Origin of the sequence: Alkalihalobacillus sp. BA299 (assembly GCF_017745675.1) — a bacterium.
In the GTDB taxonomy this organism is placed as follows: domain Bacteria; phylum Bacillota; class Bacilli; order Bacillales; family Bacillaceae_F; genus Alkalihalobacterium.
In genome coordinates this window covers 172,063-229,733 of record NZ_JAFLJM010000007.1, presented here as the reverse complement: position 1 = coordinate 229,733, position 57,671 = coordinate 172,063, and the positions used below count along the sequence as shown (strand labels likewise).

At 35.6% G+C, this 57,671-nt stretch carries 54 protein-coding genes (2 of these 54 only partly in view); 8 read left to right on the top strand and 46 right to left on the bottom strand.

The genetic code is table 11. The features are described 5' to 3' along the window. From J0N78_RS11845 to J0N78_RS11800, 10 genes are all read right to left on the bottom strand, one after another. A protein-coding gene (locus tag J0N78_RS11845) for a TRAP transporter substrate-binding protein (protein ID WP_209123303.1) crosses the window boundary here: on the bottom strand, positions 1-462 show its start. 621 nt of this gene lie to the left of the window's left edge; only the first 462 of its 1,083 coding nucleotides appear in the window; it begins with the start codon at positions 460-462; its stop codon lies off the left edge, out of view. 203 nt (positions 463-665) lie between these two features. Next, complete coding sequence (locus tag J0N78_RS11840) at positions 666-1,091, bottom strand: hotdog family protein (RefSeq protein ID WP_209123302.1); 426 nt, start codon at positions 1,089-1,091, stop codon at positions 666-668. A 30-nt stretch (positions 1,092-1,121) separates the two neighbouring features. After that, the gene (locus tag J0N78_RS11835) at positions 1,122-1,577 is read right to left on the bottom strand and encodes an FAS1-like dehydratase domain-containing protein (protein ID WP_209123301.1); all 456 of its coding nucleotides are present in this window, start codon (positions 1,575-1,577) and stop codon (positions 1,122-1,124) included. Next, positions 1,574-3,130 (bottom strand): AMP-binding protein, encoded by a 1,557-nt coding sequence (locus J0N78_RS11830; RefSeq protein WP_209123300.1) that lies wholly within the window; start codon positions 3,128-3,130, stop codon positions 1,574-1,576. The genes J0N78_RS11835 and J0N78_RS11830 overlap by 4 nt, the downstream gene beginning before the upstream one ends. Before the next feature lie 264 nt (positions 3,131-3,394). Next, complete coding sequence (locus J0N78_RS11825) at positions 3,395-4,465, bottom strand: LLM class flavin-dependent oxidoreductase (protein WP_209123299.1); 1,071 nt, start codon at positions 4,463-4,465, stop codon at positions 3,395-3,397. 139 nt (positions 4,466-4,604) lie between these two features. Next, complete coding sequence (locus tag J0N78_RS11820) at positions 4,605-5,744, bottom strand: amidohydrolase family protein (protein WP_209123298.1); 1,140 nt, start codon at positions 5,742-5,744, stop codon at positions 4,605-4,607. Positions 5,745-5,791: 47 nt separating this feature from the next. Beyond that, complete coding sequence (locus J0N78_RS11815) at positions 5,792-6,148, bottom strand: Rieske (2Fe-2S) protein (RefSeq protein WP_209123297.1); 357 nt, start codon at positions 6,146-6,148, stop codon at positions 5,792-5,794. A 695-nt stretch (positions 6,149-6,843) separates the two neighbouring features. Then, positions 6,844-8,430: an AMP-binding protein gene (locus tag J0N78_RS11810; protein WP_209123296.1), complete on the bottom strand. Its 1,587-nt coding sequence runs from the start codon at positions 8,428-8,430 to the stop codon at positions 6,844-6,846. 220 nt (positions 8,431-8,650) lie between these two features. Continuing rightward, positions 8,651-9,832, bottom strand: coding sequence for an iron-containing alcohol dehydrogenase (locus J0N78_RS11805; protein ID WP_209123295.1), 1,182 nt, complete (start codon positions 9,830-9,832; stop codon positions 8,651-8,653). A 70-nt stretch (positions 9,833-9,902) separates the two neighbouring features. Continuing rightward, the gene (locus J0N78_RS11800) at positions 9,903-11,441 is read right to left on the bottom strand and encodes a class I adenylate-forming enzyme family protein (protein ID WP_209123294.1); all 1,539 of its coding nucleotides are present in this window, start codon (positions 11,439-11,441) and stop codon (positions 9,903-9,905) included. Positions 11,442-11,640: 199 nt separating this feature from the next. On the opposite strand from J0N78_RS11800, the gene J0N78_RS11795 reads away from it, so the two are divergent. Beyond that, positions 11,641-12,234: a TetR/AcrR family transcriptional regulator gene (locus tag J0N78_RS11795; protein ID WP_209123293.1), complete on the top strand. Its 594-nt coding sequence runs from the start codon at positions 11,641-11,643 to the stop codon at positions 12,232-12,234. A gap of 136 nt (positions 12,235-12,370) precedes the next feature. Here the strand turns inward: J0N78_RS11795 and J0N78_RS11790 are convergent, their stop codons facing one another. From J0N78_RS11790 to J0N78_RS11775, 4 genes are all read right to left on the bottom strand, one after another. Next, positions 12,371-14,008: a flavin-containing monooxygenase gene (locus J0N78_RS11790; protein WP_209123292.1), complete on the bottom strand. Its 1,638-nt coding sequence runs from the start codon at positions 14,006-14,008 to the stop codon at positions 12,371-12,373. 114 nt (positions 14,009-14,122) lie between these two features. Continuing rightward, positions 14,123-15,076, bottom strand: a complete 954-nt coding sequence (locus J0N78_RS11785; RefSeq protein ID WP_247747257.1) for an alpha/beta hydrolase — start codon at positions 15,074-15,076, stop codon at positions 14,123-14,125. 40 nt (positions 15,077-15,116) lie between these two features. Continuing rightward, positions 15,117-15,893: an SDR family NAD(P)-dependent oxidoreductase gene (locus J0N78_RS11780; RefSeq protein ID WP_209123291.1), complete on the bottom strand. Its 777-nt coding sequence runs from the start codon at positions 15,891-15,893 to the stop codon at positions 15,117-15,119. A 35-nt stretch (positions 15,894-15,928) separates the two neighbouring features. Then, positions 15,929-16,417 (bottom strand): nuclear transport factor 2 family protein, encoded by a 489-nt coding sequence (locus J0N78_RS11775; protein ID WP_209123290.1) that lies wholly within the window; start codon positions 16,415-16,417, stop codon positions 15,929-15,931. A 410-nt stretch (positions 16,418-16,827) separates the two neighbouring features. Here J0N78_RS11775 and J0N78_RS11770 point away from each other — a divergent pair, with 410 nt between their 5' ends. Beyond that, entirely contained in the window at positions 16,828-17,523 is a 696-nt protein-coding gene (locus J0N78_RS11770) for a helix-turn-helix domain-containing protein (protein WP_209123289.1), read from the top strand. Between the two features lie 166 nt (positions 17,524-17,689). On the opposite strand, the gene J0N78_RS11765 is transcribed toward J0N78_RS11770, so the two are convergent. The 7 genes from J0N78_RS11765 to J0N78_RS11735 form a co-directional block, all read right to left on the bottom strand. Continuing rightward, on the bottom strand, positions 17,690-18,103 hold the full coding sequence (locus J0N78_RS11765; RefSeq protein ID WP_247747272.1) for a nuclear transport factor 2 family protein: 414 nt from the start codon (positions 18,101-18,103) through the stop codon (positions 17,690-17,692). Between the two features lie 48 nt (positions 18,104-18,151). Then, on the bottom strand, positions 18,152-18,925 hold the full coding sequence (locus J0N78_RS11760) for an SDR family NAD(P)-dependent oxidoreductase (RefSeq protein WP_209123287.1): 774 nt from the start codon (positions 18,923-18,925) through the stop codon (positions 18,152-18,154). A gap of 18 nt (positions 18,926-18,943) precedes the next feature. After that, a complete protein-coding gene (locus J0N78_RS11755) occupies positions 18,944-19,693 on the bottom strand; it encodes an SDR family NAD(P)-dependent oxidoreductase (RefSeq protein WP_209123286.1) in 750 nt (249 codons plus the stop codon). 145 nt (positions 19,694-19,838) lie between these two features. Beyond that, positions 19,839-20,537: an ABC transporter ATP-binding protein gene (locus J0N78_RS11750; RefSeq protein WP_209123329.1), complete on the bottom strand. Its 699-nt coding sequence runs from the start codon at positions 20,535-20,537 to the stop codon at positions 19,839-19,841. Positions 20,538-20,542: 5 nt separating this feature from the next. Further along, a complete protein-coding gene (locus J0N78_RS11745; protein WP_209123285.1) occupies positions 20,543-22,309 on the bottom strand; it encodes a branched-chain amino acid ABC transporter ATP-binding protein/permease in 1,767 nt (588 codons plus the stop codon). After that, positions 22,306-23,199 carry a branched-chain amino acid ABC transporter permease gene (locus J0N78_RS11740; RefSeq protein ID WP_209123284.1) on the bottom strand — a complete coding sequence of 298 codons (894 nt, stop codon included), beginning with the start codon at positions 23,197-23,199 and terminating at the stop codon, positions 22,306-22,308. The genes J0N78_RS11745 and J0N78_RS11740 overlap by 4 nt, the downstream gene beginning before the upstream one ends. A 135-nt stretch (positions 23,200-23,334) precedes the next feature. Then, a complete protein-coding gene (locus tag J0N78_RS11735) occupies positions 23,335-24,513 on the bottom strand; it encodes an ABC transporter substrate-binding protein (RefSeq protein ID WP_209123283.1) in 1,179 nt (392 codons plus the stop codon). Positions 24,514-25,339: 826 nt separating this feature from the next. Between J0N78_RS11735 and J0N78_RS11730 the strand changes: the two genes are divergently transcribed. Continuing rightward, entirely contained in the window at positions 25,340-26,038 is a 699-nt protein-coding gene (locus J0N78_RS11730; protein WP_209123282.1) for a response regulator transcription factor, read from the top strand. Between the two features lie 282 nt (positions 26,039-26,320). On the opposite strand, the gene J0N78_RS11725 is transcribed toward J0N78_RS11730, so the two are convergent. The 3 genes from J0N78_RS11725 to ribB all read right to left on the bottom strand — a co-directional run bounded on the left by J0N78_RS11725 (position 26,321) and on the right by ribB (position 29,841). Then, a complete protein-coding gene (locus J0N78_RS11725; RefSeq protein ID WP_374193906.1) occupies positions 26,321-27,772 on the bottom strand; it encodes an aldehyde dehydrogenase family protein in 1,452 nt (483 codons plus the stop codon). Positions 27,773-27,926: 154 nt separating this feature from the next. Further along, positions 27,927-28,151: an aspartyl-phosphate phosphatase Spo0E family protein gene (locus tag J0N78_RS11720; RefSeq protein WP_209123280.1), complete on the bottom strand. Its 225-nt coding sequence runs from the start codon at positions 28,149-28,151 to the stop codon at positions 27,927-27,929. A gap of 496 nt (positions 28,152-28,647) precedes the next feature. Next, positions 28,648-29,841 (bottom strand): 3,4-dihydroxy-2-butanone-4-phosphate synthase, encoded by a 1,194-nt coding sequence (gene ribB, locus J0N78_RS11715; RefSeq protein ID WP_209123279.1) that lies wholly within the window; start codon positions 29,839-29,841, stop codon positions 28,648-28,650. 546 nt (positions 29,842-30,387) lie between these two features. Here ribB and J0N78_RS11710 point away from each other — a divergent pair. Continuing rightward, entirely contained in the window at positions 30,388-30,750 is a 363-nt protein-coding gene (locus tag J0N78_RS11710; RefSeq protein WP_209123278.1) for a hypothetical protein, read from the top strand. A 285-nt stretch (positions 30,751-31,035) separates the two neighbouring features. On the opposite strand, the gene J0N78_RS11705 is transcribed toward J0N78_RS11710, so the two are convergent. The 12 genes from J0N78_RS11705 to J0N78_RS11655 all read right to left on the bottom strand — a co-directional run bounded on the left by J0N78_RS11705 (position 31,036) and on the right by J0N78_RS11655 (position 44,030). Beyond that, complete coding sequence (locus J0N78_RS11705; RefSeq protein WP_209123277.1) at positions 31,036-32,190, bottom strand: CaiB/BaiF CoA transferase family protein; 1,155 nt, start codon at positions 32,188-32,190, stop codon at positions 31,036-31,038. An 81-nt stretch (positions 32,191-32,271) separates the two neighbouring features. After that, positions 32,272-33,024 (bottom strand): SDR family NAD(P)-dependent oxidoreductase, encoded by a 753-nt coding sequence (locus J0N78_RS11700; protein WP_209123276.1) that lies wholly within the window; start codon positions 33,022-33,024, stop codon positions 32,272-32,274. A gap of 61 nt (positions 33,025-33,085) precedes the next feature. After that, entirely contained in the window at positions 33,086-34,285 is a 1,200-nt protein-coding gene (locus J0N78_RS11695) for an acyl-CoA dehydrogenase family protein (RefSeq protein WP_209123275.1), read from the bottom strand. Positions 34,286-34,908: 623 nt separating this feature from the next. Beyond that, a complete protein-coding gene (cimA, locus tag J0N78_RS11690) occupies positions 34,909-36,537 on the bottom strand; it encodes a citramalate synthase (protein ID WP_209123274.1) in 1,629 nt (542 codons plus the stop codon). 300 nt (positions 36,538-36,837) lie between these two features. Beyond that, a complete protein-coding gene (locus tag J0N78_RS11685; RefSeq protein ID WP_209123273.1) occupies positions 36,838-37,023 on the bottom strand; it encodes a hypothetical protein in 186 nt (61 codons plus the stop codon). 263 nt (positions 37,024-37,286) lie between these two features. Continuing rightward, a complete protein-coding gene (locus J0N78_RS11680; protein WP_209123272.1) occupies positions 37,287-38,477 on the bottom strand; it encodes an acetyl-CoA C-acetyltransferase in 1,191 nt (396 codons plus the stop codon). A 177-nt stretch (positions 38,478-38,654) separates the two neighbouring features. Next, on the bottom strand, positions 38,655-40,256 hold the full coding sequence (locus J0N78_RS11675; protein WP_209123271.1) for a carbon starvation CstA family protein: 1,602 nt from the start codon (positions 40,254-40,256) through the stop codon (positions 38,655-38,657). Positions 40,257-40,271: 15 nt separating this feature from the next. Beyond that, positions 40,272-40,781 (bottom strand): DUF8052 family protein, encoded by a 510-nt coding sequence (locus tag J0N78_RS11670; protein WP_209123270.1) that lies wholly within the window; start codon positions 40,779-40,781, stop codon positions 40,272-40,274. Between the two features lie 235 nt (positions 40,782-41,016). Then, positions 41,017-41,526: a PTS sugar transporter subunit IIA gene (locus J0N78_RS11665; RefSeq protein ID WP_209123269.1), complete on the bottom strand. Its 510-nt coding sequence runs from the start codon at positions 41,524-41,526 to the stop codon at positions 41,017-41,019. Between the two features lie 344 nt (positions 41,527-41,870). Then, the gene (locus tag J0N78_RS11660; protein ID WP_209123268.1) at positions 41,871-43,268 is read right to left on the bottom strand and encodes an MFS transporter; all 1,398 of its coding nucleotides are present in this window, start codon (positions 43,266-43,268) and stop codon (positions 41,871-41,873) included. A 96-nt stretch (positions 43,269-43,364) separates the two neighbouring features. Further along, entirely contained in the window at positions 43,365-43,538 is a 174-nt protein-coding gene (locus J0N78_RS26510) for a GDYXXLXY domain-containing protein (RefSeq protein WP_374193904.1), read from the bottom strand. 270 nt (positions 43,539-43,808) lie between these two features. Next, positions 43,809-44,030, bottom strand: a complete 222-nt coding sequence (locus J0N78_RS11655; protein ID WP_209123267.1) for a YdbC family protein — start codon at positions 44,028-44,030, stop codon at positions 43,809-43,811. Positions 44,031-44,552: 522 nt separating this feature from the next. Here J0N78_RS11655 and J0N78_RS11650 point away from each other — a divergent pair. After that, positions 44,553-45,755 carry an FxLYD domain-containing protein gene (locus J0N78_RS11650; RefSeq protein WP_209123266.1) on the top strand — a complete coding sequence of 401 codons (1,203 nt, stop codon included), beginning with the start codon at positions 44,553-44,555 and terminating at the stop codon, positions 45,753-45,755. A gap of 15 nt (positions 45,756-45,770) precedes the next feature. Beyond that, positions 45,771-46,904, top strand: coding sequence for a S1C family serine protease (locus J0N78_RS11645; protein WP_209123265.1), 1,134 nt, complete (start codon positions 45,771-45,773; stop codon positions 46,902-46,904). 50 nt (positions 46,905-46,954) lie between these two features. Here J0N78_RS11645 and J0N78_RS11640 read toward each other — a convergent pair whose 3' ends face one another. From J0N78_RS11640 to J0N78_RS11600, 9 genes are all read right to left on the bottom strand, one after another. Then, entirely contained in the window at positions 46,955-47,824 is an 870-nt protein-coding gene (locus J0N78_RS11640; protein WP_209123264.1) for a TIGR03943 family putative permease subunit, read from the bottom strand. Between the two features lie 44 nt (positions 47,825-47,868). Beyond that, on the bottom strand, positions 47,869-48,867 hold the full coding sequence (locus J0N78_RS11635) for a permease (RefSeq protein ID WP_209123263.1): 999 nt from the start codon (positions 48,865-48,867) through the stop codon (positions 47,869-47,871). A 174-nt stretch (positions 48,868-49,041) separates the two neighbouring features. Next, positions 49,042-49,290 (bottom strand): spore coat protein, encoded by a 249-nt coding sequence (locus tag J0N78_RS11630; RefSeq protein WP_209123328.1) that lies wholly within the window; start codon positions 49,288-49,290, stop codon positions 49,042-49,044. An 18-nt stretch (positions 49,291-49,308) separates the two neighbouring features. Continuing rightward, a complete protein-coding gene (locus tag J0N78_RS11625) occupies positions 49,309-49,497 on the bottom strand; it encodes a hypothetical protein (protein WP_209123327.1) in 189 nt (62 codons plus the stop codon). Positions 49,498-49,616: 119 nt separating this feature from the next. Then, on the bottom strand, positions 49,617-50,615 hold the full coding sequence (locus tag J0N78_RS11620) for a CobW family GTP-binding protein (protein WP_209123262.1): 999 nt from the start codon (positions 50,613-50,615) through the stop codon (positions 49,617-49,619). Positions 50,616-50,988: 373 nt separating this feature from the next. Further along, positions 50,989-51,936 (bottom strand): CobW family GTP-binding protein, encoded by a 948-nt coding sequence (locus tag J0N78_RS11615; RefSeq protein WP_209123261.1) that lies wholly within the window; start codon positions 51,934-51,936, stop codon positions 50,989-50,991. A 113-nt stretch (positions 51,937-52,049) separates the two neighbouring features. Then, positions 52,050-53,042, bottom strand: a complete 993-nt coding sequence (locus tag J0N78_RS11610) for a CobW family GTP-binding protein (protein WP_209123260.1) — start codon at positions 53,040-53,042, stop codon at positions 52,050-52,052. Positions 53,043-53,111: 69 nt separating this feature from the next. Further along, entirely contained in the window at positions 53,112-54,275 is a 1,164-nt protein-coding gene (locus tag J0N78_RS11605; protein WP_209123259.1) for a nucleoside recognition domain-containing protein, read from the bottom strand. A 75-nt stretch (positions 54,276-54,350) separates the two neighbouring features. After that, positions 54,351-55,472: an NAD(P)/FAD-dependent oxidoreductase gene (locus J0N78_RS11600; protein ID WP_209123258.1), complete on the bottom strand. Its 1,122-nt coding sequence runs from the start codon at positions 55,470-55,472 to the stop codon at positions 54,351-54,353. Between the two features lie 173 nt (positions 55,473-55,645). Between J0N78_RS11600 and folE2 the strand changes: the two genes are divergently transcribed. Beyond that, complete coding sequence (gene folE2 / locus J0N78_RS11595; protein WP_209123257.1) at positions 55,646-56,551, top strand: GTP cyclohydrolase FolE2; 906 nt, start codon at positions 55,646-55,648, stop codon at positions 56,549-56,551. A 252-nt stretch (positions 56,552-56,803) separates the two neighbouring features. On the opposite strand, the gene sufU is transcribed toward folE2, so the two are convergent. After that, positions 56,804-57,247 carry a Fe-S cluster assembly sulfur transfer protein SufU gene (sufU, locus tag J0N78_RS11590; protein ID WP_209123256.1) on the bottom strand — a complete coding sequence of 148 codons (444 nt, stop codon included), beginning with the start codon at positions 57,245-57,247 and terminating at the stop codon, positions 56,804-56,806. A gap of 244 nt (positions 57,248-57,491) precedes the next feature. Between sufU and J0N78_RS11585 the strand changes: the two genes are divergently transcribed. After that, positions 57,492-57,671 carry the 5' portion of a hypothetical protein gene (locus tag J0N78_RS11585; protein ID WP_209123255.1) on the top strand. 162 nt of this gene lie beyond the right edge of the window, so 180 of the gene's 342 nt are visible here — the first part of the coding sequence; the start codon lies at positions 57,492-57,494; its stop codon lies beyond the right edge, outside the window.

Sequence of the window (57,671 nt, the reverse complement as noted above, 5' to 3'; positions counted from 1 at the left end):
ACCATTTTCACTATTATTAAATTTTGCTCGATTTTCTATGAATACAGTCGGATCTTTCGGATCATATTCAAAGATAAAAGGGAGTTCGTAAAGATTCCAAATAGGGTCAAAACCTGCCAGGACTGGGGACAGGGAGTGACTCATATCGATTTGCCCTTGTAAAATAGCAGGAACTTCTTGATCCGTTGGCATTAGCTGGCCACTTGGGTATATATCTAACGATAGCCGCCCATCGCTACGCTTCTGCACTTCTTCATTAAACCACTCCATAAACGTATGCATATATGATGCTGTTGGATAAGCATGAGCCAACTTTAGTACATATTTTTCTTGTTCAGATAAATCTGAAGTATTTGGAGCATTACTACTATTTGACTCTTCTTGGGTATTACTGGTTGAATTTCCACATGCTGCTAAAAATATAACAAGCAAAAGACATAAAACTAAATTAATTTTTTTCAAAATAACGGCCTCCCTATATGGTTAATGATTAATTATTACTTTATTTACACTGCTAGATTGTTGATTAATAACATTTTTAATATAATATAACAAACATTTGTTTTATAAATAACAAGAAAAGATTACTTTCAAATTAATTATTATGTCCAGTCTTTCAATGCCATTCCCAATGCGGATAGGAACCATGCAGGTTATTTAAATGGTTAAAAACGTACGACAGCCGTACCAGGAGCAATGGTTTCGTCAGCTTCATTTTTTATATAGATTTCAAGGGTAACTTCCCCTTTACCGTCATTTATTGCAATGATTTTTCCACCAGACCGAAGTGTTTCGCCAATATAAGAAGCTTTTCGATTTGAGTATTCAATAGAAACTAATAGACCATCATCTCCTAACCAATCTACTACACACTGATTAAGCCACTCGCCCAGCAATGGTCCCGCTATCACTAAACCAGGGTAATTTTCTACCTCCGTAGCATAGGGATAGTCAAAATGAATACGATGGGCATTCCACAATACCGCGTTGTATAAAAATAATTGTACGTTGTCGGGTGTAAACTCTCGCTCTGGTAATGTATCACCAAGTTTTATCTTTGAAACTCTCGAAGTGTTACTCGAAGTATTCATCTAGATCCTCCTTTTCATTTATTTAACAGGTTAACGTAGAAGCCTAGTTGTTTTTTCAGTGATTACCTTTTCACCCAACTCATTTTCTATAGACATCGTAACTTCATAAAAAATAATTGGCCCTTTAGATCCTACTTTTTCGTAAATATCAGTTAATGTGCGAGTGGCAATTAACCAGTCACCAGGAAAAATTGTTTTATGATAATCAATTTTTAATCCCCCAGCCATTGCTTTTTTTAGAGGAAATTCGGGGAGTAATTTATCTACTGAAACCCCATCTGGTAGTAGTTGGTCTAATTCCACTACATCCCAAAATAAGGACACATGAAACATCGGTGGAGCCTCATCACCATCGAGGAATTTTCTTTGCCGCTGCCCTGTTGCAATGGAATATTTACGTATATCACGACGGGTAACTAGTTCTTTTTTTGGGGGTGCTGAACGACCAATATTGGCTAACAATTCATCGGTCAATAGTTTGTTCATATTTTATTCTCCTTTGGCTTTGAGTATTGTTCCCTTAAGTCACGTTTAAGAATTTTACCTGTAGGTGCCTTTGGTAAATTATCTATGAATTCCACTGATCTAGGCTTCTGGTACGACGCAAGATGCTTTTTAGCCGTTTCTATTATTTCTTGCTCTGTTGCTGTTCGCCCAGGCTTTAGGACAACTACAGCTTTTACCACTTCCCCCCATTCATCATCTGGGACACCAAAGACAGCTGCTTCTAGAACGGCATCATGCTGATAAATGGCATCTTCAACCTGAATACTGTATATATTTTCACCGCCTGAGATGATCATGTCTTTAGCACGATCGACTATATAAACATAACCTTCTTCATCCCAAGTAGCGATATCCCCTGTCCACATCCAACCATTTCGTATCGTCTTGGCCGTTAGATCTGGTCTTTGCCAATAGCCAATCATATTGGCATCAGATTTAACAATAATTTCTCCTGGACTCTTACCATCACGTGGTAGAGGATTACCCTGGGGATCAACGACTAGCACCGAGGTTATGTGTCCTTCACGCCCACAAGAGGCCAAACGTTCTGGGTGAATTCCGTTAACAGCATTTAAATGATCTTCCTGTGAAAGAAACGTCATTCCCATTCCTTCTGTCTGCCCATATCCTTGAATTAAAGTACAAGGATATGCGTTAAGTGCTTTTTTTACAACTGCCATTGACATCGGGCCACCACCATACTGAATGTTCCGTAAGCTGCTCAAGTCATAGCTCGAGAAATTTTCAACGGCAATCATTCGATTGATCATCGTCGTAATACCAAGAAAAGCAGATACACGTTCTTGCTGAATGACTTCAAGAGCTTGCTTGGCTTCAAAGTTTACTAGAACTACTGGGCACCCATGAGCCATGTAATTGATGGCTAGACCTATTGGAATATGAAACATCTGACCTGTTAACATATAGACATCTGTTGGTACGATGCGTTCTGCAACCGTTTGATTTACCATTCCCATATAAAAGCTTTTGTGACTATGAAGCGCCCCTTTCGATTCCCCAGTTGTACCACCCGTATATAAAATGACCATTGGGTCGTTATCGCCAACACTATCCGATAATGGAGGCTCGTCTTTCGGTGCTTTTCCAATCAAATTTTCATAAGACCCATCACTATTTTCTCCAAATGTCAGCCAATAACGAATGTCTACCTGTTGCTGCAGTTCCTGACACTCTCCAAGAAACTCTTCTGAACTTATGAATACTGAAGGTTTACCATCATCTAGGATTCGTCTCAATTCTGGGTTACTACAACGCCAATTAAGCGGTTGGATGATTAATCCTACGCGTGCACAGGCATAATAAATTTCCACGTATTCAATACTATTTTTAGACAAGACAGCAACTCGATCACCTTTTGTTAGTCCAAAATCATTAATAAGACCATTAGCCAACCTGCGAACACGCTCATCGAGTTCGCCAAAATTGATACGGCGTTCATTGGGTATATCGATAAGCGCGGTTCGATTCGGATCAAGTTTCGCATATTTTGATGGAATTAGTCCGATATTCACTCCATTTCCCTCCTCATTCTAAATTAATTTATATTGCCTCATTTATTACTCAACTAGCTTTGTATCCATCTATGTAAATCATTCTTTTAAAATCTATTCTCCCTTTTCTTCACTTAAAAAGAAATAGGGAGAGAGCTTAAATTGGTTGTAAAAATTGTAGAGGATTAGCTCACTCCCAAATGTCATAAACGTTTTTTCCTTATCTAGTAATCTATATAATTACACTAAGATAGACTTATTAAACTCTAATTAAGATTTTAAAAATTATTGACCAATCTTTTGTACTGGTGCACTTGTAGGTCTGAAATATGGTAATACCTCTTCAGCAAATAGCTTCATTGTTTTCATAACTTTGCGATGTTCCATTCCACCCATACGGAACCAGCACGATAAGCTATCAACACCTGCTTGTTCAACTAATTCAAGTTTATCGACTGCTGCTTTTGAATTCTCTAATAAAACGATACCCGCATCGTTTAACATGCCGACATCAACTGGTCCTGACATTTGTTCAGCGACTTCTGCAAAGCGCTCATATCCTTTAGCAGCCTTTTCCCCTCTCGCTCCTGGAACTAGTGCGAGTACACGATCGAAATACATCTCCATTTCTTTTTCGACATTTTTAATTGCTTGTTCAGGACTGTCCGCAATATTCATTTGTAAGTTCATATGGATTTTTGGATTAACCCCTTTAAGAAGAAGACGATCTCTCGTTGATTTGATATATTGCAGTAATTCATCCATCACCATTAATGTTGGCGTGCACATGAATTCTTGCGCCCCTCGTTCTACCATGTAATCAAACGTTTCTGGGCTAATGCACGCATAATAAAATGGAACTCTCTCTTGAACTGGTTTTGGAGTTAATTTAACATCGTCAAGTTGGAAATGCTTTCCTTGATAGCTAAATGTGTCGTTAGCCCACAACCCTTGGATGATATCAACTGCTTCCCAGAAGACTTCGCGTGAATTCTCCATAGGTATACCCAGCTTTTTAAATTCAATCGGTTGGTAGCCGCGACCAGCTCCAAATTTTAAGCGACCGTTACTTAAAATATCAACCATCGCAAAATCCTCTGCAATACGAACAGGGTTATCAAAGTTTAATATGCTAATTCCCATTCCGATGTCCATCGTCTTTGTAATTTGCGAAATCGCAGCCGCAGCTACTTGAGGAGACGGCATACTTCCATAATCAGTAAAGTGATGCTCCGCTAACCAAACACTGCCAAAACCAAGTTCTTCTGCATACTGAATTTGTTCTAGCATCTCTTTATAAGCTCGATCATATTGTCCATCTACACACTCTAATACGTAAAAAAGTCCACATTTCATTTAAAACACTCTCCTTATAAATTTAAATTTATGAAACTATTAGTTATTGCCAATGTATTTGTAAACGCTTGCATAATAATAAAACAAATATTTGTTTTATTAACTTTTCATAGATGCAAGAAAGTAAATATTTAATCCATTAACCTTCATTTTTGATTGGGTCTTCAAACCCATATAATTTTACTGCGTTTTTATAAAGTATTTTATTTCTAACTTCACTCGGAAAATGAGCTAGCGCTGCATGAGGTGCATCAAATTCCCAATGTGGATAATCACTAGCAAAAAGGATTTTATCTGTACCAATCATTTCAATGATCTGTAAAATATGTTTTTGATCTTCAGGACGTTCTGGCTCAATTAATGGTTGAGTACCAAACCACATATGGTCCCTAACCTGCTGACTTGGTGGTCGTTTTACCCATGGAACTTCGCGTTTTAAATTTCTCCAGTGAGTATCCATGGTATACATTAAACTTGGAAGCCATGCAAATCCACCCTCCGTAAATACCATACGTAAATCCTGATATTTTTCAAGGACACCGCCAAAAACAATACTATTTACTTGAGCTTGGAATATTAGTCCATTATTCGTTTGTCCTTCTGGGTAGTAGTTTCCAAAAACTGGTCCTGGTCTAAATAATCCTCCATGGACGGAAACATGAAATGAACAGAGTAAGTCATTTCGTAATGCAGCTTCCCAAATAGGGTGATAACGTTTATCTCCCCACCCACCATAAGGAGTGTGAATGGATAATCCTACTTGGACCATTTGCGGATGACTGCCTACTCGATCAATCTCCCGAGCAGCAGCTTCTGGATCCTGGGAAGCAATAACTACAGACCCGCGAAGACTGGGATCCTTCGATAACCAATGTTCGATTTGCCAGTCATTATAGGCTGAAGCTACAGCCGTTGCCATTTCATGTTGTGGGGAAGCGGATAACATAAATGTAGAGTCTGGAAATAAAACAGCATTCGAATAATTATATTTATCTGCCACTTGTTCTCTAAAGAAACTAACCGAAGAACAACCGAGCCCTCCCTCGGGTGGAATACTATCCATCCGATGACCTGCATTTGCGACGATCGCAAAAAATGGTATTCCTGGAAAAACACCCTTCCATTTACAATCGGTCAAGAAGTCTCTCCAATAATCACTTAAATATGGATTTAAATCCTCATAGCTTTTAGGATTGGGGTGAACGTCGACATCAATTACCGGTGTTAGCTTACGCTTATTCGTTGATTTGTCACTACTTTTATCAGTGATAGTAGTCATAAAAAATCTCCTTTCAAGCTTCTAATGAATCACTTCGCTAATCTTTTTTACGCGTAGATAACGAGGTCATCCCCTTCTATTTTTACATCATACGTTTTTACCTTTGTATTTTCAGGATCATGCATGGAACACCCATTCTCAATATCAAAGCTCCAATGGTGCCATGGACAATAAAGAAATTTTCCAGGCTTTTCATAACATACTTCTTTAACATCACTCGTTGCTCGTGCAGCACCCCTTAGTACACCTTTATCTAACTCTGCCCCTTGGTGTGGGCACCAATTTCGTAAAGCATAAAATTCACCTTCTTTTCGAATGACTACAATCGACATCCTTCTAATTTGGAAAACTTTTGTTTCACCCTGTGGAATATCATCCATTTTACATAAAACATTCCTTTCCAAATTTGCTCCTCCTCTTTTCTGAGTATGCTGAATAGGAAACTTCAACTAAGGAATAATGACTTCTACTATACAAATGATTAAGAATAGATTGTATAATATTTACCAACCTGAATTTTAAGTTATACGGTCTTAAGCACCTAATATAGAGGTTAATAGTTTATTAAGCCTTTCCGACATCACCCCTCTCAAGGAACATAATCTTTTAAACTAGATAATACGAGCCATATTTTTTTCGGAAAGAAGTTTTGATTTGTATGGTGGTTCTTTAAATTGTTATATTCAAAGCTTTTTATAAATTTGAAGTGGTTGAACAATAATGGAGTGGTAAGCGCTGTATATTTTGGATGAAGCAGACATTCGCTTATCTGATTTATAAACGAATGATTTTTAATGAGTAGTATTATTTTGAACACTGACTAATCGACCAAGGATAAAACTAACGTTCGTTTGAAGTAATTATAACAACCTAAAAAATTAATTTCAACATTATTCTTGAAATATTCTGAATAATTTTAAATCACGTGATATAACCACCCTTAATTTGAAACTCTTAATTATTATAGGGGAGCAATGCCTTCTATTAGCGTTGATATGACATGGAAAATCAGTAGTATTTTGAGCTCCCCTATCAATTTAAATTATTTACTATGCAAATACGCAAAAAATAACAAGCTTGAAAGATAGTATTTGAACCCTTATCGTTGTACCTTATACCCTACTAGCTCCCGGTCCCATGTGTCGGGAGTCACACCTTCTTCCCGAAGTTTATATTTCTCAACTCTTTGCGATGTATTTCGAGGTAACTCCTCGACATACCGAACAAAACGCGGAACAGCAAAATGAGCTAACCGCTTTTGACAGAAGTCCAGTAATTCTTCTGGCTTTAATTCTTCACCCTTACGTAAAATAACAACCGCAAGCACTTCTTCTTCTGACAGTTCGGAAGGAACACCGATTATCGCTGCATCCAAAACTTTTGGATGCTCATTTATTACACTTTCCACTTCATAGGATGAAATATTTTCGCCACGGCGCCTTACAACATCTTTCATTCGATCTAAAAAGTAAAAGTATCCGTCTTCGTCTATACGACCGCGGTCCCCAGTATGAAACCATAAATTTTGCCAAGCTTTTACTGTTGCTTCTGGCATTTTGTAATAACTTGAAAACATAATCCAAGGTTCTTTTGGCCGTACAACAATCTCACCAGCCACACCTACTGGACAAGGTCGGTCATTCTCGTCGTGAATCTCAACCTCATAAATGGGGACGGGGTATCCACAAGAGCCTTTTCGAAATGACTTGGCTGGATTATATAATGCCGTTCCTAACTCTGTCGATCCATAAACTTCAGATATTTCCACGCCAAAGCGACTTTGAAAATCATCATAGATTTCTACTGGAGTTGGTGCTCCATATGCTTTTCGGACTGGATTATCTGCATCGTCAGGTCGCTCAGGCTGTTTCATGAGTATCGTTAAAAGGGACCCCATAAAGTTAAAAGCTGTTATTTGCTCCTCTCGACAAATATCCCAAAATTTTGATGCCGAGAATTTATCATGCATGACGACATCGCAACCAGCCATTAACGCAACTAAAATCGTTGTATAACGCGCATTGACATGAAATAATGGGAACACAGTATATAAACGATCTTCTGGTCCATACTCCATCAATTCACAAGCGGTTTGGGCAAGACTAAAATTCGCACGGTGACTCAGAAGTACACCTTTTGATGGACCTGTTGTCCCTGAGGTAAACAGAATAAGTGAAGGATCGCTATGCTTGATTTCAACATCCACTGGCAAATCAACGGACAGATCGACTAGTTCTGCATAAAAATACCAATTTACTTCATTGGAGCATTGTTCAAAATCCTCTCCAACGACAATAACATGCTTGAGATGAGGTAATTTTTCTAACAGTTCTGTGATCCGTTCCACCCATTGAGATGAAATAACAATGGCTTGACACTCTGCTTTGTTAAGGATGTATGCGAGAAGGTCTCCACGTAAACCAACATTAATCGGAACTTCAATTACACCGAGGCGAGCTAAGCCTAACCATGTTGCCAAAAACTCAGGACTATTGGGAAGCATGACAGCACAAGTGTCACCCTTTGAAAGTCCTAATGAGGCCATTGCATGAGCTAGTTTATTCCCACTTTTATGAAACTGCTCATAAGTAAGATCCTCAGTCTCAAACCGAACAAATCTGGCATGAGGCTTTTCCATTGCACGATGTTCAACGATTTTTCCAAATGTTTCGATACCTTTGTACATCATGGTCCCCCTTCCTTCTAACTTGCTTTATTTAAAACAAATTAGAAAAACGTATTTTATTAGCCTATTTCATCTGAAATAGGTCCTCATGACTAAAAACTTCTTATTAAATAGTGTAATATATTTAGCTATTAGACTTAGTTCCCCAAAACAAATGACTGTTTGAATTATTCTTTTAAGAAAGAGAATGAATACTTCTACCTTCAGGTTGCTGAAAACTTCACCAAGCTGCTTCTACCAAATGAGTAATTTCTGTTTTTAAATCATCTGTACTTAATACAAAAGCATTCTCTTCTCCTTGGATATCTTTAAGAATATTTTCAACGACTGCTGGAATGCTTTCTTTTGGAACATTAAAATCTCTTAACTTATGTGGAATATCTAAGTCCTCAATTAATCCTCTAATTAATGCTGGGGCCATACTTGCTTTTTCATGAACATTTTTAAGCATTTCCGTTTCCCCTAATATTTCTGGAATTTGGGCCTGCTCTTCGTAAGTTCGTGGCAAAAGAAACTTCATGACGTGAGGTAACATGATCGCTGAAGTCATTCCATGAGGTATATTGTAAGTGGCTCCTAATTGATGTCCGATACTATGTGATAATCCAAGTTTAATATTAACGACTGAAAATAAGGAAAGCCATGCTCCGACCTGGCATTCGAGTCGATATTCCAAATTGGTCGGCTCCTTTTTACTAAGCGGTAAATAATTATATAATTTCTTTAACGCTTGTAATGCTAACCCTGTATTAATTGGATTGGGGGATGGTGAATAAAGCGTTTCAACTGCATGATCAACTGCACGAATCCCTGTTGAGACCCAAAGCCAATCTGGCGTTTCTTCTGTGAAAACAGGGTCTAGAAATACGTATTTTGGTGTCATATTTAAATGAGAGAACTTATACTTCAAATGATCCTTTCCATTTGTAACTCCCGCAATACTTGTAAACTCTGAAGCCGATAAGGTTGTTGGGATTGCAATATGTGGAAGGTAATTTGTCATTGTCAGTTCTTTTTCCGCCAAGTTTTCCGAATAAGGATAGACTTCCTCTTCAGTTTGAACTCTTTCAGCTAAAACAAAGGAAATAATCTTTGCAGCATCAATCGGACTCCCTCCACCACAGCTAATAATTACATCAGGATGAAATTCATATATTTCTTTTATATCTTTCATTAATACTTCACCAGGAACATGTTGTTTTGAACATGTTTCCATTACTTCAATATCGTTATCTTGAAATGATTGAATCATGTTCTGGTACGCTTTTGTTTTTAGCATGCTATTTGTTGTTACAATTAAAGCTCTTTTTACGTTCAAGTTTTTTATTTCATTTATAAGCTGTTTACTAACGACATTTATACCGCAATGAATTCGGTCGACTGGGAGATATTGATAAATCATGTTCAAGCTCCTTCCATATAGACAGACTTACATTTTCAAGTCAGTTATTTTAGTTTCAAAACCGTCGTTATTATTGAGGGCTTTCCTTTAAATCTCGCAGTACTCTTTTTAAAATTTTTCCAGATGGGTTTCGCGGTAATTTATCTATAAACTCTACTTCTTTAATTGATTGATATTTTGCAAGTTTACTGTTACAAAACTCGATTAGTTCTTGCTTATCTAAGACAGCTTCATGTTTTAAAACGATGAATGCTTTCACTTTTTCTCCCCATTTTTCATCGGGTGCTCCTATTACAGCTGCTTCCAATACTAATGGATGCTTATAAATGACTTCTTCGATATCTTTTGGATAAATATTAACACCACCGCTAATAATCATATCTTTTTTACGATCTAGCAAATAGTAAAATCCGTCTTTGTCCACCATCCCCATGTCTCCAGTACGATGAAATCCATCTGGTGTTCTTGTTTTTTTCGTTTCTTCTGGATTTTTATAGTACTCAGTAAACATCGATGGCCCTCTCGCAGCAAACTCCCCTTCTTCTCCAACCGCGACATCATTCCCTTCCTCATCAATCAGGCGAATTTCCATGAAGGAAAGTTGTTGTCCAACACTCGATGATTTCCTTAATACATTTTCTGGACGCAAACAAGCTAGTGGAGTAATTTCTGTTGTTCCGTAATATTCGTTAAAGTCACAGTTAAAATGTTCAATAATTTTCTTTTTCGTCACTTCCGCTAAAGGAGCTCCTGCTGAAACAAGTGAACGTAATGAGGAGAGGTCGTATTGATCAAAAGCTGGTAATTCCAGCATCATAATATATTGAGTTGGTACAAAAAAGGAATGGGTAACTTTGTAATCTTGAATCATTTTCAATGTGTTTTCTGCATCAAAATCTCTTGTAATAATCATTTTGCAACCGAGGATACTGAGACAGAACATATAAAAATGCCCAACGGCGTGATAGATTGGCAGAGTAACTAACACAACATCTTTATAGTTGATCGCCCATTCAGCGGCAAACGAATACGTCCTAAAAATTTGATTTCCTTGGTTAATCATAATTCCTTTCGGTAATGACGTCGTACCTGATGAATAAAGCATTGAAGCCATATCATCAGAATTCACTTGAACATTTGGCGCTTCAATCGAGCCCTTAATTATAAAATCCTCATAGGATATGTAACGAGTATTCATTTCATATTCACTAACTAAGATTGTTGTTGCTTCACTTATATTTTGTAAGCGGTTACTGACTTCATTAAAAGATGCTAGCCTTTCCTCTTCAACAAAAATGTATTTTGCATCAGAATCATTAATTAATGATTGGAGGCTTTCCCCTTCAACCATATAATTAATGGGTACTGACACACCGCCCGCTGCAGATATAGCAAACAGGATTTCCATCATTTCCAATCGATTTCTCATATAGAGAACAATATGATCTCCTTTTTCTACTCCTAAGTCACGTAAAGAATTAGCTAAGGCATTAACCCTTTCATAAAGTTCCTTAAATGTTCTTGACTCATTGTAAAATATGACCGCTTGATCATCAGGCTTATTTTTAGCATGAACCGCTAAACCAGAATGTAAATTACCATAATTCAACCCAATTCCCCCTATCTCTAATGTAAGAACATCTTTTTATTGACGAAAAAGTGAGAATTCTTTAACCTAAATCTATACTATCAGTCAGTGACTTTAATTCACTGACTGATAGTCACCTATTCTAAAATCATCTTAAACTGGTATATTATAATTGTCAATATTTAAAATTTTCTGATTTATTATTTAAGGAGTTGCGACTATGACTACCAGACAACAACAAGCAAAAAATACAAAAAAGAAACTATTGGAATCAGCTATACATCTAGTAAGTAAGTACGGTTATGATCATGTTACAATCGATAAAATTGTGGCAGAATCAGGAGTTTCAAAGGGAACTTTTTATATTTATTTCAAATCGAAACATCAAATCTTTTTTGATATTTTCATTGAAATGAATCAATTTTATGATGAATTTTTAAAAACCTTGCCACCTAACTTAAGCTCTTCTGATAAAATAATTAAAATGACAGAAGCACAAATGGAATATATTTGTGAAACCATTGGAAGAGAATTATTAAGGGTTCTCTATCTTTATAATCCAGAGTATCAAAATTATCTTGCTCGTACAGACAGACAAATTTACAAATTAATCAATTCCCTTATTGTTGAAGGTCAAAGTACAGGTGAATTTACGTCAACATTTACAGCCGAAGAATTGACTAAGTTAATGACTAGATGGATGCGTGGAGCCATCTATGATTGGTCGATTGCCGTAAATAATGATTTTGACCTTGTAAAAGAAAGTAGTAAACAGATTAAGATGCTTTTAGAAGGGATAAGAATAAAATCCTAACAAGCGCTAAGCTTTATTTATCTACCTGTCCCTTATTTTGGAACAGGTAGTTTTCGGTTTTATCTCAAACTTCGATCAATTATAAAATATCAGCGTTTGTTCACAAGTTAATTATTCAGGTGACAAAGTTTAAATATTAAGCTTTTTTTAATGAAGTCAGTAAAGAAAATCCTTCATAGCCATTAGCTGCAATTTCGCTGCATTTCTCTCGGTACGGTCCAACCCCGCCAAGATAAATAAGAAACCTACGCGGCTTACCAGGAATATTTGCACCCGTATACCATGAATCCGTCTTTACAAAGAGAAGAGATTCTCCTACCTCTCTACAATGCTTGCTCCACTCATCTTCTGATTCAACTTTTGCTTCAACGACCTCAATGTCATGCTCGCGAAGATACTCGATACAATCGGAAATCCATTCAACATGTTGTTCGATCGATACAGGTACATTACTAAATACAGAAGGGCTTTCAGGGCCTGTAATCATAAACATATTAGGAAATCCAGCCGTTGCCACTCCTAGATATGTTCTTGTTTGCTCACCATTTTCCCATTTTTCTTGAAGTGAAATTCCGTTTCGACCACGGATATCAATTTTGAACAACGAACCTGTCATCGCATCATAACCAGTAGCAAAAACTATCATATCTAGTTCATACTCACCATTGGTTGTTTTAATTCCTTTTGGTGTAATTTCTACGATCGGATTCGCTTTAACATCCACTAATGAAACATTCTCACGGTTATACGTTTCAAAGTAGTTCGTATCCATAACAATTCTTTTTGTACCAATCCGATAGGTTGGCGTTAGCTTTTTGGCAGTTTCAGGGTCTTTAACAATCTGATTAATTTTTTTACGGACAAATTCTGAAGCCGTTTCGTTTGATTCATCGTTTGCCAGTAGATCAGCATAGGTTTCTAATAATAAAGAGGCACCTCCTTTTTCCCAAGCTCTCTCATATACTTTTTCTTGTTCTTCTGGTGTGTCCTCTATTGCTGAAGGTCTAGGTTCTTCAATATGAGCTGAACCAACAAAGGATTCTCTCATTTGCCGTTTCGTTTCTTGAAAATTTTCTTTGGCTTTTTGAATAGTTTCATAGTCATACGTATAATTTCTTGCAGGTACACTGTATTGTGCAGTTCTTTGAAAAACAGTTAGGTGCCCCGCTTCCTTTGCAATTACTGGAATAGCCTGAACACCAGTTGACCCAGTACCAATTACCCCAACCCGTTTACCTGTGAAATCTACTTTTTCTTTAGGCCATTGACTTGTATGGTACCATTCACCTTCAAAACTGTCTAAACCTTTAAAATTAGGAACATTAGCTGCAGAGAGACAACCTACTCCAGTAATAAAGTATTTAGCTGAATATTTAGTGCCAGCGTCGGTCTCAATCTTCCATCGATTATCTTCCTCATTATATCGTGCTGCAGTGATTTTAGTATTCAACTGGAGGTCACGACGTAAATCAAACTTATCAGCAACATAGTTAAGATAATCTAAGATTTCAGACTGTTCTGGATATCTAGATGACCATGTCCATTCCTTATAAAGTTCCTCAGAGAAAGTATAATTATATTGATAACTTTCATTATCACATCGAGCTCCTGGATAACGATTCTTATGCCATACACCACCAACACCATCAGCTGATTCAAAAACTTGTGTGTTTAAACCAGCCTTTCGGAAACGATAAAGCATATATAGTCCTGAAAATCCAGCACCAACTACAATTGCGTCTAAGTTAATGATCTGATCCTTTTGTATACCCATTTTTGTTATTCCCCCTAAATATTAATTGTTAAAATTTACTAATCTAACAACCTCTTAACTTTTCCACAACAATGTCTTTTAGCAGAAGAGTAAAAAGGGTATATAATATAAGGATTAAGTATTTTTAACCTTCTGCTCAGCTCCATTCAAGAACTGAGCAATTTTAGAAATGGTTCCTTTAATTCTGTCTGGGAAGACGGCCATATTTGTAAAGTAGCCATGAACTAACCCCTCTTCACAAATCGTTTCAACTTTTACTCCAGCTTCTTTTAATCGGTTGGCATATGCTAAACCTTCATCCCTTAGCACATCAACTTCCGCTGTAATGACGAATGCCTGTGGGAGATTGCTTAAATCTTCCGCTAGTAAAGGCGCTACGTATTTATCTACTTGATCTGCTTCATTTCTAATGTAATGATTACCAAACCAAATCATTAAATCTCTATCTAACCCAAAACCTTGTTGGAATTCTTCGTAAGACGCTGTATCATAACCTAAGTTTGTTACTGGATAGATGAGCACCTGTGCTGAAATATGAGGTCCATTTTGATCCCGAGCCATCATAGAGACTACAGCTGCTAAATTTCCCCCTGCACTATCACCGCCTACTATTATTTTGGAAGCGTTACCATTTATTGACGCAGCATTTTCATGTACCCATTCTAAAGCAGCGTAGGAATCTTGCACTGGAATCGGAAACTTATATTCAGGAGCAAGTCGATAATCAACTGAAACTACAATACTACCTGTTCGATTCGCGACCATTCTACAACTTGCATCAGCTAATTCAATATCTCCTAATACCCAGCCACCACCATGGTAGTAAACAAACAACGGAAAAGGATCTTGTCCATCTGGAGTATAAATTCTAATTTTAATTTCATCTTCCGGGTTTTGACCGACAGAAATGATTCGATCCTCAATTTTAGCAAGTGGTGCTAACTCTACCTCAATGGGAGGTGCTTGTGCAAACATTTCTCTAACTGTTTGCGGTTCCATAGATTGAATAGGTGGCATTTGATTAAAAACTTCCAAATATGCTTTTGCTGCTGGATCTAAATTAGGCAATATACTCATCCTCTCAAATATTTTTTAATAACACAACGACCTAAGCGTATGTGGATGTCATTCCACCATCAATGGCTATTATTGATCCATTTATATAGCCTGACTCGTCGCCTCCAAGATAAGCAACCAGACTTGCAACTTCTTCTGGTTTACCTAGACGGTCTGCAGGGACCATCGCTTTTACTAAATCATAAAATTCTTGTGGGTTATTTGGATTATTTTTTTCAGCAGCATGCTTGACCATATCTGTATCAATTGGACCTGGACAAATGGCATTTACACGAATATTTAATCTGGCATTTTCAACAGCAGCTGTCCTCGTTAAACCAACGACAGAGTGTTTACTAGCGGTATAAGCACTAAGATTTGCCTGAGTTGAAATTCCTGCCACTGAAGCCGTATTAATAATACTGCCGCTTTTTTGTTTTTTCATTTGTTGTAGAACATATTTTAAGCCTAGAAAAACTCCTTTTGTATTAACCGCGATCACTTTATCAAACTCTTCTTCTTCATATTCTGTTGTTGGTTTGATCAACCCTTCTATTCCCGCATTGTTGTAAAAAACATCAATTGATCCAAATGTATTTACAGCTTCCTTGACATAGTTTTGCACGTCGTTGCTATTCGTCACATCTGCTACTACTGTATGGATTTCCTGAGTAATTTCCTTTACTAAAGAAACTGTTCTTTCCATCGCTTGATCACTTAAATCTATTAGAACGAGCTTTGCTCCATCATTTGCAAAACGTACTGCTGTCGCTTGACCAAGCCCGCCTCCTGCTCCAGTAATAACTGCAACTTTTCCTTTTAAACTCATTTAAACCCCTCCAATTTTTTTATAATTTACACTTGTCATTTTTCTAGTTTAAGATTAAAACGCGATTCTGGCGTATTTGACCATGGTTCTAGTACCGGGGTATTGTAATGGATTTTAATCTTTCTTTCACTAAACAACCATTTACCTGAACGATTACTAAATTTATCCGTGTAAGAAGCTGCTGATACGAGTGCAACCCCAGCCGAATTTGTTAACGTACAATCAACATCTGCAACAGCTGTCGCCACACCATTTTTTAAATCTACATGAATGACTTCATTTGTTGTAAAGTGATGTGTTTCTGGGAAATCTCTCCAACTAAGCTTTACTCTTTCTAATATTTCCAGCTTATTTTTACTAATGTTTAGTGGATCATTTGTATCCCATACCGCATTCTCTTCCCAAATACTTATAAATAATTCTTCATCAAGAGTATCAATCCCACGGTTATAATTCGCCATTAATTCTTTAATCTGTTCACGTGCCTCCAATTCTAAAATTCTCTCGTCTAATGATTTAGCCAAAATCACTCACTCCTTTAAATTGAAAAATATTGGTTACTTCAGAGTAAATAAATACTCTTAAGATTAGACTACCTCTTAAACTATTACCACCTACTCCATAATTCGTTTTTTGAATAGTGACAATTTATAAATTAATCATAATACTCAGAAAATAATTTAACCATTCCCATAAAAGAATTGGTTTCCCCCCTATTTTTTAGGGAATCTTGTGACTACTCTTGAATAAGAAACACGAAAAATAAATTTTATAACATCATTTTAAGTCGAAAATTATAAAAGAATATATTTTTTGAAGGAATGTCCCCATATCATATTGAATTATTTGAAAACGCTATCAATTTTTAGTACATTTATTTTTCTTTAATTTCTATCTAAAATTATAAAATGTTTAATAGAAAGGAGTACTTGGCATGGTAAACGAACTAACAATAAATGAATATATATGCAATATTGATAAAGCAGTAAATACTGATGAAAAATTAAGACTCATTACTATAGGGCTTATCGATTTATTTCCTATAGAAGAAGTACATTTATTTAGGTATTCACCACTAGGTCATATCGTCGAAGGTATTATCAAAATTAATCCTTCTGGGTTAGATTACATCGGGCATGTTAGAGATCACCTTACAAATTTACCTCCAATTGAGGATGCCATTCGCACAAGAAAAGCAGTTTTTGTTTCAGGTGAGAAACATTTTGAATTTTATGGTAGTAAATATAGTAATCCTAACGGCAAAAATGATCATTTTATTGTTCCTATTACTTTTAGCTCAAATGTAGTGGGATATTTTGGCTGCCGTGAATTTAATAAAAATATTAATTGTGGTGATCATTATTTATCCTCACTTACACATTATGGTAAGATGTGTGGTAAACTACTTCAGAGCAATAAAGACGGCCAATCGATTGGTAGTTTAAGTAAAAGGGAAACAGAGGTCTTGCAAAGAATTTCATGGGGAGAAAGTATAACAGAAATGGCTAATAGTATGGAAATTAGTGAATATACCGTAAAAGATTACATCAAATCAGCTATAAAGAAGTTAGAAGCAAAAAATCGCGTTGAGGCAGTAGCTGAATTACTTCGGAAAGGACTGATTTCATAAAAATTTAAAGCTTAGTAGAAAAATTCAGGTGGACGAAGGATCCACCTGTCTGAATTATTAGGATGTGTATTTAGGAATTTTTTTCTATCTTAATTTATTAGGCTTTTATTCATTCTTACTACTTTAACTAAGAAAATAAACAAACCATTAAATCAAATAAAGATCCCTATAAAGCTAAATCAAGATCCAAATGTCGCTTTTGCAATCGCCATCCACCTTGTAATTTTACAACCTCATCTCGATAGATACCAGAAGATATTACGTGAATCTGTCCATTTTCGACCGAATATAGAGTTAAATACGAAATAACTTTTGCAGACTTTTCACCTACATCTTCAAACAATATATTTGAGATAACGTGACGTCTCTTTCCAGCCTGTGATTCCATATCTGAAGTCATCAACTTCATAATGGCCTGATGACCCTCAAAGGGTCCTACTAATTTTTCCCCAGCGATACACACTGTCATTGTGGCAGCTTCAGCAAAGCAAGATCCAAGTATATCCAAGTTCCTTTCATCATAACCGTATGCTGCCCTGTATAAAAGCTCTATGATCGCAGACTTTTCTTCAATTTTCATCTTCTTCACTCTCTTTCTTTGTTTGACATTGAAATTAATATTTTGAGTTTATTGATTGATCATCCCGCCATCTACTGTATAAATCGAAGAAGAAACGTATGAAGCTTCATCAGATAATAAAAACTTCGCAACATTAGCCGCCTCTTCAGGTTCACCGTAACGTCCCATTGGAACATTAGCTGTAAAACTTTTTTGTACTTCTTCGCCACCACCAGGTGCAACATTTTCTTCAATTTGCCGCATCATCCGCGTATTTATTACACCAGGACAAAGTGCATTCACACGAATACCTTCTGCTGTGACTTCATTGGCTAATGAACGAGTCAATCCGATAACCGCATGTTTAGATGCAACGTATGGAGAAAAACCAGGTGCCCCCATTAAACCAGCTAAAGATGAAGTATTAAGAATACTGCCATAACCTTGATTTTTCATAACTGGAACAACATATTTTAACCCTAAAAATACACCTTTTACGTTCACGTTAAAAACAAAATCTAAATCATCTACTTTTTGCGTTTCAATGTTTCCATATGTCCCTTCTACACCCGCATTATTAAAGAAACAATCAATTCTGCCATATTTATTGACTGTTTGATCAACGTAACTTTTCACCTGATCTTCATTGGCTACGTCAGCTGCTATTGTAAGAGCCTGATCTTCATTTAAACCTAGTTCTGTAATAATATTTTGAACGGCTTCTAAATTTAGATCAACTAAAGCAAGTTTTGCTCCTTCTTCTGACACTTTTTGAGCTAGTGCCTTACCGATTCCACCTGCTGCACCTGTAATTAACACCACTTTATCTTGAAATTGATCCATATAAAAAACCCCTCTCCATTATTGAGCGGTATACCCGCCGTCTACCATTAAGCTTGTACCTGTAATAAAACTAGCATCATCAGAGGCTAAGAAAACTATGGATTTTGCAACTTCTTGAACTTCACCTAATCTACCAATTGGATGAAGGTCAACCAATTGTCGAATCTCCTCTCCACTTAAACTGTCTCTAAGTGCTGGCGTGTATATATAACCTGGACATATTGCATTTACTCGTATATTATCTTTTGCATACTCAAGGGCTAAAGCTCTCGTCATATTTACGACAGCACCTTTTGAACTTGTATATGAAAGCACAGCTGGTGTACCCACATGGCCAAGGATCGAAGCAACATTTATTATATTTCCACCGCCATTGTTCTTCATTACCTTGACAGCATACTTTGCTGAAAGGAAAACTCCATCTAAATTAACAGCAAGAACTTTATGCCACTCCTCAAGGGATTCCTCTTCAGAAGGTCCAATTTTTCCGATTCCTGCATTGCTTACCATGATGTCTAATTTTTCAAATTCACTTACGGCTCTTTTTACAAGTGCTTCAACTTCTTTCTCTTTTGTAACATCCGTTTTTTCAAAGATTACTTTTTTTCCATTTGAATTTAACTTATCCATTAATTTATAACCTAAATCCTCATTCAGATCTGCAAAAACAACTGATGCTCCCTCTTTTACCATTTCACGTACTGTGAATTCACCGATACCGCTTGCTCCACCCGTAACAATCGCAACTTTTCCACTTAATTTTGTCAATGTAACCCCTCCATCTCATACAACTTACTGATAGTAACTTTACTATTGTTATAGTATAGTAGATAAGATCGATTTTAAACTCTACCTTATCTACTCCATTTTTTTCACTTATATATAACCTTTAGATCGGTCTGACAATTAATACTTATAAATAAGCCTCTACTAATTGAGGATCACCTATTAATTCATTTGAAGGACCTTCTTTTATTATTTCTCCATTCCGTAAAACATACGAATATTCAGACAATTCCAGTATCTTCTTTGTATTTTGTTCCACAATAAGCATCGAAATTTTTTCTTCCTTTTGTATATCTTTTAAGATCTCAAAAACGCGATCGACAATAATAGGAGCTAATCCCATAGAAGGTTCATCCAACAATAACAGCTTCGGCCGAGACATTAAAGCACGCCCAATACTTAACATTTGCTGTTGTCCACCAGAGAGAGTATTTGCAGCAAAATTCCGACGCTCTTTTAAGATCGGAAAATAATCATAAATCTTCGTTAGATCATCTTTTATTCCTTTATCCTTTCTACAATACGCACCTAGCTCTAAATTTTCTTGAACGGTTAACGTTGCCAAAATTTCCCGACCTTCAGGAACAAGTGCCATACCGCTAGAAACAATTCGTTCAACGCGCTGCGATTGAATCTCCTTACCATCAAACATAATTGTCCCTTCTGTTGGTTGAATAAAACCGATGATCGTTTTAAGAAGAGTGGTTTTCCCAGCACCATTAGGTCCAATTAATCCTACAATTTGCTCATTTTCAACATGAATATTAATCCCTCGAATGGCTAAAATTTCTCCGTAGCCAGAAGATATGTTATTAACCTTTAAAATAGAAATCACTCCTCGCTTTCGTAATCATTGCCTAAATACGCTTTAATTACCTCTGGATTCGCTTTGACTTCATCTGGTGTTCCACGAGCAATCGTCTCACCAAAGTTTAAAACGGAAACACTGTCACAAGTCTTTGAAACTACTGGAATATGATGCTCAATCATTATAATAGTAAGATTTAACTGACGTAGCTTTAAAACAAAATCAGCAAATTCATCACATTCAGCATCATTCATACCAGAAGTTGGTTCATCCAATAATAATAAAGTCGGTTTTGTTATTAAAGCTCGCGCAACCTCTACCCTTCTTTGAATACCATAAGAAAGACTTGTAGCGACTTCATTTGCATATTTTTCCAACCCGAGAGCTCTTAATAACGTTAACGCCTCCTTCTTACTTTGTTCTTCCTGCTCTTTGTATTTTTTGTTTTTTAATAGTAAGCCGACTAGACTATAGTTTAAATGTTTGTACGATGCGATCATTACATTATCAAGCACAGTGAGCCCTGGGATCAGACGGATGTTTTGAAACGTCCTTGCAATTCCAATTTGAGCCATTTGGTCAGCACGATATTTGGTAATATCATCGCCTTTCCAGAAAATTTGCCCATCAGTCGGTAAATAGAATTTATTAATGATATTTAAAGTAGTCGTCTTACCAGCGCCATTTGGCCCGATTAGCCCGTAACATTCTCCATGCTTTACTTGTAAGTTAATACCTTTTAATATGTTTAAACCACCAACTGAAAAGGAAATAGACTTCATTTCTAAAAGAGGAGTAGCATTATCTTCTTGACTATCATTTAACAAATACTGAAAAGTTTCTTGCCAAATTTCTTCGTCTACTTCATCTATATTTAATGTCGCTGCCGTTTCCTTCATACTGTCATCAAGATCATCATTTTTTGATTTTTTCGATTTAAATTTTCCTAGAAGTGCTTTTAATTTACCTTTCTGCCATAGGCTTATCACACCGTTTGGTAGAAAAATGATCATAAGCAACAATATACTCGACTGCATAAGTACCGTATATTCTTTGGCGGCACGAAAAATTTCAGGTAAGCTACAAAAAATAATAGCTCCAATTAATGGACCAGCAGTTTTTTCTCTCCCTCCTAAAATTACTACCGAGAATGCAGCTAATGTTAAAGCAAAGCTATAGTTTTCTGGACTTATATGATTGTACAGTCCTGCCCTTAGAACACCAGATAACGCTGTTGGAATGGCACCAAAAATAAAAAACATCACCTTATATTTGGTTAAGTAAATTCCGACTGAGTTCGCAAGCAATTGATCTTCCCTAATCGTTGCCATTACACGTCCTACTTTTCCATTCGTAGCTGACACACGGCCAATAAAATAGGTGCAAATAATGACTGCAATCAAAACCTGCCATGTTTCAACACCTAATCCTATACCAGAAACTCCCCTTGGACCGTTCGTAAACTCAGAATTTAGTGCCAATAAACGAATTAATTCACTAAAAGCGAGAGTTGCCATCGCATAAAAAATTTCATTTAAACGGAGAATTAATCGACCTAGCACAAAGGCAAAGATCAAAACTACTATGACTGCAATGAAACCAGCTAAAAGTAAGGGAACGTTAAGCTTTACGTTTAGTAAAGCAAAAGTATAAGCACCAATAGCAGCAAAGCCTGGTGAAGCTGTAGAAAAAAGTCCCGCTTTTAACCAACAAAACATTCCAAGTGCTAATAAGCTAGTAATTAGAATGGTATCGAATAAAGGCGAATATACCGTGATAAATTCCATCATGGTCTTAACACCTCTTCTTTACCAAATAGACCATTAGGTTTTACTAGAAGAATAAGGAAGAATACGATTAATCCTACCAAGTCTCTTGATGAGCTCGCTATATAGGCTACACTAAGAGACTCGGACATCCCCATAAGAACTCCAGCAACAATTGCCCCGAAAATATTCCCTAATCCACCAATGACCACAATGAGTAATGCTTTTAAGAACATAAAATCGGCTAAACCAGGGCCAACCATCCCAAAGAATACGGTAATTAAACACCCTGCCGCACCAGCTAAAGCACCACCGAGAAAAAATGTATTGATAATGGTTTTGTTTGTATTAATCGCTAATAATCTAGCTGCTTCTTCTTTAAACGAAATCGCACGTATTGCTTTACCAAATCGTGTATTTTTAAGAATATATAGTAGTAATCCAATAAATATAATCGTTATTAATGAATTCACTAATTGAATATAACTAATGGATAATCCACTTATATTAATCATTTGGGATAATCCTTCAAATGGTGGATAGGTTCTAGCATTACCCGAAAAAATTAGTTGAAACAAACTTTTTAAGATTTCTCCAAAAGCAATTGTAGCAATTGCAATTGCAAATAAGTCAGCTCCTTTACGCTTACGAAATGGATAAAAGCATACTCTTTCACATAAAATATTTAATAAGCCACCTGCTATCATTGCCAATAGAATACCAAATGGAAAAACAGGTATCCCATAAACCTCTACGGCGATCCAACTTATATAGGCCCCGCCAATGAAAATCATTCCATAGGCAAAATTTAATGCACGTAAAGATCCAAAAATAACCGAAAATCCAGAAGCAAACAAAGCATACCCTAATCCTATAACAATACCATTTATTATATTTTGTAATAATAAAATCACTAGATTTCCCTCCTTTTAAAAAATAACATCTAGTAAGAGTCTCTTTTGGTTATTTATGATAGAGACCCTTACTATTTCTATCTCAACTCTAATACTTAAAAGTTTTAAACAAAATAACGAACAATGGAAATCATATTATTCTACATCTAGCGGAACATATATTTTTTCTTTTACTTGTATTGGAAAAGTAGTTGGTGACGGAACGCCATCTTCATCAATCGTAACCATCCCTCGGAGCGTCTCCAATTCTAAACTTTGATATTTATCTCGGATTGCTTCTATGTCGTTAATGTTACCGACTTCTGAGATTGCATGTGCTAAACGCCAAAGGCCATCATAGTATTGGGCGTCAAAGTGGTCTGGTCTTTTATCAAATTTAGCAATATATTTTTCTGTAAATTGTTTCGATCTTTCATTTTCACCTGGATAACCAGGTACCCAGTCAACACCATTAATTTGTCCCTCATAAATAGGAAATACCTCAGCTAGGAATTCACTCGATGAATTAGCATCTCCAGCAAATAAACCTTTATAACCAGCACGTTTTAATTGTTCAATAAACATCGGATCTCCAGGAGGAAAATTACCAGTCATAACAATTTCAGGATTTAAATTCATTATTTTTGTTACGAGCGGTGTAAAATCTGTATCTGACGCTAACACTGTTTCTTCTGCCAAAATCTCCACACCTAAACTTTCCAATGTTTCTTTTCGCACCTTCATACCATCTACGGCAAGCTTACTATCTTGGACTGTAACTAATACAGCTGACTCAAAACCAAAGGCTTTATGCTGTTTTTCTGTTAGCTCAGGAACTGTTTCTGTTACATCAGGCGCTAGCGAAAAAATCCAATCCCCAATTTTAGCAATATCTCTTTGCTTATTAATACCAAGGCCAATCACATTTCCAGCATTTTGTATTTGCGGGAAAGCGGCAAGGGTTTGGAAATCGGCACCAAGTCCAACGATTACTTTAGCTTTATGTTCTTTCAATAACCGTTGAACAGCCATAATACCAGCTTCAGTAGTATCTCCTGCGTCCTCTCGGATAAGCTTTAATTCTACATTCCCTATTATTCCACTTTCTTCAATTTCTTCTATAGCCATTGAAGATACAAATTCCCAAGTATTATGCACTTCTGACCAAGGACCAGTCATTGCAGTTGCTTCTCCAATAACAAATGTACCTGTTAAACCGTCTCCACCTGTTTGAGTTTCAGTAGATTCTTTAGATTCAGAAGTAGAAGATGATTGAGAACAACCCGTAATTAGTAATAATAATAAAACTAGTAAACATATTGAATATTTTTTCATATTATTTATCCCCTTTTTAAAAAGTAGTCACAAAAAATGAAATAGTATTGAGTAAGTAGTGCTAAGTTAAAACCTATTAAATTGTATCCGAATAAAACAAATATTTGTTAGAAAAAGAAACTAAAAGTGAACTTACAACTTTATACAAACTTCATTCTCTACTACCAAATACTGGTTTTAATTTAAAAGTATATTTGTCTAAGAAGATAGTCCTGCAATCTTTTTTCTGTTCATTCAAAGGTTAGACTCCTCGTAGAAACCTTCTTTTGCAAATTAAAACGCTTTCATTTCCTTCTTTAAGATTTACTGTTATTACATCCCTATTGCTTAATACAATTAACGCAACCCCCTTTTTAAATTTTCTAAATATTTTAAATTTTATAAACCTATCTTATTAAATGCAAACCAATAGTGCTATTCCCACAAAAGAGTTGTCTTCTCCCCTTCTAATAGGGGTTCAACTGTGAATTTTCACTAATCCCCCTCATTTGAAGGGGATTATCACCTCTATTTAAGGGATGTCTTTTTAAAAGATTACTCGCTAAAATGAACTGTAAAGATATTGATATTTCAACACCTTTTACTTAAAAACAAGTATAAACTACTCCAAATCTTTTCTATTACTTATTAAACCAGTAATTACATTTCTATATTTCCCCAACATTTGAAGAACTCTATTTTTATTTATTAAAGGATTTTATCATGTAATAAAGAATTCAAATATTGTAAACGCTTTCAAATTTGTTGTTATTTTATTCCCTTAAACAATTACACACTTGTGGATTTTGCTCTATTATTCTAACATTTATAGAAAGGAGTAATACATATGGTAAATGAAATAACAGTAAATGAATATATTTGCAATAACCTTGACAAAGCGTCTACTCATGAGGAAAAATTAAATCTCATTACTAAAGGATTAATTGATTTATTTCCTATCGGAGAAGTCCATTTATTTAGGTATTCTCCCCTTGGCTATATTGTTGAAGGAATTGTTAAAGTCAATTCGACTGGTGTACATTACATTGGTCATGTTAGAGATGATATTAGAACATTAACTCCTATCTATAATGCCCTCAAAAAAAGACGTACCGTATACGTTTCAAAATGTGAATTTTTTGAAAAATACGGCAGCAAATATGTAAACCCCAATGACGAAAATGATCACCTGATCATCCCTATTTGTTTTAGTGCTAATGTCATCGGTTATTTTGTTGCTCGTGAATTCAGAAGTGATTTTAAATGCAGTGAACAACTCCTTACAACTCTAACTTTATACGGGAAGGAAGTTGGAAAAGTTCTGGAAAGTAACAAAAATGGTGAATCAATAGGTGGATTAAGTAAACGGGAAACCGAAGTCATGCAGAGAATATCTTGGGGGGAGAGCATAAAAGAAATGGCTAATTCCATGGAAATTAGTGAATTTACTGTTAAAGATTATATCAAATCAGCTATTAAAAAATTAGATGCAAAAAATCGTGTCGAAGCGGTAGCGGAATTACTCCGAAAAGGGTGGATATTTTAATTTCATTTACTTTTATTTCTAAACTAATTTAAGTTAAACCTCAAAACAAAAGTCATTTGAGCGTTATCACCAAGATTTACCCCACATCGTCCTAGTATTAGCAAAGTAATTTAATATACTATAAACTAATGGAAATTTTTTCTAGAAACTTTAAGATTGTTTGTTTCTCATATTGCACTTGCTGGATCCATAACTAGGATAACCCAGCAAGTGCCTATTTTTATAGAACAACTTAAAACATCTATTTAATTTTAAAATACTATCTGCTCCAACTAAAATTTGTTAGTCTAAATTAATATAAACACTTTTCAGTTGTGTGTATGCCTCAATTGAAGCTGCCCCATTTTCTCTGCCTATTCCACTTTGCTTAAATCCACCAAATGGCGTTGCAGGGTCAGATAGAGGAGGGACGTTTACATACACATTTCCAGTTTTAAGCTCATGAGCGACTTTGTGAACTTTACGGACATCTGTTGTGCATACGCCCCCCCCCAAGCCATAGATGGATTGGTTAGCTAATTTAATGACTTCATCAATATCTTCAAATGGCATTGCTGAAATGACTGGACCAAAAATTTCTTCTCTTGCTATAGTCATTTCGTTCGTAACATTTGCCATAACCGTTGGTTTTACGAAATGACCGCATGCAAGTTCTTTTTCAGTTGCATTACCACCGACAAGCATTTCGGCTCCTTCACGTTGTCCAATGTCTAAATAATTTAACACCCTACTTTTTTGTTTGGCAGAAATGAGTGGTCCTATAACTGTTGTTTGGTCGAACCCATCTCCTAATTTCAGATTCTTCGAGTAGTCTGCAAAATCACTCATGAAACGGTCATAAATTTTCTTTTCCACAAATAGTCGAGAACCAGCGAAACAAGTTTGCCCCGATAAGGCATAAATTGAATTTGCTGCTGTTGCTATAGCCTGTTCATACTCAGCATCAGCAAAGATGATATTTGCAGACTTGCCTCCTAGTTCTAGAGTGACTTTTTTGACATGATCCGCAGCTGTCCTCATAATTTGCTTACCTACTGCGGTTGAACCAGTGAATGTAATTTTATCGACTTCTGGATGTTCTGTTAATGCAGCACCAGCTGTATGTCCATAACCCGTCACTATATTAACTACTCCATCAGGAAACCCTGCTTCTTGAATCAATTCACCTAATAATAGAGTTGATAAAGGTGTTAATTCCGATGGTTTTAATACAACTGTATTGCCAACTGCCAATGGTGCCGAAAGTTTCATAATTGCATTCATCAACGGGGCATTCCAAGGCACTATTTGACCACAAACTCCAATTGCTTCTCGTCTAGTATAATTGAATAGATTCATTGGAATGGATAAAGGTACCGTTTCTCCTGTGATTTTCGTTGCCCAACCAGCATAATAACGAATATTTTCGGCAGCCAATGTAGTAAAATAGGAGGCTACACCAATTGGAGTCCCGCTATCAAGGGTTTCCAAATGAGTGAAAGTATCTCCATGAGATTCAATAATATCAGCAAGGTTTAATAATAGTTTTGCACGTTCTGCTGGTTTCATTTTTGGCCATGGTCCTTCTTCAAATGCTTTTCGAGCAGCACGAACGGCACGATCAATATCCTCTTGATCCCCTTCTGGAACAGAAGTAAGAACTTCACCTGTTGCTGGATTTGTTGTTTCGAACCTTTTTCCAGAAGCAGCTTCGACCCATTCACCATTTATAAACATTTTTTTCGGTTCAGACATAAATTCTACCGCTTTCGGATTTAGAGCAATAATAGTGGACAAATACATTCCCTCCTTAACATGTTTAACAGTACAGTATAATAATTTTCATATCTTATGGTTTGAATTACACCTTTTTAGTCTAATCGGCTATTATACAAAAGAAGCAATTCGATTATTCTATGCTGAAAGAGTAATAGGCTTCCACTCTAGCAACCAGTAATTGAAATGATGAAATTTTACGATCTAGTTCCTGACTTGTCTTTATTACCTGACTGTCGTTTAATCCTTTTATCCGTGCTAAGCTATGCATTTGATTTCGTTTTCTTTCAATATCATTCTTTAATGCGTGATAATCCTTCATATTAACTTCTTTTTCAGCTAGGGGTTCATTTTCCATTTTGATCACTTCCATAATTATCAATTTTGCAATTTTATCCTTTCATTAGTACTTAGTAGATTTTAGCTTCCATTATGAATGAATAGCCCCTTCTATCTTCCTTTTTTCAGTTCAACAATACCTTTAAAACTTATTCTTTATTCATTAAAAATTAACATCATCCTTTCTTTAACTAAACTTGAAGATAGATTAAATTTTATAATACAATAAGGATAAACATTTTTGATAATTATGAATATTCCTAATTTAGAGTGTGTATCTCCCTCCAAATAGAGGTAATTTACGTAAGTTTACTTTAAATAAAAAACTCTTTTCTAAAAGATTGTTGCTTTTGCTATTGGACCATTAAACAAGCTTTCGCTTGGTTCTTCACGCTTTAGCGTGAAGCTTTTGAATATAAATCAGCCAAATAAAAAGCTGACTAAAGTGCTAGATACACCAATAGTCAGCCATTTCATTCAAACAATTGTTAGTTAGATACGAATGTAAACAAAGATTATTTATTTATTAATTGTACCTGCTTATTTATACTACTTTTTAAAGGCAGTTCGTTGACCAATTGATTATGGGAAAAATAAAGATTTATTCCATCAATAGCTATACCGTACCCCATTAATATCTCGACTTCTTTACGTTCATTTTCAAGAAGTTTCATATTTTTAATCCCAAGATCTTTAAGAATTTGTGCAGCAATATGATAATCTTTATGATCTGAGTTGAGATGAAGTGTTTCATCTATCTCATCAGTAGAATAACCTTGCTGTTGTAAATTATAAACTTTTAACCTCTTTATCAGTTCCTCTTCTTTTTCTTCTTTCCTTAAATAAAGTAATACTGCCGATTCATATTTTTCCATCTCGTCAAATATTGAATAAAGGTTTAAACTAGGTTTAGTATTGAAAGAGCCAAATACATCTCCTAATAAATTCTGTGTATGGATTCGTACGAGAGGAACACTATTTGAATCAATTTTACCTTTAATAATGGCTATGTGTTCGTCTCTATTTCTTTTATTTGAATAACCTACAGCTTGAAAATTTCCATATTCTGAAGGCAGGTTTATTTTTACTTCTTGTTTTACTAATACTTCATTAGTCATGCGATATTGAATTAAATCCTTAATCGTGATCATTTTCAACTGATATTTGTCGGCAATTTTTCGTAGGTCACTCACTCGAGCCATTGTTCCATCATCTTTTATTATTTCACAAATGACACCAGCTGGGGTGGAGCCTGCTAAACGTGCCAGATCAACAGCTGCTTCTGTATGCCCTGGTCTTTCAAGTACACCTCCATCTTTAGCGATCAATGGAAATACATGACCTGGTTTTTTAAAGTCGTTTGCTTCAGATTGATTCTTGATCATCTCTAAAATTGTATCTGACCGTTCAAAAGCCGATATTCCTGTTGTTGTACTCTTATAATCAATACTGACCGTAAAAGCTGTTCCATGTGGGTCCGTATTTTGACTTACCATTGGAAAAAGCCCTAATTTCTTACCGAGTTGTTCAGCAATTGGAACACAAACAAGTCCCCTCCCGTATTTAATAAGAAAATTTATATTTTCAGGTGTTGCATGTTCAGCTAATAGGACAAAATCTCCTTCATTTTCACGATTTTCATCGTCACATACGATAATTATTTTTCTTTGTTGTAAATCAGCAATCGCTTCTTCTACCGAATTAAACATTTCCCCCATCCCTTCTACTGTAATATGTTCACTTCATTATTCACATGTTTTTCTGTAAACCAAATCATTAAATTACTATCAAGACATGCCCCTTTTGATATGCTCATAGGGAAGAATAGAAAAATCATAATTTGTTATGGGAAATATTAAGTCTTGACCTGAAATCGCTGGACCCTTTCGTGCTCTAGATCCATATTGAAGCTGCTAGATAACCACCGCACTTTCTCCGCTAACTTTGAAAGCGCTACCATTTAGTTGTACAACATTCTCTTTGGCCCATTTTATTGATTTGATAATGGTTTTAAAGCTATAAATTAATCATAACGAACTTTAACAAATTGAACAATTCCCAAAAAAGAGTTGGATCCCCCCTTTTTTTGGGGATTTTCTAATTCTACAATAAACCCTTTTCTTGTAGAAACAGTTAATTGTAAACGCAAGTAAACTATTATTTCATTTTTTACCATAGTAACATTTTTACTTTTATCTTTTATATCTTTGTAAATTCAATCTATAAGCTGATGTTCATAGGAAGGAGTAGATGGTATGGTAAGTGAAACAACAGTGAGTGAATATATATGGAATAACTTAGACAAAACATTAACTCATGACGAAAAATTAAATATGATAACAAAAGGGTTGGTTGATTTATTTCCAATTGGAGAAATCCATCTATTTAGGTATTCACCACTCGGAAATATCGTTGAGGGAATTATAAAAATTAATTCGAGTGGCATGCATTATATAGGGCATGTTAGAGATTATGTTAGAAATTTGCCTCCCATTGATAACGCCTTAAGAAAGAGACGTGCCGTATTTATTTCTTGTTTAGAGTTTTTTGAAAAATACGGGAGTAAATATGTTAACCCTAACGATCAAAATGATCATCTTATCATTCCTATAAGCTAGGTTGGATTTCATAATATTTTTACTTTTATTACCAAAATTAATTGATTACTTATGCTTTAAGGAATTGTATAGAGTACGTATTTTAATATAAAAACTATTATATTGATTTTTGATAAAACATTATTCATTAAAATCTGAACGCAGTATACACTTCGTTTTTTGATAATTATGAATATTACTGATTTAGAGTGTGGACTTCCCTCCAAAAACCTGGCGGGATGTCAACTTCAATTCTTTCACCTTAAAAATTCAGGTCCCCAAGAAAATAATTACTTTATAGCAACACTAGATCGAGTTTTTAAAACCTTCCTTTGAATAACCAATTTGTTCAAATATTTCTTCATTATGTTCCCCTAACCGAGGTGCATTAGAATGAATGTTACCAGGAGTTTCTGACAATTTGATCGGTATTCCGATATGTTTATAATTTAAGCCTGGTACAGATTGGATCATTTGCCGGCTTACTATTTGAGGATGACTAATCATTTCTTCAAAATTTAATACAGGTGATACACAAGTGTCATACTCTTCAAATGTTTCTACCCATTCACCTAATGTTTTTGCTTTAATAATATTACTAATCTCATTTTTCATCTCATCTTGTCTGCTTATAGGTGCTCCCAAGTCTTCGATTAAGTCTTCTCTGTTAATTCCTTTACAAAACTCTTTCCAAAATTTCGGCTCTAGTGCACCAACAGCTAAATAACGTTGATCTGAAGTTTCATATACTTCATAACAAGCTTTTTCGCCTGATAATGGCAATTTTCCACGTGTCGGTAATTCGTTATTCGCTAAATAGTTGGGAAGGATTGTTTGTAACCACGAAACAACTCCATCCAACATGGAAATGTCAACGAACTGTCCTTCTCCAGTTTGGTTTCTTGAAATGACTGCCATTAATATGCCGATGACAGCATTTAAAGACCCTCCACCGATATCGGCAATTTGTACAGGTGATAGCACGGGCTTAGCATTTCGTTCTCCCTGTAATTCTAACAAACCGGCAAAACTTAAATAATTGAGGTCATGGCCTGGTAATTTTGCATATGGTCCAGTTTGACCATATCCTGTAATCGCGCAATAAATTAATTTTGGGTTAATCATTTTTAAATGTTCATACTTTAATCCTAACCGATCCATCACTCCGGGACGGAATGATTCTACAACAATATCAGCGGTTTTTACCATTTCCAAAAATATTTCTTTGTCTTTTTCAGCCTTCAAGTTAAGAGTAACACTTTTTTTATTACGATTTAAAGATGAAAAAATCGCACTATCTGTTCCTACTTTTGGCTCTTCCCATCTCGCGTAATCTCCTAATTGCGGCTCTTCAATTTTAATAACTTCTGCCCCAAAATCTGCCAATAGTAACGTACAGTAAGGACCCGGTAATAAACGAGTAAGGTCTAAAACTCTAAGAGAATGAAGTGGTGATTTCACTAAATTCCCTCCTTCCTTATAAAAATTTTTTTTTAAAAGGCAGTCATATGTTCATTTATCCATATAACTGCCTTTTCTTTTTTACTCCGATAAAGTTCCACCATCGATAAAGAATGTTTGCCCTGTAATATAATTAGCTGCATCAGATACTAGATAATACGCCATTTTCGAAATATCTTTTGGTTCACCTAATCTTCGTAAAGGGATTGCTTTAGTCGCCTTTTCAAGCCAAGCTTTATCTTCCCGCTCTTTTTTGTTTATTTCTGTTCCTATTAGTCCCGGTGCAATCGAATTAACATGGATATTATACCGTGCCCATTCTGCTGCCAATGATTTTGTCATATGAATTACAGCTGCTTTTGTTGCGGTATAAGGTGTGATTCGTTTGTACGGTTTTACTCCGCCAACGGAAGAAATGTTAATGATTTTACCGCCATCTTGGTTAATCATAATCTTTGCAGCTTCTTGGCAGGCAAAGAATAGTCCTTTAATATTTACATCATTAATATAATCCCAATCTTCTACCGTTACTTCAATGGCTGGTTTTGTAACATTGGCTCCTGCATTATTGACTAGTACATCTAATCTACCAAACTCATCCATTGTCACTTGAAATAAGTTTTTAATATCCGATATACTTGAAACATCACATGAAACAGTAACTGCTTTTCTACCAAGTTCGCGAATTTCCTGTGCGATCTCTTCACAGGCTTCTATACGACGACTACTAATGACGACATCTGCCCCTTTTATAGCAAATTCACGAACCATTTCTGCTCCTATCCCGCGGCTTCCTCCAGTAACAACGATTACTTTTCCAGTAAGTTCTCCCACTGATATCCCCCCTTATTACTCCTATTTTAAGCACATCCCATAAGAATAGTTGATTAAACTATTATACTAATACATCATTATTTCTATTTTGATACTCTTTTAAATAGCGTTTGGCCACCACTACACGGTGAACTTCGTCTGGACCATCATAAATGTGGGCCGCTCTCGCTTCACGATAAAAACCTTCTAACGGTGTATCTTTTGAATACCCTAGTGAACCGTGGACTTGGATGGCTCGGCTAATTACATCATTTAATATTTTGGCTCCGTAGAACTTAATTAAAGCAATTTCCTTCCGTGCATCTCCACCTTGGTCCATCATCCAAGCTGCGTGAAGTGTCATTAAACGGCAGGCTGAAATTTCAGCAGCTGAGTCGGCAATAAAGTTTTGAATCGTTTGGAATTCAGCTAACGGTTTACCTCTCGTTTTTCTCTTAAGTGCATAATCAAGCATTAAATCAAAGCTGCGATTCATCACGCCTAACCAGCGCATCGCGTGTGTAATACGTCCTGGTCCTAAACGCAATTGTGCTAATTTAAATCCTTCGCCTTCTTTTCCTAAAATGTTTTCTTTTGGAATACGGCAATTGTTAAATTTAATCTCCCAATGTCCACCTTCACTAAAATCACCCATTACGCCAATGTCACGTATCATTTCAAATCCTGGTGTTCCTGCATCAACAAGGAACATCGTTGCACGTTCATGTGGAGCAGAATCTGGATTCGTTACAGCCATTACGATTGCAAATGAGGCTAATCCCGCATTACTAATAAACCATTTATGCCCATTGATAACCCACTCATCACCATCTCTAACTGCAGTTGTTTCGATACCTGTTGGATCTGCACCTGATACATCCCGTTCTGTCATCGCAAAGCATGAACGAATTTCATCTTCAATGATAGGTCTTAAATACTTTTCATGTTGCTCAGGTGTACCTGCTTTCAAGAGAATTTCCGTGTTCCCTGTGTCTGGTGCAGCTGTTCCAAAAACACGAGGTCCAAGTACACTACTACCTAATATTTCATTTAATAATCCTAAGAAAACATTCCCTAAGCCCAAACCACCAATACTTTTAGGCATATGTGCAGCCCATAAATTTTGGTCTTTTACTTTTTGTTGTAATGGTTTTAGAATTTCATCAGGAAGTCCTACCCCAGGGATAATATCCTTTTCTGCAGGATAGACATCCTCGATCATAATTTTCTTTGCTCTAGCTAACAATTCTTCTTGTTCAGGTGTTGGACTAAAATTGTACATTCAAATCTCTCCCTTTTCTTCTAAATTTTTAATTTATTAAATGAAGCATTGTAAACTATATTTTAAAGTGGTTTAAAATTGCTTTAATGAATAGCTTTCTTTGTTATGCTCACGTAACAGCTTTTTATCGATTTTACCGATTGATGTCTTCTGTCAACTTTTCATAAAGACAATTTCATCAGGCAACCACCATTTAGCTACTCTTTCTTTCAATATGAACGGAGATTGTCGTTATTACATTACGATGTCTATAACCCCATACTGAACTATCACGATAAACTACTTGCCCCTGACATTCTATTTAAAAGCAGCAAACAAAACAAATCTAACGTTTGTTTGAATTTATTATATCAACTTACTTTTACTAGTTCAATGTTTTTTATGAATTTTCAGAAATTAATTTCTAGATTAATGAAAACTAGATACTAAACTAAATCAATGATGAATTATTTAATTAATACCAAGATAAATATTTTGAAGGTCAAAACTACAATGAAAGAGGCTGACAAAATATGTCAGCCTCCCAATTATTAATACTCTTCTTGTAAAAAACGCTTCACCTTATTTAGGTCTTAATCAGCACGACTAGAAATGTTAACGATAAAAATGCCCACATTTGTTATTTAATGATTACTAACACCGATGGTTGACTCTGATTTGGGCTGTTTTACAACTTCTAGTTTATCGTCTTGCTTCAGCAAATAATACTGAACACTATCAACCAAAGCATACCAGCTTGCCTTAATAATATTGCCTGATACACCGATGGTACTCCATTTTTCATTTCCATCTGAAGACTCAATAAGAACACGCACTCTTGAAGCTGTCGCATCAGTCTCATCAAGGACACGTACTTTGTAGTCTGATAAGTACATTTTATTTATACAAGGGTAAAACTGTTCAAGTGCCTTCCTTAATGCATGATCGAGTGCATTAACAGGGCCATTCCCTTCTGCTGCAGTCAAGACTTCTTGGTCATTCACACAGAGCTTAATAACTGCCTCTGTTGTAAATGATTGCTCACCGCTATTTTCAATAAATAATTTAAAATGATCAAGTTTAAAGAACTCTCGGTGCTCTCCAAGGCCTTTTTTTACAACCAATTCAAAAGATGCTTCAGCAGCTTCATACTGATATCCATTCAGTTCTAATTCTTTAATTTGTTCAATAATCTTTTTAGTTGCAGGATTGTTTTTATCTAAATTTAAATTCCATTCTTTGGCTTTAAATAATACATTGCTCTGTCCTGATAACTCAGAAACGAGTACTCTTCGCTTATTTCCAATCGCTTCAGGTTCGATATGCTCGTATGTTTCAGGATGCTTTAATACGGCACTAACATGCATGCCGCCTTTATGGGCAAATGCACTTTTTCCAACAAATGGTTGATTACTTGGCGGAATTTGATTAGCAATTTCATGAACATATTTGGATACAGACGTTAAATTCACCAACTCTAAATTACTAATACACTCATAACCCATTTTAAGTTGCAAATTTGGGATGACTGAAATAAGATTTACATTTCCGCATCGTTCGCCGTAGCCATTAATCGTTCCTTGCACATGAGTCGCTCCAGCTTGGACGGCTGCGATCGTATTAGCTACAGCTAATTCTCCATCATTATGACAATGTATACCAACTTGAATAGAAAGTTCATTTACGACGTGCTCTACGATAGCTGCCACTTCGTGTGGTAATGTACCTCCATTAGTATCACAGAGCGTTACACAGTCAGCCCCAGCTTCTTCCGCTTTTTTTATGGCCTGGATAGCATATTCAGCATTTCGTTTATAACCATCAAAAAAATGTTCAGCATCAAAAATAACTTCTAACCCATTTTCTTTTAAAAATTTTACTGAGTCGAAAATCATGTTTAAATTTTCTTCTAACGTTGTTTGTAAGGCATGGGTTACTTGAAAATCCCATGTCTTTCCAAATATCGCAACTGATTTTACACCACACTCTAGGATTCTCTGCAAATTTTGATCTTTATCAGCTGTTACTCCCATTCGCCTGGTGCTCCCAAAAGCTGTTACTTTTGCGTTTCTCAATTCAAGGTCCTTCACTCTTTCAAAAAAATTCATATCCTTTGGATTACTACCTGGCCAACCACCTTCTATATAGTGAATTCCCAATTCATCCAGTTTTTTTGCAATTTTTAACTTATCATCGACTGATAGACTTACTCCCTCACCCTGTGTTCCATCTCTAAGTGTTGTGTCATATAAAAACACTTTTTGGCTAGTCATTTTATTCTCCCACTCTCCTAGCATACTCTCTCCTAAAATTCTTTTAATCATTTTTATTTAGCTGATTATTGCATTAAAGTATATCACATGAAAATGAAAATGACTATGTAACGTTCTAAATTTTCAGTTAGTTTTTATTATATTGTATACAAGACTATTATAAGTTATGAAAGATTCTTCTTTTTAGGTTTCTACTATTATATCAAGAACGAATAAAATTGCTACGAGGACTAACGAATTATAGGTTAAGATAATCATTTGGGACATTTCTCTACAATTTTTTTTTATTTTTGATTAAGACTAGGCACCACTAAAGTGTATTTGATTGATTTTCTGAGATGTTTCTCTATCATACTGACTTCTATTTGCTATTTTCTGCACATTTTCACCTTCATTTGGAGGAAAAGATGGGGAAATTTTTAACTTCTGATGTTTTATTTTTAAGTTTCGTCCTTTTATTTTTAAGTTCATGCCTTTTATTTTCAACTTTGAACCACTTATCGATTTCTCGACAATATCAGACAAGTTTCTACATACTTTTCTCTACTCACTCGCTTTTTGTAATGTGTTGCTAACTTCCGGACACTCTTCTACTTCTATTTCTACTTCAACTTCTTTTTCTATTTCCTCAAAGCTTTATCATTGCTTCAGCTTCATCCATATTATAACAGAAAATATACTTATCCACAGATTAAGGACTGTTATCATTCCAAAGAAAAAAAGGATGACAACCGTCACCCTCTTTAAAACTATTGAACTTTTTCTACGATCGTTGCTACACCTTGGCCCCCGCCAATACATAGAGTAGCTAATCCATATTGTCCATCTCTACGTTTTAATTCATGGAGTAAGGATACAAGTATACGGGCTCCACTTGCACCGATTGGATGCCCTAAGGCAATCGCTCCTCCATTCACGTTAAGGATCTCTTTAGAAAACTCTAAATCTCGACCTACAGCTAAGGCTTGAGCTGCAAATGCTTCATTTGCTTCTATTAAGCTTAAGTCGGATAGTGAAATGCCTGCTTTAGCTAATGCTTTTTTAGTAGCAGGTACTGGACCAATTCCCATAATACTAGGATCAACAGCCGCACTTGCATTTCCTCGAATTACAGCAAGTGGAGTAACACCTAATTCGTCCGCCTTTTTACGACTCATCACGACCACTGCTGCAGCTCCGTCATTTAATCCTGAAGCATTTCCAGCTGTTACACTTCCATCTTTTTTAAATGCAGGGCGTAGTTTCCCTAATTTTTCAGCTGTCGTTCCAGCCTTCACGTATTCATCGGTATCGAAAATAATAGGATCTCCTTTACGTTGTGGAATTTCAACGGATACAATTTCGTCCTTGAATTTACCTTCTGCAATCGCTTGAGCTGCTTTTGCTTGACTCCAAGCTGCAAACTCGTCTTGTTCCTCACGTGTTAATTCATACTGATCACATAAGTTTTCAGCTGTAACACCCATGTGATAATCATTAAAAGCACAAGTCAGCCCGTCGTACACCATGCTATCAATGAGCTTCTGATCACCCATACGAAACCCATCTCTAGCTCCCTTTGCTAAATATGGGGCCTGACTCATATTTTCCATACCTCCCGCAACTACAACGTCAGCATCACCAGAAAGAATGGCCTGGGTTGCTAAATGAACAGCTTTTAAACCTGAACCACATACTTTATTAATCGTCATCGAAGGAGTATGTTGTGGTAACCCCGCTTCTATTGCCGCTTGGCGTGCTGGATTTTGTCCTAACCCGGCTTGCAGGACATTCCCCATAATAACCTCATCTACTTGTTCAGCAGCGACTCCAGCTCTTTCTAAAGCAGACTTAATGACAGTTGCCCCTAACTTTGTTGCTTTTAAACCTTTTAAACTTCCTCCAAAACTACCAATCGGCGTCCTGACAGCGCTTACAATAACAACATCATGGTTACTCATTCTGTCGCTCTCCCTTCCAATCTCTTTTTAAAATGATATTTTTCGTAAATTTAAGTATAAACCAATCGAGCGTTCGCTCAGTATCTTCCATATTAGTATACACAATAGTAGAAACATATGTATAGTATTATCTCAATATTCAGGCTCCTTTTTTATAAAAGAAGCCTGAAAGATTTATCATGAAGTTTTTGTACGCTTTCCAATAGAGCGCCAGCCTTCAATACCTAAGAAAATACATAGAATAAAGAGGATTAGCCCCGAACCGAACAACAACCAATTTTTTATTATGAAGTTATTGTACATAAGCACACCGAGAGCTGTAATCGTCACAACAAACATAAAGAACATCGGGATAACGACATAGAACGCTTTAGCTCCTATTTTTATTAACCAAACAGACACAGCGAGTAGAGCTAAGGCACCAAGCATTTGGTTGGCGGAACCGAATAGTGGCCACACTTTTTCCCACGTTCCAGATAAAGCGAGTGCACCAGCACCGATAAGTCCTGCAATTGTTGCGACATGATTATTTTTCACCACTGAAATATGTTCTTCCCCTAGCTCTTGAATGGCATAACGCATTAGACGTGTAGCCGAATCTAATGTTGTTAGTAAAAATGCTGAAGCTGTAAGCGCTGTAAACGTTGTCGCCACAGTTAAGTCGATCCCCCAATGAGACATAAAGTAGCCAATTCCCGCAGAGAATGTTCCGATTGGGCCTCCTAGCTCTGTCATTCTAGCAGCAAAGTCAACTTGTGTAAGGTAAGCAACGGCTCCAATAGCAATGATGGCTAAAAATGCTTCAATTAGCATAGAACCGTATGCAATAAATCTACCATTCTTCTCATTGTCTAGCTGTTTAGCTGTTGTTCCTGAAGAGACTAGAGAGTGAAAGCCTGATATTGCCCCACAAGCAATCGTTATAAATAAAATCGGAAAAAGGAAACCTAAAGTCTCATGATTAAACCCTGTATAAGCAGGAAGTTGAATGGTTGGAGCGGCAATAATAATTCCGAGTGTTGCCCCAGCAATCATTCCATATAATAAAAAGGCATTTAAATAGTCACGTGGTTGTAGCAATACCCAAACTGGTAAAGTCGATGCAATATACGCATAAACTAAAAGAATAAATGACCACGTAACTGCACTTAATTCTAGCGGAAAAGAAATTCCAATCCAAACACTAAATAACATCGCCATTACACCTAAAATACTAGCAACTAATAAATTCAAACGAATTTGATTAATAATAAACCCAAATACAAGTGCAACTCCAATAAATAGTACTGATGCTGTCGCTGCTTCTGGAACGGCTACAAACGTATTGGCTACAAGAATTATAAATACACCCACAATCAATAGTAACGTTGCAATAGAGAAGATAAGAAATAAAACCTGCCCACGCTTACCAATATACTCACGAATGATTTCTCCAATCGACTTCGCTTTATGACGTACAGATGCTTGTAATGACGTATAATCATGGACACCCCCAATAAATATACTACCAATTAAGATCCATAGTACAGCAGGTAACCATCCAAAGAAAGCAGCAGTAATCGGACCAACAATAGGCCCGCCACCAGCAATCGTAGCAAAATGATGTCCTAATAATACAGGCTTTTTCGCTGGTACGTAATCCACCCCATCATACATCTGATTTGCTGGTGTATTACGCTTCGGATCAACCATCATTTGTTTCTCTAAAAATCTACCATACGTAAAATAAGCTATAAGTAGAATAATACCAGCTATCAATAGTAAAGTGAGTAAATTCATGACTTAACTCCCCCTTTAGTGGACTTTGAAGTGCTGCATATACTCTCTCCCTTTCCTATTTACATACACTTTTTTTTCGTCTACATTTACGAGGCCTATATAGTATTCAATCCAACCATTCATACCAAACTTTAGGAACTTGACTTTTCTAAATTTCTTCACTTCCTTAATAACAGCATTTTCAAGAGGCTTGTTCGTTAAAATAACACCAAGAAGGACAGAAGACATATGTTCACTATGAGAGGGAACATATGAAGCGCTATTTTTTAATAACTCTGTGGCAAAAGTTTGAATATCTTCTTCTACTACTTTCGTTTCTTTCGTCCATACAAACACGAACTGTTGATTATTTACTCCCCATATCGGAATCGATTTGGTCAAAAAGTACTTTTCATCACGCCTTAGATACTCTGCATAAAAAGAAAGTGGAATACAGCCTAGCTTTTTCTTTTTGTAAACATTAAAATGCCGACTATACTTTTCTACTAATTGATTTACAAATTCGTTTGAAATCGTTACACTCAAACAATCCCTCCTAGAATCGTTTTAATCTGTAGCCGACCACCTCCTTTTTATTTCTATGCATATTAAGGTTATGTAACAATTATTAAAGTTTTCTAGATAAAACAAAAAAAGGCTTCCTCTAAAATGAGAAAGCGCCTTACTATAAAACCAAATAGATTTCCTATTAATACGGTAATATCAGCTTTAAGTTTAAGCGTCTGCCACTTTTGTGAGCCAGCCTTTTAAAAGATCTTATTTATTCTGTTTTCATTGAAAATGTAGCGACTTGACTTTGTCCTGCAACAACTTTGTTAACCTGTTCCAATTTCATTGATTTTACTTGGTCAGCATTTGTAATGACTACTGGAGTGATCGTACTTGCTGCTTTTTCTTTTATTAAATCTAAAGAAAACTCAACTAATTTTGTTCCAACTTGAACTTTATCTCCTTCTTTAACGAAGACATCAAACCCTTCACCTTTCATATTAACCGTTTCAATACCAATATGGATGAGGACTTCTGCACCACTTAGCGAGCGAATTCCAATCGCATGTTTAGTAGGGAATATTTGGATAATTTCTCCTTTTATCGGTGAAACGACTTCCCCACTACTTGGTTCAACTGCAAAACCATCTCCGATCATTTTTTGAGCAAAAGTCGGGTCAGGTACTTCTTCGACTTTGATGTATGTACCATTCATAGGAGAATACAATTTTTCTTCACTTGGTAACTCTTTATTTCCTAAACCAAATAACTTTTTTAACAACTCTATCACCTCTACTTGTATATACAATCAATTAATAAGAGTAATATTAAAAACTTTTTTTGTCAAAGCATTATTACTCTATTTCTCAATATTTTGTAATATCCCCTAATCTATAGAAATAAAACATCACAAAACAGATGCAATATTCTTAATTACCAACCAATTATATTTTGTTTTCCTATTAGGAATTTTAGTTCCTGAAAAAAAACATTACTGGCGACCTTGAACTTTGGAAAATAGCGGTAGCTGCTGCTTTTATTAGACAGCTGTTGCAACTTCAACTGAAAATGAAAGACAAGTAGCTTAATATTATTTGAGCAGGCAGGAATTCACTCTGCCTCTTTTTAATTCTCACCAGACTTTACCGCTTTTACATTGCATAAAAAATAAAAAATACTTAAAGCTAGTAACGATAGAATACATAAAAAGAAAAAGGTAACACCGAACGATTCAGCCCCACTACTCCACATCGGTATTTTAATACTATTGATGAAATTGTTATCTAATAGCTTCCCTGAGACAGAAACACCAAAGGCACCACCTATAAATTGACACAGTTGTAAAACACCGATACTCGACGTAAACTCTTCACTACTTAAGTAATTGAATAAATAGTTAGGTAAACTCATTGTAATTGATGAAAAGCCGATGCTCGACACGAGGTAAAAAAAGATAACCGTCAGTGGTGACAGGTGGCTAAATAAAGCAAATAAGCTTGTTGCGACAAGTATAAAACGAATACCGAACCCGATAATGAATCTAGCCCCGACTCGGTCCATCCATCTTCCAATATAAATTGAAAAAATAGCAGATAACATCGCCCCTGGAAAAATCATCATCCCAATCACCTCACTAGAACGATTGAATACTTTTGCTAAAAACAATGGGTTTAAAAACAAAAGTGAGAAGTTAATAAAGAAAATGATAAAACCTATAAGAATAATCGAAATAAATACTTTGTTTGAAAGTAAGTTAAACGGAATAATCGGATTTTTCGCCTTTTTAATATGAAACCAAAAAAGCAAGAAAAACAAACTACCTAACAAGATGATCGATCTATTCGTTGTTACAAAAATTAATATTGATACTACACCAATAAACAAATAGAAAAGCCCTAAGAAATCAATCGATTTAACTTGTAACTGTTCTTCTTGTAACTGTTCTTTGGGTAGATTATATAAATAAATGGGAATGATCAAAACACCGACTACACTTATGACAAATAAAAAGGACCAACCTAAATATTGAGTGATAAAACCACCTATAAGTGGACCTAAACCAAACCCTAATGTAGAGGCTGCAGATACAACTCCCATTCCTCTACCTCGGCGTTCAATAGGGATATACCTTGATATAGTAACGATGCCTAGTGCTGCCACACAACAGGCCCCTGAAGCTTGGATAACACGAGCAAACAATAAAAACATATAATCAACAGACAATACACCGATGACAGACCCGACCCCAAACAATGAAAGTCCGATCGTAAACAACATTGCAATGGACTTCATTTGTGAAAGTTTACTATACAAAACTGTCCCGACTGCAAAAACAACAGAATAACTAGTTACAATCCACGATGCAGATGATGGAGTTAATGAAAAGTGAATGATAATTTCCGGAATTGCCACATTAAACATCGTTGTATTCATAACGATGATAAGTACATTTATAAATAAACACGCATAATGTAACTTCTCATTTTTCACATTACTATTTGGATAACTTTTTACGAGCTCCATTTTATACCTCTTTTCAAATTACTTTTAACTTTCTTAATTCATATTATTATCAGAAAAATAACTTTAACTCAATAAAAGATTAAAAACAGGTGTACCTTAATAATTAGAGTACACCCGTTTATCTAACTTATGATTTAGTTTATTCACTCGATAGGTAAACAATGATCGTGGGTAAATGGGCTGTAGTTCTAACTTTATTAATGTCCCTTTCGATAACACCTGTTCACTTTGCCATACTTGATACCCTAGAATACTAAATTGTAGAATCACAACAAGACTTATCAACGTAAATTTATTAATGACAAAACTGTCTTTCTTTATTTTTGCATTTTCGACTTTCGGTCATACTAAATGGCAATCGATAAAAGCACAATGGCATTTCCAGCCATTGACTGATGGTCTAAGCTTGATTTTATGACCACCGCCTCCATTCTATTCATTGACCTTCTCAATACCTATTAAATATATGAAAAAAGCAGTTTTTTTTAACTTTAGCATAGTAAAAGCTGCGAATACAAGTACTCGCAGCTTTAGTATTAGTTATAGGTCTAGCTGATTTAGTAATGTTTTTAATTCTACAATTTCATCCTTAGAAAATGTAAGGCCTTTTCCCATCTTTTCATAGTTAGGGTCCCAGTCACGTAGATCAAACTTCGCTTCACGTCCATTCCAACTGACTAAATTCAATTCTTTTTTCCAACCTTTTGCATTTTCAGATAAAACTCCAATCTTTTTTTCAATTTCAAATTTGATTGCTGCCATTCATTATTCCTCCAAAGTCATTTTTTCATTTTCCTAGTATGTCAGAGAACTTCTTCAATCATTCAACTTTTGATAATTTAATAATACTTGATGGGATCAGAAAAAACATGGATTTTTTTCAGTAAGTGAAAATCACTAAATAGAAAATTGGCAGGGTTGGATACACAAGAGGTTTAAGGTTTAAGGTTTAAGGAGAACAACTTAAATTATCGAGGAAGCTAACAGAAGAAAGGGTATTAATAAACAAATTTTTACTATGATAGTGATCAACATTACATTATCGAATAAAACAATTTTAATTTGTCACCTCCCAATTAATAATATATACTAGATTACTTGTAAATTGTTTTAAAGCTTTATTAATTTTTTGTTGATACTATTGGTCTATTAGAATTTATTGAAATTTGTACTATAATGTCACTATGTGTATTTTATCCGGATCAAGTAACACTCAAGACGGACGATGAAGACCCCGCCATCTTGAGTTAAGCATCACTTTAATTAGGAAGGTTGGAATCCAACATGTTCTGTCACTCGTGTGGGAATAAACGATTAAACAATGAAACCTATTGTTCCAAGTGCGGGACAGCATTTATAAACAATCTAGAAGAAATTAGCGCCACCATTGAACAAAATTCATTCTCGTCTACACTCCCACCTATTAACCAACAAAGCAATAATAAAAAAACACTGTATCTTTGGCTACTTCCACTAGTAAGCAGCCTTTTTGTTACTATTGGACTAATTTCGTATTACTATTATGAAACTAAAATTAATGAACGAGTTGTTTCGTTAAATCAACAAATTGAAGCTAGTCTTTCTTCTGGGGATTACGAACAATCACAGCAACAACTAACCGAAGCGCTTCAATTAAGGGATGTCGATACATTACAACAATTTGAGGATATAATTGCAGCAGCACTTATATATGAACAAGAATTGCAAGAAATTAATGAGTTAATACAACGAAATGAAGTTGACCAAGCTTCTCATCAAATTGAGACATTAAATGAGCAAATTAACGAAACTACTTATCCTTCATTGCTTCAACCAATCCAAAAAAAGCTAGAGAAAGCCGCGATTACTTTAACAGTTGTTGAAGTGAAAATGGAACTAAATGAACTTACTACCGTTGAAGAATTAGCACATAAACTATCGAGTCTGTCTTCATTAAATAATGAAGAGACAGAAAAAATAAAACAACAAATTGTTAATAAAATTGTCCAATTTTCCTATGAAAAAGCTGAAAAACATTTGCAACAGCATGAGTTTTCCAATGCCCTCTATGCTTTAGAAACGGGTCTTCAATATGCGATCAATAATGAAAAATTACTGTCATTTATTGAAAGAGTAAAAAATGAAAAGCTAGCTTTTGAAAAAGCCGAACAAACTCGACTTGAAGAAGCGATGATTGCAGCAGCAAAAGAAGATTTAAAAAATCGTACTGAAGCTGTAGAAATTACATCGCTAGATATTGAATTGGACAAGTATGGAGATATTTATTTATATGGGGATGTCATCAACAATGGTACAACTACGATTTATTCAATAGACATACATTATTCTATTTTTGATAAAAACGACGAATTTGTAGGAAATTCTGTCACCTCAGTCTACCCTTATTATTTATCACCTGGAGAAACGGGCCGATTCAGTCATTCATATTATGGTGTATATGAGGAATTAAATGTTACAGTAGACAGTATTACTTGGCAGATTGAATAAAGGATGGATTCATAAATGAACAAAAAATGGATAGTTAGCATTCTATCAACTTCTTTGATATGGATGCTTGGAATTACAGCTTTTCTCTTTTTATCCCATTGGGTTCCAGCTCAACTCCATATCGAGTCTAATTTACTTACTAAAGCAAACTCAGAGCTTCCGAAAGAAGAAATCGATGAAAAAAGTTTAAAGAAAATTATCCAGGAAACTCAAAAGTCTGTTGTGATGATTGAAGTAGAAGAAACGGGTTCAGGCGGTTCTGGCTTTTTTTATAACAATAAAGGGGATATTATTACAAACGCCCATGTCGTTGCTGGTGCTGAAGAAGTAACTGTTAAAATTGCTGATAAAAGTGAGTATACTGGAACCGTCATAGGAATTAGCACCGATACTGACGTATCAGTCATCCGAGTTTCCGATTTAAAAGAGACCGAGCCCTTACCCCTCGCAAAGGAAGTTCCAGCTGAGTTAGGTGATGAAGTGCTCGCCTTAGGAAGTCCTCTTGGATTCCAAAATACAGTAACAACTGGGATTATTAGTGGGGTTGATCGCAGTTTTGAACTAGAAAATTATCAATACGATAATGCCTATCAAATTTCAGCACCAATTGCTCCAGGGAATAGTGGTGGTCCCCTTATCTCGATTTCCACTGGAGAAGTAATCGGGATCAATTCTGCTGCAACTGATGTTGGAACGATTGGATTTAGCATTCCGATCATTAACGTGATTTCTCTCGTCACCAATTGGTCGGAAACACCTATGAAATCTTTGCCCACGATGGATTATATAAAGATGGACGACCAATCAGTTTCATCAAAAGAAAATTTGGCAACATATCTCGTCTACTATTTTTATGATAGTTTAAATGAACAAGATTATGTCACTGCCTATTCTCTACTGGGGTACTCATGGCAATTAAATACAAATTACGAACAATTTAGAAAAGGCTATTTAAATACCCGATCAGTAATGGTTGACGATATCTATACAATAACCGAAGGCGAAGAAGTACAAGTCGTTGCGATTATTAGTGCCGAAGAACAAAGTGGTGATGAGCTGACAACAAAAAAATATAAAGTAACCTATGAAGTCAGCTATGAAAATGACCAACTTAAGTTAATTAGTGGTAGTGGAGAAGAGATAAAGTAGCATTCTTTGACGATTAGACAACATAAGGAGTGTCCGTCGCACTCCTTTAATTATGGGTAGATATATGGATCATTTGGCTTTTCAATCACAGCTAAGGAGTGTACACGAATCATTGGTACGACTTCTTGCCCATGTTTACTAACATCAAGTGTTCCTTTCACTCTAACCCAACTTCCTTCTGTAAGGTGGATTTCACGATCCAGTTCAGCTAAAAAGCCAATGACTGTAGCATCTGCTACACAATGAGTAATTAGAAAACGCCCAATAAATAGCTGGTAAGGTGATCGAATTTCTTCCTTCAATACAAATCCATCAACTACAATCTCTCTACCACTTACCATTTCTGGATTTCCAGTAATGGCATAAAATTTTTGTACATAAGACGTTTTTTCCATTACAATGCTGTTACTGTCATACCCTTTTTTTAGTCTTTCCACTTCGGTCTTGTCTATCGGTAAACAAATAGCTTCTGGTACATGTCCAGAATGGAAATGAATATGGCCTTGATGGTCATGGGTAGTTGCATTTTCAATAGGTTGTTGCATAAGAGCGCCTCTTTTTAATGCAATCGAAGCATCTAATGCTTTAGCAGGAAGCAAAAGACCTGAAACAATAGGTAAGAAAATCATTACGTAAATAAGTCCATGGCGAAGAGTTATTCGATTTGAAAACCCGTCTTCATGATCACAGCCCCATGGTCCACAGTTTTCATGGTGATCTTCCATACTTTTACCGCTCCAAATTCGCGGCACTTGTATAAAAAAGAGAAACAAAAATAAAATCGATGCTACTTGGCTAAATCCAATGTATTTGGGGTTAATATAATTTCCAATCTCCTCAAAATAATGTAACTTAAAAAGGAATCCAGCAAACCCTAGTAAAATCATAGCCCTTATTGATTGGTGAATATAAAAATACATTGTAAATTCTCCCACCCTTATTACAAGATTTCTTCCCAGCTCCCCTATAAAAATGGATGGGTAAGCATTAATACTCCTAAAACCGTAATCGTAATTAGAAACATTAGTACGATGACAAAACGAAAACGGAACACAGCTAACAGCATGAGTGAATTTTTAAGGTCAAGCATTGGTCCATATATTAAAAAGCCTAGTAGTGATGTTTGTGGGAAGAGATGCCGAAATGAAGCGGCTATAAATGCATCTGCCTCGGAACACAAGGAGAGTAAAAACGCCAATCCCATCATCACAACAGTAGACATCAGTATCCCTTCACCAAGACCTAGCAATGAAGCTGAAGAGACAAAGGTTTGAATAAAAGCCGCTAATAACGCTCCAATTATTAAGTATTTTCCCATTTCAAAAAATTCATCGACCGAATGGTGACACATCGCCTTTAGTCGTTTATAGATTGGCAGTTTCTGATTATTTTCAACAACTATAGATGAATAAGTTTTTCTAAACTGATTTCCTTTATATAAAACACTAATTACAGCACAAATCATCAAGGCTATCACTAAGCCTAACCCCATACGTAAAAGCGCAATTCGCAGATCATTACCAAAAGCCATATAAGTGGAACCAACGACAATTGGGTTGATTAAAGGCCCTGTTAAAAGAAAGCCAACTCCTGCAAATATTGGGACTCCTTTTGAGACTAACCGTCGAACAATCGGAACAATTCCACACTCACAAGCAGGAAAAAGCGCACCAATTAAACAGCTGGCTACGACTGCAAGCACTCGATTTTTTGGAATCCAACGCCGAATATGTTCCTCAGTAATAAATACTTGAATAAGTCCAGCAATGAACACACCAATTAAAACAAAAGGTATTGCTTCAATTAAAATACTTAAAAAAATCGTATTAAATATAAGCAAAGAAGCTGGTAATTCTTGTCCATGTTCAGCTATAGTAGGACTGTAAAAAATAAAAAATGATACAAGTCCTATCAATACAAAACCTGTTATTTCTACTAAATAGGGGTTCGTAACTTTCTGCATTACATCCTCCAATTCAATTATTATTAAAGATATATATGCGGACAAGGGTAGATCATTCCCCTAAAAAAGAATTGTTCTGATTTATTTTACGCTTATCTATGCATTTAAGCTCTTCATAAAGTAGAAAAAAAAGAAGAGCCAACTATCTAATCGTTAGCTCTCCTTTTAGGTTTTTTATTGACCGCTTAATTCCGTTTTAATTTGTTGAATTTGATTCGGTTGAGCTGGTGCTGCAGGCTTATAATAACCTTTTTGTTTTGCTGCAGTATAAACTGCATATTGACGTGATTCATCTTGATTTCGCATTTGTTGTAATGTTTGTCTTAGTTGTGGATTATCTGTTTCAGATATAATTCCAGCATAAGTTGTTAAACTACCATTAATCATAGATAAATAATCATTAATCATATCTTTTTCAGTCATATTCATGATTTTGCCCTCCTATTGGTTTAAGAATGACATTAATTGTTGTTTAGAATTTCTAGCAGCTTGTGCATCATTTTGTAACATCTGAACAATCTGAGGGTCAGTACAATTAGCAGCATATGCATCAAGCTTCTTTGCAACATTATCATGCCCACTAATTAAATGACGCAAGTTTTGTAGTTCTAACTCATTAAGTGGCATTATTCAATTCTCCTTTCACTATGTAATAACTACACCATTATTATCTAAACTTAAGAGAGAATTATGTAATATACTAATAAAATGATTATAAAGCGCCACAAATTGAAAGGTGCCAGGCACCTTTAGTCAACTAAAGTCGCTTGGCACTTGTTTATTTTATTCCATTGATTAGTAAGTTCTTCTTTATTGATGTCAATCCCGATCACAACTAAATAATGTTGCCCAGAATAACTCGTAGGCTCCCAATTCGTTCGCTTAACGACATGTTGCATTAAATATGTTTCTTTTTTCCCCGTTAATGGAATATACCCTTTGGCTCTTAATATACTTGTTTTACATTTCTTAAGAAATTTTTCAATGTCTTTTTCTCGTATTGGTTGTGAAATGGAGAAGGAAATCGTTTGTATACGAGAAAACGACCTTTTATGTGCATGTTTTTTATGCTCATTTTCTTGATTCGACATTTTAATATTAACTTTTATTGAATCCCTAGACCGATTTTGCGTTACTATATTAAACAATGGTTCCATACTTACTGCACTGTACGACGTATAGTAAATTTCTGCTTTAGTATTTTGCTTTTTTAAAGCTTTACTAATTTTAGCTTTTCTAGCTGGATTAATTAAATCCATTTTATTTATTACTAATACATCAGCCACTTCAGTTTGTCTTCTGACAGTTTCCACTAGGCTACGATCGGCTTCAAAAATACTATTATATTCCAAAACATTTTCAGCATCTAAAATGGTAATCACTCGTTCCAAGTATAAACATTCTATAAACTGTGGTTCCGTTAAAGAATCTGCGACTTCCTCAGGATTGGCTACTCCAGTTAGCTCAATAAAAATTACATCTGGCTTTTGTAACAATAGCTTTTCTATACTTCCAACAACTTCATTTTTTTTATTACAGCAAATACATCCATCTAATAGCTTTTCAACGAGTTGTTCTTTACGATGATTTGAAATAATTGCACCATCAGTATCTGTACTTCCTAACTCGTTCATTAACACTGCGGGTTTTAGTTGACGTCTAGAGCATTCTTCTAATAATCGTAGCAATAACGTTGTTTTGCCGCTTCCTAAAAAACCACTTAAAACAAAGACAGGAATTTTAGCCACCGGAACCCTTCCCTTCAGAATGATTTTCGTTTGCTCTAATTCCTAACTATATTGCACAAAAATAAGAATTATTCCGATTTTACATTAAAAGACACACCTCTCAACCCTCTCAGCTTCCTTTTAAACTTAATACTATTAACGGATCGGCTTCCAAGAAATTATCGCAGCATGAAAGGAATGATTATAAACGTATTTACCGTTTTTGAAATGAACGAATTCACTGAGCGATTCCTCCACCTCAGAGTTTTTATAATCTTTGGTAAGTATTTTACTTAAATTGTCTTTATTTCATATTTATCAAGATCGGTACCTATGAATAAAGTTTTGTATGTCGATCTCCGCTTTTACGGATCGTATTCTTCATCATTCTCTCCTACAGTTGATCATCTGATTGTAATTGATCCAGCTGATACTTCATACGACTTTGGTTCAAATCTTCTCCTATAAAAACTAACACTGGATCGTATTTTTTATCAAAAGTATATCGTTCAAACATCGGAACACCGTAAGCATAGTTAAATAAAAATAAACCTGGTGTTTCTTGTAAATATAAAAAACCTTTCGCACGATATAGCTGTCCTTCTATGTTTTCTATCCATTGTAAAAAGTCAAAGCGGTTAATAGGTTTTTCAATTGAAAATGATACGGTTCTAAGGTGGAGATGATGATGCACATGGGCTTCTTCATTTTCCATTACATTGTTTATTTTCTTTTGAATAGGCTGATCATCAAGAATTGAAGGATTGAATTTGGCAAACGTAACAATGGAAAGGACCGCTAGCTGATTAACTTTTTTAATAGAATTAACGACTTCATTTATTTGTCCTTCATCAACCTGATCTCTTTTATTTACAAGGACAATATCTGCATATTTTACTTGCTCTATTAAAAGTTTTTTAAGTTTAATACTTAATCTATTTTCTAACCACTGCTTGGCATTTACTACGGTAATAACACACCGGATTTCTAGTTTACTTACTAGCGTTGGATGCGTGCACGCCTCTATCACTTCTAATGGGTGAGCAGCACCTGTTGATTCTATTAGAATAATATCGAGTTCATACTCCTCTAACATTGAATGCAATTGCAAACTTAACTCGCCTTGGAGAGTACAGCAAATACACCCATTTAACATTTCTTTTAAAGGTGTTTCCTGAGGAATAATTGCAGAATCTATACTTATTTCACCTAATTCATTCATTAATACTCCAATTCGCTTCCCTTTGCTTTTCTCTAACTCAACTACTTCTTTTAATAACGTGCTTTTCCCACTTCCTAAAAACCCACTAAGAATGATGATCTCTACTTTATTTTTATCCATTGGTCTATACAGCTTTAATCCTTTCTTCGATCTGTTCTTCATATCATTTTATTATTACATAATACTAAGCCGTTTCATCAATGAAATCCTCTTCAATGATGAAACGGCTTATCTTAAGCTGATGTACAATTCTCAAATTGTTCTTGAAACCACTTTTCATCTAAGTCAGTCCCAATAACAACCATTTCACTTACTCTTTTTTCTCCTTTTCCCCATTCACGATCAGCGGTTCCCGCAAAAAGCATATGGACACCTTGGAAGACAACACGCTTTTCTAAATTCTCAATATGGAAAATACCTTTATAACGGTACATTTGCGGCCCAAGCTCAGCTAACACCGTATTCATCCATTGCTCTACTTTCGGTAAACTTAAAGGCTTCTCAGAGCGTAAAACAATTGCCTTTACATGGTCATCATGGTGATGGTGATGATCGGCCTTTAAAAAGTCAGGAGCTATTTCTAATTTTTGATCAAGGTCAAAGGAATACAAGTTTAATATTTGATCCAAGTTAATTTGACTGTGACTCGCTTGTACTAATTTCGCTGTTGGGTTCATTTTCGTTAAACGCTGAATGACTGAGTTCAAAAGTTCCTTTTCCACTAAATCAATTTTATTTAAAACGAGTACATCTGCAAAAGCCACCTGCTCTTGTGCTTCATACGAACGATCTAACTGTTCATGAACATGGTATGTATCCACAACCGTAACGATGGAATCTAATTGATAGTATTCAGATAACTCCGGATCGACAAAGAAAGTTTGTGCTACAGGTCCTGGATCGGCAAGACCGGTCGTTTCAATTACCACTCGATCAAAATCAAGGCTCATACCTTGTTCACCATTGCGTCTTTCTTTCAAATCATGCAATATGCGAATTAAATCACCGCGAACGGTACAACAAATGCAGCCATTATTCATCTCAAAAATCTCTTCGTCTGCACCGACAACGAGTTGGTTATCAATCCCTACTTCTCCAAATTCATTAACAATGACAGCAATTTTCTGACCATGATTTTCAGTTAGAATATAATTGAGTAATGTTGTCTTTCCGGCTCCTAAAAAACCTGTAAGAACGGTAACTGGTACTTTCTCATTCTTATTCATTCTATTCACTCCTTCTTCTATTGTAAAACAACACCATTATTTTAATCGTAATTATTACGATTAAAACCTTTAAAAAAAGATAATAAATGTTTTGTATAATACTAATAAACCGAAAGCAGATACTACTGATGTTATCGCTTGTTTATACGAATGCTTTAGAGCATAAAGCACCCCCATCTCTTTTGCAATTGCCCACATTGTGACAAGGCACGCTGATAGTGTGGAGGCTACATAGACAAGTATAAACAATTCTACCGTTGTAATTGAAGCTAATAACTCACCCCCACCTTGATTGAATAAAAGCATCCCATCTTTTCGAATGACAGAAAAAAGTAACCCCACACCTGCAGCAGCTGGAATTGAAAGAATCGCTAGGACTGGTTCTACAAATTTTATTAATGAAGCTATGATTCCTAAACCATCTAAGATTGAAACAATCACACAAATTCCTAAAAATATCGGCATCGCTTGAAGGAAAAATTGTGAAACTGTTTCTTTCATTTTGATAATGAACCGATGACCACTACCTGCTTTTATGATCGTTGTAGGATAGAAATCATTTGAAGCTTTACTAGTAGACGGGTACCAAATTTTAGTATGTACTGCTCCAATAATCACAAGAATAAAAAGATAGGGAACAAAAAGCCAAGGCTTCCCCCCGACACTAAAAATTGACAATGTAGCGCCAATTTGATAGCTACAAGCCGAGCCGTAAGAAATCATCGACATACACTGCTTTCTCGTACACGCACTACAAGATTCCGTTTGGAAAACAGCGACGACATTACAACCGTAGCCTGTTAATACAGGAATAAAATCTCGTCCACTTAACCCAATTTTTCTTAAGATCGGTGTAATTTCAGTTGTAATTTTATCCTTTAAACCGACTTCCTCAGTAAAAGCAATACTCATCCCGACAAACAGGACAACTGGAAATGCCCAGAGAAATGAATATACGCCTAATGTAAATAAACCGAAATCTCCGACTAAAATTTGTTCAAGAAGAAATGGTGTATGGGAAAATAAGCCCTCTAATGGTTCAATAATTAGCCCATTAACCAAAGGTTCCAAAGTACTTGCTAATAAATAAGCAGCATATACAGGTAAGCCATAAATACTAATGACTAAAAATAAATATAATAATACTTTGCTGTTGGAAAACGGGAACTTCGGAAATTTGTAAGCTCTTTTATTTAAAGGATAGGAAGCATGATCTTTTCTTAGTTCGTCCATTATACTAAATGCCTCCTTAATTAAAATTTGTACATAAAATATCCCTCCGTATCATTTAAAGAGGGGATTATCTTGTTAACACTGACATGAATTGTCACAACAAGAGAGGTCGTCGAGGAGCATGTTTGATTTTCTGTAGTAATCAAACAATTCTTCATTCAACTCCAACCCTAACTTCTCGTATATCTCCTTTGCGACAACTGCAAATCGTTGGCGAAATTTATAAATGAAGCAAAAAATTACTTCTTGATGTCGAACTTGAGGTCCAACTAGGAATAGTCCTTCAGAGACGGTTGACTCATCTTTTTCACTAAGCTCAATGACATTATTTTCATCATAATAAAAATGCTCAAAAATTAACGAAAGGCTATTTTTAAATCCAATCGCTAATATGGGTCGAGTAGGACTAAAGATGACATCTCCACTTTCAAGAAAAATAGAATAACCGTCTTCTATTTGCTCCACTTTTACTACCTTGCTCTTTCCTCTCAATATTAGGTCTTCGCTATCCATTACTTCTTCTAGACGATCAAACGTAAATGGCGATAACGATATGCTTGGGTCTGGATTGTCATCTGACCAAGATTCTCCTTTGGCTAAAACAGTCACTTGCTTCCCATAATGAATAAGATGAATGGCTGCATCGATTGCACTTTCATATCCACCAATAACAACAAAATCATCACCATCGACCTCACCCCAAGATGTAACCTCACTGTTATGAAGACACAACTCAGCACCTTGAAATGCTTCCTTATCTGGGTACTGAAACTCGCCCCCAGCCCACACAACATATGGAGCATTATAATGACCATTATTTGTTTTTAATTCGAAACCATCGTCCAACTTTTCTAACTCAAAAACATCTATTCCAAACTCGATAGGGAGCTTAAAGTGTATCGCTACAGCCTCTAAATATTCTGCATATTCTTCCCCGCTCAAATGTTCAGTTTGAAATGTATATCCTGGTGAAGTCGCAGGCATTACTGCATTTAAATCTAATAGTCCAAATCCATGACCGGGAAAGGATGGCGTTAATAACCTCATTTCTTCTGGCCATTTTTTAAATGAACTACCGATAGAATCACGTTCTAAAATGACAAAGTTTTTTAATCCCATTTGCATAAACAACGCGCCAATTCCTACACCTGCAGGACCAGCACCAACAATAATTACATCATATTGATTTTTTTTCATCATTGTTTCCACCCCTTCACATAAATCGTAATAATTACGATTTTATAGTTACTATTATTCTCTACTTCTTTTTTAATGTCAACAAATCAAATATTTGTACTAATCGGTAAAGGTATTATAATATATAAATCAGAATAATTCCTAATTTATTTCATCTTACAAAGGAGACAACAATGGAAACCAAGATACTACCTACTAAACAAGAACGTCATAAACGTTTTGGCTCAGTCCCTCCAGTAAAAGGAAACAAACCTATAAATAAAGAAGAAATGACGGACCTTCAAAACACTCCTAATGACTTTTTATTTGCGATTGATTCAGTCGGTATCAGTAATGTAAAACACCCTATTATCGTCCAATCCGATTACAAACCAAATACACAAACAACGGTTGGAACATTTTCCTTAACTACGGGACTTCAGCAAATGAGTAAAGGAATAAATATGAGCCGCCTTACAGAGCTTCTTCACGAATATCACTTAGAGGGCTTCATTGTTGATTTTAATCACCTATACTCTTTTACAAAAGATTTAGTCGAAAGAATGCAACAATCAAGTGCTCAAATCAATGTTCAATTCCCTTGGTTTTTTGAACGAAAAAGCCCATCATTACAAAAAGCGGGACTAGCACATGCCGAAGCTTTTATGAATGTAAATTTTGATCATGAAAAAGGATTCACTCATGAAATAGGTATTACAGTTGCTGTAACAACCCTTTGTCCTTGCTCAAAAGAAATAAGTGAGTATAGTGCTCATAATCAACGGGGTTATGTAACAATTAAAGCTGAATTTTTTAAACCGACTAAACTCAAAACGGATTGGAAAGTAACATTGCTTGAAGCAGCAGAATCTAATGCGAGTTCAGTATTATACCCTATTCTAAAAAGGCCAGATGAAAAAGCAGTTACAGAAAGAGCCTATGAAAATCCAAGGTTTGTAGAAGACATGGTCCGTTTAGTTGCAGCCGATTTATATGAAAATGAGGATATTAAAGCATTTACCATTGAATGCCGAAATGAAGAATCAATTCACATGCATGATGCCATTGCTCGTTTAACTTATTCAAAGGCTCTTTTCTAAAAGATTGTTGCTTTTAGCTATTGGACCGTTAACCAAGCGAAAGCTTGGTTCTTCACGCTTTGGCGTGAAGCCTTTGAACATAAAACAGCCAGATGGACTAATGAATTTATCCATTATGGCTGATTTATGTTCAAAAAACGGTCCAATAGCAACAAAGTTTACGAAAGCAGCTTATTCAAAAGAATAAAATTAAAAAGGTGACACTGCCTAATAATTTTACTTAATTATAGGGTCAGTAAGTCACCTTCTTTTTTATCTATATTCATATTCGGTTTCTTCACCAACAGCACGATCTAAAGCTTGCCACGCCATTAGTGCACAATTATGGCGCGCCCTTAACTTATGAACACCTTCTAACGCGAAAGCATCCCCTAAATCTATCTCTTCTGAAACTTCCCCGTTTCGAACCATCGCTTCCATTGCTTGACGCAATTTCGCTGCTTCTTTTAAAGGCACTCCTTTTAATAGTTCTGTCATCATCGAAGCAGAAGCCATACTAATACTACAGCCTTCACCGATAAAAGATATGTCCTCAATCCTTTTGTCCTCTGATAATTTTAAAAATAGTGTCATTACATCTCCACATGTTGGATTTTTGTAATGTAGCTGTTTAATCTGTTCACCTTCTAACTTCCTATGATTTCGACGGTTTTTCGAATGGTCCACCACTAATTGTCTGTACAGTTGATCTAACATTAATCATTCCCCCTTGCATCCTATAAAAAACTAAAAGTATATAAATAGTAATAATTTCGGTTTGTTATGATTATTATACTCATGCATTGCGATTTAGTCTAATCATACTCCATTTCTCTAATTCCTAACTATATTGAATAGAAAACAGAATTATTCTGATTATAAGTGATCAGATAACGATTCTTAATATTAACGGATAGTATGAAAGCTGTCAGTAAATATTAAGCAGAAAGGAGGGTTAAATATGGGACAAGAACATCAAATTCACCACAATCATCCACATAAGCATAGTTTGTCCTGCGGTCATACAAAGATTAAGCATGATGATCACATTGATTACGTACACAATGGACATCTTCATTACGAGCATAATGGACACTGGGATGAATGCAAGATCCCTGTTACAACTATCAATCCCGATGAG

What these genes read in the sequence shown, in the direction of transcription:
- J0N78_RS11635 (WP_209123263.1), bottom strand. Translation starts at nt 48,867, where the DNA reads ATGCAGAAAGTTACGAACCCCTATTTAGTAGAAATAACAGGTTTTGTA.
- J0N78_RS11640 (WP_209123264.1), bottom strand. Translation starts at nt 47,824, where the DNA reads ATGTATTTTTATATTCACCAATCAATAAGGGCTATGATTTTACTAGGG.
- J0N78_RS11650 (WP_209123266.1), top strand. Translation starts at nt 44,553, where the DNA reads ATGTTCTGTCACTCGTGTGGGAATAAACGATTAAACAATGAAACCTAT.
- J0N78_RS11610 (WP_209123260.1), bottom strand. Translation starts at nt 53,042, where the DNA reads ATGAATAAGAATGAGAAAGTACCAGTTACCGTTCTTACAGGTTTTTTA.
- J0N78_RS11745 (WP_209123285.1), bottom strand. Translation starts at nt 22,309, where the DNA reads ATGATGGAATTTATCACGGTATATTCGCCTTTATTCGATACCATTCTA.
- J0N78_RS11630 (WP_209123328.1), bottom strand. Translation starts at nt 49,290, where the DNA reads ATGACTGAAAAAGATATGATTAATGATTATTTATCTATGATTAATGGT.
- J0N78_RS11600 (WP_209123258.1), bottom strand. Translation starts at nt 55,472, where the DNA reads ATGAAAAAAAATCAATATGATGTAATTATTGTTGGTGCTGGTCCTGCA.
- J0N78_RS11695 (WP_209123275.1), bottom strand. Translation starts at nt 34,285, where the DNA reads ATGTACAATTTTAGTCCAACACCTGAACAAGAAGAATTGTTAGCTAGA.
- folE2 (WP_209123257.1), top strand. Translation starts at nt 55,646, where the DNA reads ATGGAAACCAAGATACTACCTACTAAACAAGAACGTCATAAACGTTTT.
- J0N78_RS11795 (WP_209123293.1), top strand. Translation starts at nt 11,641, where the DNA reads ATGACTACCAGACAACAACAAGCAAAAAATACAAAAAAGAAACTATTG.
- J0N78_RS11810 (WP_209123296.1), bottom strand. Translation starts at nt 8,430, where the DNA reads ATGTACAAAGGTATCGAAACATTTGGAAAAATCGTTGAACATCGTGCA.
- J0N78_RS11675 (WP_209123271.1), bottom strand. Translation starts at nt 40,256, where the DNA reads ATGAATTTACTCACTTTACTATTGATAGCTGGTATTATTCTACTTATA.
- J0N78_RS11605 (WP_209123259.1), bottom strand. Translation starts at nt 54,275, where the DNA reads ATGGACGAACTAAGAAAAGATCATGCTTCCTATCCTTTAAATAAAAGA.
- J0N78_RS11725 (WP_374193906.1), bottom strand. Translation starts at nt 27,772, where the DNA reads ATGTCTGAACCGAAAAAAATGTTTATAAATGGTGAATGGGTCGAAGCT.
- J0N78_RS11825 (WP_209123299.1), bottom strand. Translation starts at nt 4,465, where the DNA reads ATGAAATGTGGACTTTTTTACGTATTAGAGTGTGTAGATGGACAATAT.
- J0N78_RS11730 (WP_209123282.1), top strand. Translation starts at nt 25,340, where the DNA reads ATGGTAAATGAAATAACAGTAAATGAATATATTTGCAATAACCTTGAC.
- J0N78_RS11790 (WP_209123292.1), bottom strand. Translation starts at nt 14,008, where the DNA reads ATGGGTATACAAAAGGATCAGATCATTAACTTAGACGCAATTGTAGTT.
- sufU (WP_209123256.1), bottom strand. Translation starts at nt 57,247, where the DNA reads ATGTTAGATCAACTGTACAGACAATTAGTGGTGGACCATTCGAAAAAC.
- J0N78_RS11680 (WP_209123272.1), bottom strand. Translation starts at nt 38,477, where the DNA reads ATGAGTAACCATGATGTTGTTATTGTAAGCGCTGTCAGGACGCCGATT.
- J0N78_RS11735 (WP_209123283.1), bottom strand. Translation starts at nt 24,513, where the DNA reads ATGAAAAAATATTCAATATGTTTACTAGTTTTATTATTATTACTAATT.
- J0N78_RS11710 (WP_209123278.1), top strand. Translation starts at nt 30,388, where the DNA reads ATGGTAAGTGAAACAACAGTGAGTGAATATATATGGAATAACTTAGAC.
- J0N78_RS11645 (WP_209123265.1), top strand. Translation starts at nt 45,771, where the DNA reads ATGAACAAAAAATGGATAGTTAGCATTCTATCAACTTCTTTGATATGG.
- J0N78_RS11835 (WP_209123301.1), bottom strand. Translation starts at nt 1,577, where the DNA reads ATGAACAAACTATTGACCGATGAATTGTTAGCCAATATTGGTCGTTCA.
- J0N78_RS11840 (WP_209123302.1), bottom strand. Translation starts at nt 1,091, where the DNA reads ATGAATACTTCGAGTAACACTTCGAGAGTTTCAAAGATAAAACTTGGT.
- J0N78_RS11805 (WP_209123295.1), bottom strand. Translation starts at nt 9,832, where the DNA reads ATGATTTATCAATATCTCCCAGTCGACCGAATTCATTGCGGTATAAAT.
- J0N78_RS11615 (WP_209123261.1), bottom strand. Translation starts at nt 51,936, where the DNA reads ATGGATAAAAATAAAGTAGAGATCATCATTCTTAGTGGGTTTTTAGGA.
- J0N78_RS11720 (WP_209123280.1), bottom strand. Translation starts at nt 28,151, where the DNA reads ATGGAAAATGAACCCCTAGCTGAAAAAGAAGTTAATATGAAGGATTAT.
- J0N78_RS11655 (WP_209123267.1), bottom strand. Translation starts at nt 44,030, where the DNA reads ATGGCAGCAATCAAATTTGAAATTGAAAAAAAGATTGGAGTTTTATCT.
- J0N78_RS11660 (WP_209123268.1), bottom strand. Translation starts at nt 43,268, where the DNA reads ATGGAGCTCGTAAAAAGTTATCCAAATAGTAATGTGAAAAATGAGAAG.
- J0N78_RS11770 (WP_209123289.1), top strand. Translation starts at nt 16,828, where the DNA reads ATGGTAAACGAACTAACAATAAATGAATATATATGCAATATTGATAAA.
- J0N78_RS11820 (WP_209123298.1), bottom strand. Translation starts at nt 5,744, where the DNA reads ATGACTACTATCACTGATAAAAGTAGTGACAAATCAACGAATAAGCGT.
- J0N78_RS11780 (WP_209123291.1), bottom strand. Translation starts at nt 15,893, where the DNA reads ATGAGTTTAAAAGGAAAAGTTGCAGTTATTACTGGAGCAGGAGGCGGG.
- ribB (WP_209123279.1), bottom strand. Translation starts at nt 29,841, where the DNA reads ATGTTTAATTCGGTAGAAGAAGCGATTGCTGATTTACAACAAAGAAAA.
- J0N78_RS11765 (WP_247747272.1), bottom strand. Translation starts at nt 18,103, where the DNA reads ATGAAAATTGAAGAAAAGTCTGCGATCATAGAGCTTTTATACAGGGCA.
- cimA (WP_209123274.1), bottom strand. Translation starts at nt 36,537, where the DNA reads ATGACTAGCCAAAAAGTGTTTTTATATGACACAACACTTAGAGATGGA.
- J0N78_RS11760 (WP_209123287.1), bottom strand. Translation starts at nt 18,925, where the DNA reads ATGGATCAATTTCAAGATAAAGTGGTGTTAATTACAGGTGCAGCAGGT.